At 72.9% G+C, this 53,214-nt stretch carries 48 protein-coding genes, 1 tRNA gene and 1 pseudogene; 26 read left to right on the top strand and 24 right to left on the bottom strand.

Annotated elements, in window-relative coordinates; translation table 11 throughout:
- Window positions 1–297 precede the first annotated feature (297 nt).
- From BJP40_RS19105 to BJP40_RS19095, 3 genes are all read right to left on the bottom strand, one after another.
- On the bottom strand, window positions 298–540 hold the full coding sequence (locus tag BJP40_RS19105; RefSeq protein WP_071281382.1) for a DUF2277 domain-containing protein: 243 nt from the start codon (window positions 538–540) through the stop codon (window positions 298–300).
- A gap of 16 nt (window positions 541–556) precedes the next feature.
- Entirely contained in the window at window positions 557–925 is a 369-nt protein-coding gene (locus BJP40_RS19100; protein WP_226962675.1) for a hypothetical protein, read from the bottom strand.
- Between the two features lie 111 nt (window positions 926–1,036).
- Window positions 1,037–1,663, bottom strand: a complete 627-nt coding sequence (locus BJP40_RS19095) for a hypothetical protein (RefSeq protein WP_071267400.1) — start codon at window positions 1,661–1,663, stop codon at window positions 1,037–1,039.
- 181 nt (window positions 1,664–1,844) lie between these two features.
- Between BJP40_RS19095 and BJP40_RS36110 the strand changes: the two genes are divergently transcribed.
- Both BJP40_RS36110 and BJP40_RS36355 read left to right on the top strand, forming a co-directional pair.
- On the top strand, window positions 1,845–3,335 hold the full coding sequence (locus BJP40_RS36110) for a helix-turn-helix transcriptional regulator (protein ID WP_071281381.1): 1,491 nt from the start codon (window positions 1,845–1,847) through the stop codon (window positions 3,333–3,335).
- Between the two features lie 67 nt (window positions 3,336–3,402).
- Window positions 3,403–3,477 (top strand): 50S ribosomal protein bL37, encoded by a 75-nt coding sequence (locus tag BJP40_RS36355; protein WP_099048249.1) that lies wholly within the window; start codon window positions 3,403–3,405, stop codon window positions 3,475–3,477.
- Window positions 3,478–4,227: 750 nt separating this feature from the next.
- On the opposite strand, the gene BJP40_RS19085 is transcribed toward BJP40_RS36355, so the two are convergent.
- Window positions 4,228–4,299 (bottom strand) — tRNA-Val (locus BJP40_RS19085).
- Window positions 4,300–4,463: 164 nt separating this feature from the next.
- Here BJP40_RS19085 and BJP40_RS19080 point away from each other — a divergent pair.
- Both BJP40_RS19080 and BJP40_RS19075 read left to right on the top strand, forming a co-directional pair.
- Entirely contained in the window at window positions 4,464–5,714 is a 1,251-nt protein-coding gene (locus tag BJP40_RS19080) for a hypothetical protein (protein WP_071281380.1), read from the top strand.
- Window positions 5,715–6,002: 288 nt separating this feature from the next.
- The gene (locus BJP40_RS19075; protein WP_071281379.1) at window positions 6,003–6,230 is read left to right on the top strand and encodes a zinc ribbon domain-containing protein; all 228 of its coding nucleotides are present in this window, start codon (window positions 6,003–6,005) and stop codon (window positions 6,228–6,230) included.
- Between the two features lie 351 nt (window positions 6,231–6,581).
- Here BJP40_RS19075 and BJP40_RS19070 read toward each other — a convergent pair whose 3' ends face one another.
- The 3 genes from BJP40_RS19070 to BJP40_RS19055 are packed head-to-tail and all read right to left on the bottom strand — an operon-like array spanning window position 6,582 to window position 11,503.
- The gene (locus BJP40_RS19070; RefSeq protein ID WP_071281378.1) at window positions 6,582–7,418 is read right to left on the bottom strand and encodes an HAD family hydrolase; all 837 of its coding nucleotides are present in this window, start codon (window positions 7,416–7,418) and stop codon (window positions 6,582–6,584) included.
- Window positions 7,415–10,261 (bottom strand): phosphoribosyltransferase, encoded by a 2,847-nt coding sequence (locus BJP40_RS35705; protein ID WP_226962674.1) that lies wholly within the window; start codon window positions 10,259–10,261, stop codon window positions 7,415–7,417. Before BJP40_RS35705 ends, BJP40_RS19070 begins: the two co-directional genes overlap by 4 nt.
- A 54-nt stretch (window positions 10,262–10,315) precedes the next feature.
- Window positions 10,316–11,503: an HpcH/HpaI aldolase/citrate lyase family protein gene (locus tag BJP40_RS19055; RefSeq protein ID WP_071281377.1), complete on the bottom strand. Its 1,188-nt coding sequence runs from the start codon at window positions 11,501–11,503 to the stop codon at window positions 10,316–10,318.
- 529 nt (window positions 11,504–12,032) lie between these two features.
- On the opposite strand from BJP40_RS19055, the gene BJP40_RS19050 reads away from it, so the two are divergent.
- Window positions 12,033–13,049, top strand: a complete 1,017-nt coding sequence (locus tag BJP40_RS19050) for a TerD family protein (RefSeq protein WP_071281376.1) — start codon at window positions 12,033–12,035, stop codon at window positions 13,047–13,049.
- Between the two features lie 217 nt (window positions 13,050–13,266).
- Here BJP40_RS19050 and BJP40_RS19045 read toward each other — a convergent pair whose 3' ends face one another.
- The 6 genes from BJP40_RS19045 to BJP40_RS19020 form a co-directional block, all read right to left on the bottom strand.
- The gene (locus BJP40_RS19045) at window positions 13,267–14,007 is read right to left on the bottom strand and encodes a Tellurium resistance (RefSeq protein WP_071281375.1); all 741 of its coding nucleotides are present in this window, start codon (window positions 14,005–14,007) and stop codon (window positions 13,267–13,269) included.
- A gap of 144 nt (window positions 14,008–14,151) precedes the next feature.
- Window positions 14,152–15,297: a DUF475 domain-containing protein gene (locus BJP40_RS19040; RefSeq protein WP_071271013.1), complete on the bottom strand. Its 1,146-nt coding sequence runs from the start codon at window positions 15,295–15,297 to the stop codon at window positions 14,152–14,154.
- 112 nt (window positions 15,298–15,409) lie between these two features.
- Complete coding sequence (locus tag BJP40_RS19035; protein ID WP_071281390.1) at window positions 15,410–15,985, bottom strand: TerD family protein; 576 nt, start codon at window positions 15,983–15,985, stop codon at window positions 15,410–15,412.
- Window positions 15,986–16,204: 219 nt separating this feature from the next.
- A complete protein-coding gene (locus tag BJP40_RS19030; RefSeq protein ID WP_071271031.1) occupies window positions 16,205–16,780 on the bottom strand; it encodes a TerD family protein in 576 nt (191 codons plus the stop codon).
- 161 nt (window positions 16,781–16,941) lie between these two features.
- Window positions 16,942–17,400: a peroxiredoxin gene (locus tag BJP40_RS19025; protein ID WP_071271010.1), complete on the bottom strand. Its 459-nt coding sequence runs from the start codon at window positions 17,398–17,400 to the stop codon at window positions 16,942–16,944.
- 106 nt (window positions 17,401–17,506) lie between these two features.
- Window positions 17,507–17,938 (bottom strand): DUF3052 domain-containing protein, encoded by a 432-nt coding sequence (locus BJP40_RS19020; protein ID WP_071271007.1) that lies wholly within the window; start codon window positions 17,936–17,938, stop codon window positions 17,507–17,509.
- Between the two features lie 481 nt (window positions 17,939–18,419).
- On the opposite strand from BJP40_RS19020, the gene aceE reads away from it, so the two are divergent.
- A complete protein-coding gene (aceE, locus tag BJP40_RS19015; RefSeq protein ID WP_071281374.1) occupies window positions 18,420–21,167 on the top strand; it encodes a pyruvate dehydrogenase (acetyl-transferring), homodimeric type in 2,748 nt (915 codons plus the stop codon).
- A 93-nt stretch (window positions 21,168–21,260) separates the two neighbouring features.
- Entirely contained in the window at window positions 21,261–22,100 is an 840-nt protein-coding gene (locus BJP40_RS19010; RefSeq protein WP_079169444.1) for a potassium channel family protein, read from the top strand.
- On the opposite strand, the gene BJP40_RS19005 is transcribed toward BJP40_RS19010, so the two are convergent.
- Both BJP40_RS19005 and BJP40_RS19000 read right to left on the bottom strand, forming a co-directional pair.
- Window positions 22,081–22,473, bottom strand: a complete 393-nt coding sequence (locus tag BJP40_RS19005; protein ID WP_071281373.1) for a peptidase inhibitor family I36 protein — start codon at window positions 22,471–22,473, stop codon at window positions 22,081–22,083. The two genes, BJP40_RS19010 and BJP40_RS19005, sit on opposite strands and share 20 nt — an antisense overlap.
- Window positions 22,474–22,674: 201 nt before the next feature.
- Window positions 22,675–24,282, bottom strand: coding sequence for an MFS transporter (locus tag BJP40_RS19000; RefSeq protein WP_071281372.1), 1,608 nt, complete (start codon window positions 24,280–24,282; stop codon window positions 22,675–22,677).
- 116 nt (window positions 24,283–24,398) lie between these two features.
- Here BJP40_RS19000 and BJP40_RS18995 point away from each other — a divergent pair, with 116 nt between their 5' ends.
- The 7 genes from BJP40_RS18995 to BJP40_RS18965 all read left to right on the top strand — a co-directional run bounded on the left by BJP40_RS18995 (window position 24,399) and on the right by BJP40_RS18965 (window position 32,056).
- Window positions 24,399–25,091 carry a TetR/AcrR family transcriptional regulator gene (locus BJP40_RS18995; RefSeq protein ID WP_071281371.1) on the top strand — a complete coding sequence of 231 codons (693 nt, stop codon included), beginning with the start codon at window positions 24,399–24,401 and terminating at the stop codon, window positions 25,089–25,091.
- Window positions 25,092–25,190: 99 nt separating this feature from the next.
- Window positions 25,191–26,414, top strand: coding sequence for an alpha/beta hydrolase (locus BJP40_RS18990; protein ID WP_071281370.1), 1,224 nt, complete (start codon window positions 25,191–25,193; stop codon window positions 26,412–26,414).
- An 85-nt stretch (window positions 26,415–26,499) separates the two neighbouring features.
- Window positions 26,500–27,366, top strand: a complete 867-nt coding sequence (locus BJP40_RS18985) for a DUF4429 domain-containing protein (protein ID WP_177204420.1) — start codon at window positions 26,500–26,502, stop codon at window positions 27,364–27,366.
- A 250-nt stretch (window positions 27,367–27,616) separates the two neighbouring features.
- A complete protein-coding gene (locus BJP40_RS18980) occupies window positions 27,617–28,978 on the top strand; it encodes a sensor histidine kinase (protein WP_079171284.1) in 1,362 nt (453 codons plus the stop codon).
- Between the two features lie 19 nt (window positions 28,979–28,997).
- Entirely contained in the window at window positions 28,998–29,678 is a 681-nt protein-coding gene (locus BJP40_RS18975) for a response regulator transcription factor (protein ID WP_071281367.1), read from the top strand.
- A 153-nt stretch (window positions 29,679–29,831) separates the two neighbouring features.
- Window positions 29,832–30,866: an alpha/beta hydrolase gene (locus tag BJP40_RS18970; protein WP_071281366.1), complete on the top strand. Its 1,035-nt coding sequence runs from the start codon at window positions 29,832–29,834 to the stop codon at window positions 30,864–30,866.
- Window positions 30,863–32,056: an acyltransferase gene (locus BJP40_RS18965; RefSeq protein ID WP_071281365.1), complete on the top strand. Its 1,194-nt coding sequence runs from the start codon at window positions 30,863–30,865 to the stop codon at window positions 32,054–32,056. The genes BJP40_RS18970 and BJP40_RS18965 overlap by 4 nt, the downstream gene beginning before the upstream one ends.
- Window positions 32,057–32,065: 9 nt before the next feature.
- Here BJP40_RS18965 and BJP40_RS18960 read toward each other — a convergent pair whose 3' ends face one another.
- A complete protein-coding gene (locus BJP40_RS18960) occupies window positions 32,066–33,100 on the bottom strand; it encodes an aldo/keto reductase (RefSeq protein ID WP_071281364.1) in 1,035 nt (344 codons plus the stop codon).
- Window positions 33,097–33,567 carry a MerR family transcriptional regulator gene (locus BJP40_RS18955; RefSeq protein ID WP_071272453.1) on the bottom strand — a complete coding sequence of 157 codons (471 nt, stop codon included), beginning with the start codon at window positions 33,565–33,567 and terminating at the stop codon, window positions 33,097–33,099. The genes BJP40_RS18960 and BJP40_RS18955 overlap by 4 nt, the downstream gene beginning before the upstream one ends.
- Before the next feature lie 70 nt (window positions 33,568–33,637).
- Between BJP40_RS18955 and BJP40_RS18950 the strand changes: the two genes are divergently transcribed.
- The gene (locus BJP40_RS18950) at window positions 33,638–34,462 is read left to right on the top strand and encodes a serine hydrolase (RefSeq protein WP_071281363.1); all 825 of its coding nucleotides are present in this window, start codon (window positions 33,638–33,640) and stop codon (window positions 34,460–34,462) included.
- 782 nt (window positions 34,463–35,244) lie between these two features.
- Here BJP40_RS18950 and BJP40_RS18945 read toward each other — a convergent pair.
- Complete coding sequence (locus BJP40_RS18945) at window positions 35,245–35,919, bottom strand: pirin family protein (RefSeq protein WP_371258659.1); 675 nt, start codon at window positions 35,917–35,919, stop codon at window positions 35,245–35,247.
- Window positions 35,920–36,040: 121 nt separating this feature from the next.
- Here BJP40_RS18945 and BJP40_RS18940 point away from each other — a divergent pair, with 121 nt between their 5' ends.
- The 5 genes from BJP40_RS18940 to fabF all read left to right on the top strand — a co-directional run bounded on the left by BJP40_RS18940 (window position 36,041) and on the right by fabF (window position 40,952).
- Window positions 36,041–37,225 carry a CdaR family transcriptional regulator gene (locus BJP40_RS18940; RefSeq protein WP_071281362.1) on the top strand — a complete coding sequence of 395 codons (1,185 nt, stop codon included), beginning with the start codon at window positions 36,041–36,043 and terminating at the stop codon, window positions 37,223–37,225.
- 89 nt (window positions 37,226–37,314) lie between these two features.
- Window positions 37,315–38,247, top strand: coding sequence for an ACP S-malonyltransferase (locus BJP40_RS18935; protein ID WP_071281361.1), 933 nt, complete (start codon window positions 37,315–37,317; stop codon window positions 38,245–38,247).
- Between the two features lie 35 nt (window positions 38,248–38,282).
- Complete coding sequence (locus BJP40_RS18930; protein ID WP_071272414.1) at window positions 38,283–39,284, top strand: ketoacyl-ACP synthase III; 1,002 nt, start codon at window positions 38,283–38,285, stop codon at window positions 39,282–39,284.
- Between the two features lie 92 nt (window positions 39,285–39,376).
- Window positions 39,377–39,625: an acyl carrier protein gene (locus BJP40_RS18925; protein ID WP_071272411.1), complete on the top strand. Its 249-nt coding sequence runs from the start codon at window positions 39,377–39,379 to the stop codon at window positions 39,623–39,625.
- A 64-nt stretch (window positions 39,626–39,689) separates the two neighbouring features.
- Entirely contained in the window at window positions 39,690–40,952 is a 1,263-nt protein-coding gene (fabF, locus tag BJP40_RS18920) for a beta-ketoacyl-ACP synthase II (protein WP_071272408.1), read from the top strand.
- A gap of 125 nt (window positions 40,953–41,077) precedes the next feature.
- On the opposite strand, the gene BJP40_RS18915 is transcribed toward fabF, so the two are convergent.
- A complete protein-coding gene (locus tag BJP40_RS18915) occupies window positions 41,078–41,572 on the bottom strand; it encodes a DUF3145 domain-containing protein (RefSeq protein ID WP_071272405.1) in 495 nt (164 codons plus the stop codon).
- 295 nt (window positions 41,573–41,867) lie between these two features.
- On the opposite strand from BJP40_RS18915, the gene BJP40_RS18910 reads away from it, so the two are divergent.
- The gene (locus BJP40_RS18910) at window positions 41,868–42,803 is read left to right on the top strand and encodes a GDSL-type esterase/lipase family protein (RefSeq protein WP_071281388.1); all 936 of its coding nucleotides are present in this window, start codon (window positions 41,868–41,870) and stop codon (window positions 42,801–42,803) included.
- Between the two features lie 174 nt (window positions 42,804–42,977).
- Window positions 42,978–43,190, top strand: a complete 213-nt coding sequence (locus BJP40_RS18905; protein WP_071281360.1) for a hypothetical protein — start codon at window positions 42,978–42,980, stop codon at window positions 43,188–43,190.
- A 215-nt stretch (window positions 43,191–43,405) separates the two neighbouring features.
- Here the strand turns inward: BJP40_RS18905 and BJP40_RS18900 are convergent, their stop codons facing one another.
- A complete protein-coding gene (locus tag BJP40_RS18900) occupies window positions 43,406–45,988 on the bottom strand; it encodes a glycoside hydrolase family 3 C-terminal domain-containing protein (protein ID WP_079171282.1) in 2,583 nt (860 codons plus the stop codon).
- A 192-nt stretch (window positions 45,989–46,180) separates the two neighbouring features.
- Between BJP40_RS18900 and BJP40_RS18895 the strand changes: the two genes are divergently transcribed.
- Both BJP40_RS18895 and BJP40_RS18890 read left to right on the top strand, forming a co-directional pair.
- Window positions 46,181–46,786 (top strand): TetR/AcrR family transcriptional regulator, encoded by a 606-nt coding sequence (locus BJP40_RS18895; protein ID WP_071281359.1) that lies wholly within the window; start codon window positions 46,181–46,183, stop codon window positions 46,784–46,786.
- A gap of 139 nt (window positions 46,787–46,925) precedes the next feature.
- Window positions 46,926–47,654 (top strand): carbon-nitrogen hydrolase family protein, encoded by a 729-nt coding sequence (locus BJP40_RS18890; RefSeq protein WP_071281358.1) that lies wholly within the window; start codon window positions 46,926–46,928, stop codon window positions 47,652–47,654.
- Here BJP40_RS18890 and BJP40_RS18885 read toward each other — a convergent pair.
- Window positions 47,651–48,517 carry an EI24 domain-containing protein gene (locus BJP40_RS18885; RefSeq protein ID WP_071281357.1) on the bottom strand — a complete coding sequence of 289 codons (867 nt, stop codon included), beginning with the start codon at window positions 48,515–48,517 and terminating at the stop codon, window positions 47,651–47,653. The genes BJP40_RS18890 and BJP40_RS18885 overlap by 4 nt on opposite strands.
- A gap of 52 nt (window positions 48,518–48,569) precedes the next feature.
- On the opposite strand from BJP40_RS18885, the gene BJP40_RS18880 reads away from it, so the two are divergent.
- Entirely contained in the window at window positions 48,570–49,736 is a 1,167-nt protein-coding gene (locus tag BJP40_RS18880) for a serine hydrolase domain-containing protein (protein WP_071281356.1), read from the top strand.
- Window positions 49,737–50,095: 359 nt separating this feature from the next.
- On the opposite strand, the gene BJP40_RS18875 is transcribed toward BJP40_RS18880, so the two are convergent.
- Window positions 50,096–50,518 (bottom strand): organic hydroperoxide resistance protein, encoded by a 423-nt coding sequence (locus BJP40_RS18875; RefSeq protein ID WP_071281355.1) that lies wholly within the window; start codon window positions 50,516–50,518, stop codon window positions 50,096–50,098.
- A gap of 65 nt (window positions 50,519–50,583) precedes the next feature.
- Window positions 50,584–51,603: an NADP-dependent oxidoreductase gene (locus BJP40_RS18870; RefSeq protein WP_071281354.1), complete on the bottom strand. Its 1,020-nt coding sequence runs from the start codon at window positions 51,601–51,603 to the stop codon at window positions 50,584–50,586.
- An 87-nt stretch (window positions 51,604–51,690) separates the two neighbouring features.
- Here BJP40_RS18870 and BJP40_RS18865 point away from each other — a divergent pair, with 87 nt between their 5' ends.
- Window positions 51,691–52,128 (top strand): MarR family winged helix-turn-helix transcriptional regulator, encoded by a 438-nt coding sequence (locus BJP40_RS18865; protein ID WP_071268664.1) that lies wholly within the window; start codon window positions 51,691–51,693, stop codon window positions 52,126–52,128.
- Between the two features lie 62 nt (window positions 52,129–52,190).
- On the opposite strand, the pseudogene BJP40_RS34955 reads toward BJP40_RS18865, so the two are convergent.
- Window positions 52,191–53,214: pseudogene (locus BJP40_RS34955) on the bottom strand (hypothetical protein); the annotation flags it as partial.

The following is a 53,214-nucleotide window of genomic DNA, read 5'->3' as shown; positions in this document are numbered from 1 at the left end:
GCGGCGGGCGGCGGGCGGCGGGCGGCGGGCGGCGGGCGGCGGGCGGCGGGCGGCGGGCCACCATCGCATGCGGCCTACTGTGCGCGGCGGTGGGGAATCGAGCCCGGCCGGGACCGCCGGGACGCCAGACGACGAAGCGGACGTGCTTCCCGACGAGGTCGCCGGAACTCCGGACGCCACCAACGGGCTTCCGGCACGCGGCCACCGAGGGGAGACCGCCGAAGCCCCGCGGGCCGTACGGGCCGTCCCCCTGTGGGCATGGGTGTCGGGCGGCCCCGGCAGAACCCGCCGCAGCGCTCACGCACTTCCGGCTCGGGTGTCCGGCCGCCGCGCGCCGCGCACTTCGAGGCCGTCGAGGAGCCGGCGCGTGGCGTCGGCGACGTCCGCGACGGCCTGCTCGAAGACCTCCCGGTTGTGGGCAGCGGGCGCGCGGAACCCGGAGACCTTGCGCACGTACTGGAGCGCTGCTGCGTGGATGTCCTCCTCGGTGGCCTTCTCGGGCAAGGCGGGCGGGCGGAGGGTCTTGATGCTGCGGCACATGCCTTCAGTGTGCCGCTCACACCCTCCAGAGCGCGTCGCGCCGGTGACGGGCGGGCGGCACGTCGACGTCGTCGGCGGCGTCCCGGTCCAGCTCCCCGGTCGGCCGGTTCACGAGCGCGCGCAGCAGCCGGACCCCTGCCCGCAGCTCCTGGCGCCCCCGCCGCTCCTGCCCGGCGCTCCAGCGTGCGACGGAGGAGTCCTGGACGGTGCGCGCCCAGGTGCGGACGGTGACGAGGCGGCGTACGCGCTGCGGGAACGGCCGACGGCCGCCGTGCCCGGCTGAGGCGAGCACGGCGGCGCTGTAGCGCAGGTCGTGGTGCAGGGTGGTGAGAGCGGTGTCGTACCGGCGGTGTGCGCGCGCACGGTGGTGTGCGGTGCGGGCCATGTCGGGCTCCTTCGGCGGAAACCCGCCAGGTCGTCTCCTGGCGGGCCACCGGAAGCCCCGCGGCCCTTCGCCCCGTTCCCCCCGCGCACCGCACATGCCGGCGACCCTACGTCAGTGGAGCTTCTGCACCGCCTTGACCGTGGCCTTCTTGAACGCCGGGACCGGCGTGTCCTCCAGGCCGCCCATCTGCCCCCACATCACGAACGTGACCGTGCGCCCGTCCCGGCCGATGCCGATGAGGTGGGAGTCGACCGTGCTCCCGGGCAGCTCGGTCTGGATGCCGTACACGTGGGCGCCCTCCTCGACGGCGAGCTTGCCGTGGTCCTTCCAGGAGGCGGTGGCGCCGGGGGTGGCGGTCAGCCAGTCGCCGGCGCACCGGGCGACGGCCTTCTCCGCGGCGGCGAAGAGCCGGGCGGCGGCGGACGTGCTCGGCGAGGTCACGGAGAGCTGCAGGGCGCCCGTGTCGAGGTCCGAGTGGTACTGGCGGTGCCAGGTGGCCCCCTTGGCGGGCAGCACCTTCTCCAGGCAGAAGGGCGGGGCCTCGGTGGTGCCCCGGGTGACCTTGCCGGCGGTCCACTCGGTGCCGGACCCGTCCGGGATGTCGGCGGCGGCGAGGAACCCGGGAGCCTTCGGCTGGGCCTTGGCGGGGGACGCGGTGGCGGAGGAGACCGGCGCCATGAGGAGGGCGGCGGAGGCTGCGACGGCGAGGGCGGCGGCGCGGTGCTTGCGGAGTGACATGAGAAGTGGCCCCGTTTCGGTGTGGTCGTCCGACTCGCTGCGAGCCGGTGGCACCACCTTCGGCGGCCCCGGGCCGGCCCGGCAAGCGACCCGGCCCTGAACGGGACGCCGGGACGGTCACGCGTACCCTGGCCTGGGCAAACGTCAACTGCCCGGGACGCGAAGCGGGATGGGGGAAGGCATGGGACAGGGCACGGGGGGCGGCACGGCGGGGCAGCCGGAGGAGGTCGAGCGCTTCGCGGAGCACCTGCGCGACCTGAAGGACCGCACGGGCCGCAGCTACGGGGCGCTGGCGGAGCGGCTGCACATCGGCCGGTCGACGCTGCACCGGTACTGCCTCGGCGAGACGGTCCCGGTCGACTACGCGGTGGTGGACCGGCTGGCCCGCCTCGCGGGCGCGTCCCGCGAGGAACTGGTGGAGCTGCACCGCCGCTGGGTCCTGGCGGACGAGGCCCGCACCAGGGCGGCGACCCGCCCACCGGAGCCGGAGCGGCAGCCGCACCCCGCCGGCCCGCCCGAGGCGCCCCACGGCACCCCGGGAACCGCCCCCGCCGACGCCGCCCGACACCGCGACCGGCCCGGCGACGGAGGTGACGCGGGACACCGGGCGGACAGCGCCCCCGGGCACGGCACCGGCGACGACACCGAGCACCCCGCAGACAGCGCCCACGGGAACGGCAGCGGCCCGCACCGCCCCACCGGAGACCACCCCGGTCACAGCAGCAGCGGGACGCCGGAAAGCCCCGCAGGGAACACCGGCGACACCGGCCGCCCCCACGACGGCGACACCCTCCTCCCGGCCCCCGGTGCCCCTCCGTCCCCCGAGCCGCACATCCGCATCCGGCAGCCACGGGCGGACGGGCCGCGGCAGGGGGCCGCGAAGCCCCACCGGCTGCGCTGGGCGGTCGCAGCGGGCACCGCGGCGGCACTGGTGGCCGCGGCCGTGATCGCCGCGGACATGACGGGCCTCCGCAGCGGGCCCGGGCAGGGACCGGCCACCGATGCGGCGGCGCCCACCGGCGCCCCGAGCTCCGCCCCTCCCCCGCAGGAGGCCGCGGACCCGCCCACCTGGATCGCCGACTCGCACGTCTGGGACGAGGGCTGCGACCACCGCTACCTCGTCGACCGCGCCCCCTCGGCCGTACCGGCCCCGCCCGTCGAGCAGGACGCCCGCACGTGGGCGCAGGGACTGGGCGCGGTGCACGCGGGCAGGACCGTCGTACGCGCCACGGTGAGCGCCCCGCAGTCGGGCTCCGCGGTGGTCGAGCGGCTCTCCGTCCGGGTGGCGGAACGCCGGACCCCCCTGGACTGGCCGGTGTACGCGATGAGCGACGGCTGCGGCGGATCACTGTCCCCGGCGTACTTCGCGGTGGACCTCGACGCGGCCCGCCCACTGGCCCGCCCGGTGGACGGCGCCGACACGGAACGCACCCTGCCCGCGCCCCGCCTGCCGTACCGGGTGACGAAGGACGACCCACTGGTGGTCCGGGTGGAGGCGGCGGCCGCCCACTGCGACTGCGACTGGTACCTGGAGGCCGAGTGGAGCAGCGGCGGGCAGCGGGGCACCCTCCGCATCGACGACGGGGGCCGCCCCTTCCGCACGAGCGGGGCCGCCGAGCCGGGGCGGGAGCACGCGTACGCGGTGGAGACGGGGACCTGGGCGGCACGCTGATGCGCCGGCAGGACACCGCCCCTAGACTGACACCACCCCGAACACCCCCAAAAGGGAGAAAATAGCCATGTCGAAGCGAGGCAACAAGCGCCGCGCCCGCAAGGGCAAGAAGGCCAACCACGGCAAGCGCCCCAACGCCTGACAGCCCCGCCCGCCGACGCGCCCCCGCCCGCGCGCCGGCGCGGGAAGGCCCCGAGCCGCAGAGACGGCCGGGGCCTTCGCACGTGCGGAACGGGCACCCGCCTCCTCGCGAACCGACCGCAAGGAGCGCTACCGAGCGGCGGCGGTCCCCGGGGTTGCGGTACGACGCTGCTGCGCCGGGACCCCCTGCTCAGCAGCGACTCGAAGGGAAGAGCCCGTACGTGGACGGCAACTGATCCGCGACGCCGGCGACCCGCACAGGAAGCGCCGACAGTGCACGGCTCCCCGGTGTTCTCCCGCTCGTCTCGGACTGATCGAACACGGAAGGGGCGGAGGTGGTCTCCGCCCATAGCCAGCCTCGAACCGACTGATCCCAAGAACGGGCAGGAGAAGAGGCGTGTTTCCCTTCGACCTCGCGATCGGGGTCGTCGTGGTCCGTGGTCCCGACGCAGCGCGTTCAACTGCGTGGTCACGGCATGCTCAGCCTGGGGCCAGGCACCTCGGCCGCACGGCGCGGCGCTGATCCATCAGCATCCGATCGACGGTCGTGACCGGGAGAGGGCCGATCCTCGTCGACCTTAAATCCGAGAGACCCACGATCAGGACGGCTGATGTGGACGCGCTGTGGACCCGATACGGCACGTGAGTGGCACGGCGCCTCCTCAATCCGTGAAGGCGGAGAAACGAACAAGGCCCAGGACTCCCGGGATACGGCGGGATGACCTGGGCCTTCGGCGTACGGCCGATCAAGTGGGCGCGGACGGTTTCGAACCGCCGACATCTGCTTTGTAAGAGCAGCGCTCTACCCCTGAGCTACGCACCCGTGGAAGGAGCCCACAGCGTACATCGCCCCCCGGTGGGGTTCGCAAACCGTTGTCGGGGGGTGGGGCGCGCGAACGGAACCGCTCGGTTGTTCGTCGTACCGGGTGGGAGAATGAACCGGGCTCGATGGGCCGGCTCGGACACGTACGGTGACGGGGAGCGGATGTGACGGTGGGCGGTGGCGGGCGGCGCTGGTTCGGGGGCGGGCGTGTCGAGAGCCAGCGGGCCGAGGCGCAGGCAGCGAAGGATGCCGCGGCGGCTGCGTTCTACGAGCTGGACACCGCCCAGCGGGGCCTGCGTATCTCGATCGAGACGATCACCGCTGTGGACGGGTCGCCTGACGCCCTGCGCGTCGTCGACCGGTTCGCCGCCCTCGGACGCCGTATCGACGACGTGAGCCACTCCTACATCGAGGCGGTCGACTCCTACGACCTGGACCGCGACGATCTGGAGGGGGCCGTCGCCGTCCGTGCGCGCACCGATCTGGACCGGGCGAAGGACGAGCTCGTGCGGGTCAAGGGCGAGCTGGAGCGGTTCGAGCGGGAACTCGGGCCGCTGCTCGACAAGGCGGAGACCCAGCTCGCCCGCCTGGCCCCGGCGGTCGAGCGGGCGCGCGCCGCGCTGCGGGCTGCCGGCGACGCCCTCGACGAGGCCCGGGCGGGCGGACTGCGCGCCGACGACCTGGCCGCCCGGCTCGCGGCGCTGGGTCCGGAGCTGACCAAGCTCAACCAGGGCGCCGGGCAGCACGGCGTGCAGGAGACGCTGCGCCGCGCCGACCAGGTGCTGCGGGAAGCCGAGGCGATACGTGCGGAGGCCGAGCGGCTTCCGGAGCGTGCTGCCGAGACCGACAAGCGGCTCGTGTCGCTCCGAACCCGCGCGCAGGCCCTGGCCCACCGGGCCGCCTCCGTCGACCCGGTACTGAGCGAGCTCCGCCGCAGGTTCAGTGCCGCCTGCTGGCAGGACCTCCAGCCCGTGCCCGCGCGGGCCGCGGAGAACGTACGGCGTGCGGAGCAGAAGCTGGCGGAGGCGGCAAGGGCCCGCGAGGAGCAGCGCTGGGCCGATGCGACCGCGCTCCTGTCGACCGTACGGGCGCTGCTGAACGCCACCGACGAGGACGTGTCGGCCGCCGGCGAGCGGCTGCGGCGGCTGGACGCGGTGGCGAAGGACCCGCAGCAGGAGGTGGAGCGGACCCGGTTCGCGATCCGGGACGCGCAGCGGTTCGCCATGGCCGGGCGGCACACGCCCGACCCGAGGCATGCGCAGCCGCTCGACGGTGCGGTGGCGCGGCTGGAGCGGGCGATCAGCGGCCTGGAGGGGCGGCATCCGGACTACTGGCACTTCCTGGCGGAGACCGAGGCGGTCAGGGCAGCGGCGACCCGCGTCGTGGAGCAGATCCGCGAAGAACGGGCCGGGTGAGGGGCCCCGCGGTGTCGGCGGGAGCGTGGCTCCGCGGGCGGGTGGTGTGTGCGGTCGGGTCGCCGGCACCTGCACCGTGCGGGAGTTTCCTTGCTCCCTTCGGGAGCCTCGCTGTCCCCTGGGGCGGGAGTCGCGCGGCGGGAACCGGGTGAGGGCTGCTGAGTGCGCGGGCCGCCGGACGCGCGGCCGGCCGCGGGTCTCGGGGCGGTGGGCGCGGGAAGTGCGTCGGTGGCCGTCGGTGGCCGTCGGTGGCGGTGAGGCCGCCGTGGGCGTCGTTAGTCTGTGCGTATGCCTCGATACGAATACCGCTGCCGCACCTGCGGCGACACGTTCGAACTGAGCCGTCCCATGGCGGAGTCCGCCGCGCCCGCCGCCTGCCCCGCCGGGCACGGTGACACGGTCAAGCTGCTGTCCGCGGTCGCGGTCGGCGGTACGGCCGCCGCCGCGCCGCGGCCGTCCGGTGGCGGAGGCGGTGGCGGAGGCGGCTGCTGTGGTGGCGGGTGCTGCGGAGGCTGACGCCCGGCGGCGAAGCCCGCTGACGGCAGGGCCTGAAGGTGCCTGCCCCCCGCGGGCGAAAGGCCGCTGGTGGCTGGAGGCGGGGGCCGCTGACGCCTGGGAGGCGGTGGCGGCTACGGCAGGCGGCTGAGGCCCGGCAGCGTGGGGCGGTACTGCGGTGCCGGGGCCGTCCGGTGGTGGAGGCGGCGGGGCCGAGCGCAGGAGTCAGGGAGCGGGAGGCCGACTCCTGCGGCTCGGCTCGTGAGCACGGCTCCCTGGACCGGACGCCGCCGGAGCCGGGAACGGACGGCGGCCTGCGCTCCACTGCGCCGCGCCGCCGGCGGACACCGCACACACCACACACCACACCGGTCAGACCGCCGCGGCCGCCGCGGCCGCCGCGATGAATCGGCGCAGGATCTCCTCCCCCGCCAGCACGCCACGTGCCGTCAGCGCCTCCACGTGGTCGGCGCTCCACCGCGCGTCGGCGAGCTCGCCGTGGCCCGGCCGCCAGCCCCGGTCGGCGGCGAGCAGCAGGTCCGCGTCGAGCAGCGAGTCGCCCGCCGCGAGGACGGTGCCCGCCCCCGTGCGGCGCGCGACTTCCCGCACGGCCGCGCTCTTCGTGAGGGGCTTGGGCACCGCGTACACCTTGCGGCCCTGCAGGGACACCGTCCAGCCGCGGGCCTCCGCCCAGGCGCCGAGTTCGGCCAGCCATCCTTCCGGCAGCAGCGCCCGCTCCACGACCAGGTAGGCGAACAGGTCCTCCGCCACGCGCTCCTTCAGCAGCCACGCGGGGTCGGCGACGGCCAGCAGATGTGCCCGTACCTCGTCGAGCGGGGCGCAGTCGGCGTCGATCCTGGCGTCGACGGCCGCCCGCCAGTCGGGGTCCGGCACTCCGTCGACGAGCAGGTGGCCGCCGTTGGCGCACACCGCGTACCGGGGTGGCGGGCCGGGGAGCCGCACCCGCACGTACTGCTCGCGGGTCCGCGTGGTCACGGGCAGGAACGCGGCGGTGCCCGCCAGCTCTCCGAGCAGTGCGGCGGCGGCCTCCGTGACGTACGACAGCGGCCTGCCCTCGTAGACCTCCACGCAGAGCAGGCGCGGCGCCAGCCGGTCGGGGGCGGCGAGGGCCAGGGCCGCCGCCGAGTAGATCAGGGTGCGGTCCAGGTCGCTGGCGACCAGGACGGAGGGGTGCGCGGTGGGCCTCACGGGGCGGTCACCGCCTTGCCGTCGGAGCCGGTCGCGCCACGGGTGTACTGCGGGTGGATCAGGCCGACGCACGTGTACGGCAGGCCGTCGACCTCCTCCACGGGTACGCCGCGCTGCTCGGCCAGGAGCCGTACGTGGTCGAGGTCCGGTCCCGCGCCGCGCCGCGCGAGCACCTTCCAGGGGACGCGGCGCAGCAGCACCCGGGTGGTCTCCCCCACGCCGGGCTTCACCAGGTTCACGTCGTGGATGCCGTACTCCTCGCTGATGCGCTCGACGGCCTTCCAGCCGGCCCAGGTGGGCGTGCGGTCGGCGGCGAGGAGCCGCGCCGCGTCCTGCGCGACGGCTTCCGCGACCTCGGCGAAACGGTCGGAGACCGCGTCCAGGAAGTCGCCGGAGACATCGGCTCCGGCGAGCTCGCGGTAGTACTTGGCGCCGTGGTAGTCGTCCGGGCCGACCAGGTCGGCGCGCAGCACGGTACGGGAGACCAGCCCGGACACCGTGGAGTTGAGGCAGGCGGACGGAATGAGGAAGTCCTCGCGGGTCCCGTACGTGCGGACGCAGGAGCCGGGGTCCGCGAGGACGGCGATCTCGGGGTCGAAGCCGGGGAAGCCTGCGAGGGCGGCGGCGAGCTCGCGGGTGATGGCGCCCTTGCCCGTCCAGCCGTCGACGAACACCACGTCGGCCGGGTCGTGGTGGGCGCGCAGCCAGCGCAGGGCGTTGGCGTCGACGCCCCGGCCGCGGACGATGGACACGGCGTAGTGCGGCAGGTCCAGGCCGTGGCGGGCTTGCGCCCAGCGGCGCATCAGGACGCCGACGGGGGTGCCCGCGCGCGCCAGGGACACCAGCACGGGGCGCGGGGACCGCTCGGCCAGCACCGTCTCGGTGACGGCTCCGACGGCTCGGGCGATGCGGACGGCCGAGGTGTCCAGCGCGGCGTGGAACAGCTTCTGGTAGCGGTCGCTGGGCTGGTACTCGATGGGGAGCGACTCGGCGTAGTGCGCGCCTCCGCGTTGGACGGCCTCCTCGCGTTCCTCCGTGGGGGCCTCCAGTTCGACGCCGGAGAGGTCCTGGAGGAGCCAGCCGACCTCGTCGGGGGCGTAGGAGGAGAACGCGGGACCGCGCAGGGGCTCGGGCAGCATGCTGGTGCTTCTCTCGTGGGCGGCCGCCGCCGCGGCGGCCGGGCCGTACGGCGGGATGGGCGCGGGCGCGGGCGGGGCCGCGGGCGGCTGTCCGGAGACCGGGGTGGGCGGGACGGCGGCTGCGCTCGCCGGACCGGAACCGGCGGACCTCAGGTGCGGATTGACGAGGACTGCCTCCGGACCATCGGACTTCAGGTGCCGATCAACGAGCGGCGCCTCCGGACCGGCGGGCGGCGCGGTGGGTGGCGTCACCGGGTCCGGGGCGAGCAGGGGGGCACCGGGCGCGGACCCGTTCGCGAGCCCGGAGGAGGACACGGACCCGTTCGCGAGCCCCGAGGAGGACACGGACCCGTTCGCGAGCCCCGAGGAGGACACGGACCCGTTCGCGGGCACGTACGACGGTACGGTCGCGAGGACCACGTGCGGGACGTGGGCCACGAGCTGTGCCAGGAGGCCGCTGCCGGGCTCGCGCAGGGCGGGGGTGTCGGCCGTCGAGTCCACGACGACGGCGACCGCGTCGAAGCCGCCGCCCGCCACGTTGTAGGCGTACCGGTCGCCCGGTCCGTCGGCGGGGTCGTCGTGTGCGGGGAACACGAGGCGCGTGCGGATGGCGTAGCCGGGGTCGTCGACGGCCAGGACGGGTGAGCGAGTCGTCGTGGAGAACCGCACGTCCACGTGCGGGGCCCGGTCCTCCAGCGCGCCGGCCAGCGCGAGAGGCACGTACATCAACTCCTCGCAGCCGAGGACGAGGACGCGGCGCGGCGCGGCGCCCCCGCGCGGCACGAGCGCCTCCGCCAGGCGGGCGGCCATCCCGGGCAGTGCCGCGCCGAGGGCGGCCCTGTGCTCCCGGGTGAAGCCGTGGCGGCCTCCGTCCGGCAGCCCGGCCGGCCACCCCAGGTCCACCGTTCGTACGGTGGCGGGGTCGCCGGCCAGTGCGGGCGGCGGGGTGCGGTGGGCGGCGACGAGGGCACGGCCCTTCTCCAGGACGCCGTCCGGCAGCCGCACCGTCCCGGCGGCGAGCGCCACCAGGTCCACTCGTGCCCCGATCGTGCCGGCGAACTCCTCCAGTCGGCGGCGGTCGGCCGGCGACCGCATGTCGACCAGCGCCACGATCACGTACCGCTCGCGAGGATGGCGCTCGTGCAGGACGCGGATGGTGTTCAGCACGGTGTTGCCGGTCGAGAACTCGTCGTCGACGAGTACCAGCGGGCCCGGCCGGGACAGCAGCCTCGGGTCGGACGGCAGGAGCAGGTGGGACGTGTGGTGCGAGTGGGATTCCTCGAACCCCGCCGCCCGCGCGACGCCGGGTACGGGCCGCCGGGTGGAGTGCAGGTACGGGGCGAGGGCCAGTCCGTCGGCGACGCAGTGGCCCAGGCCGGTCGCCGTCTCCGCGTACCCGAGGACGACGGCACGGCGCGCGTCGGCGTCGCCCAGCAGGTCGCGTACGCGACGCCCGAGGTCGTACCCGGAGCGGCGCACGACGGCCGGACTCTGCGGAACGTGCTTGCCGAGCACGCGGGAGACCAGCAGGTGTGCGCGCTTGGGGTTGTCTCGCAGGGCCAGTCCCAGGAGCTGCGTCAGCCGGCCGGTGTCCTCCCCGCGGAGTTCGACGCCGAGCCGTTCGGCCACCCATGTTCCGGTCCACGCCGTGCTCTGAATGACGTGCCTCCTCTTCTCGTGCTCGCTGTTCTCGTGCTCTCGCATCTCACACTTCTCGCGTCCCGTGCGGCCCTGGGGCCCGGTGCTTCACGTCCGTTCTCACGGCACTGCCAGGCCCGCCGCGAGCAGGTCGACGAACCCGACGTCCGACTTGGCGACGCCGAACACCTCCGCGCGGCGGAGGGTGCGCTCGGCCCAGGCGCGGTGCGGCTTCACCTCGTTCATCTTGTTCGTGTAGGCGGAACGCATGACCCCGCCGCCGTTGCGTCCGGGGTGCAGTATGTCCTGGGCGTCGCTGTACTCCTCGTGGCTGACGACCGAGAGCGCGTGCACGGGCTGGACGTGGGACGGGTGGATGCAGGTCTTGCCGAGGAGGCCGTTGGCGCGGTCGAGTTCTATCTCGCGCAGCAGGCCGTCCAGGTCGTGTTCGATGAGCGCGGTCCGCAGCTCGTCGGCCCGGCCCTCCATGAAGGGGCTGCGACGCAGCATGGGCTTGAACATGCGCTCCTGGAGGCGGAAGTACTCCCACACGGGCCCGGTGATGGTGAAGCCGTTGCCGTCGGCGCGCCCGAGGACGTTGACGACGTCCGCGATGACGTGGGCGACGATCTGCACGTCGTACGCGGTCATGTCGGGTGAGCGGCGCAGCCCGTACGCCGAGCAGAAGTCGGTGACGCCGAGGCGGAGCGCGAGGACGCGGTCGCGGTGCGCGGTGACGGAGCGGGCGATTCCGGCGAGGGTGTCGACGCGGGATTCCAGGTGGAGCAGTTCCGGGGACTCCAGCACGGGCATGGCGTAGAGGGGCCGCCCGGCGAGCGCGTCGGCCGTGGCGGGGTCCGCCTCCGCCTGGGCGAGGGCTTCCAGGAAGGGTGTGCCGTGCTTCTCGGTGAACTTGGGCAGCACGAACCCGGACAGCAGCCGCACGGCGGGGCCGAGGCGCCTGGTGAGGTCCGTGATCTGCGCGGCATCGCGGACACGGACGAAGAGCAGCGGCCGTTCGGCGTCCCGCGCTGCCAGGTCGGTGAGCTGGTGGACGAGGTTCGCCTCGGCGGCTTCGACGTCGCCGTCGCCGATCGAGTCCTCCAGGCAGAGAACCATGGACACGACACCCCGCGCGACCTGCTTCAGGATGTCGTCCGCCAGGTGGGGGCGGGTGGCGGGGCTGTAGAGGGTCGCTCCGAGGGCCACCGAGAGGAGCGACGCCGGGGAGGCGGCGTCGAAGACGCAGGGCTGCCGATGGAAGAGCCCGGCACGGGCAGCGGCAGAGATATGCCCGAAATGACGCATGCGGTGTCCCCGTACGGCGGTGGCGTTCTGGTCGTGGTGTCTGGATCGCTCTGATGATGTGTGGCCGGTAATAGTACGTAGGAGGAGGTGTCGCCGGTTCCCCGGTGACGTGAACACCGTATGTCGCCGGACCGCACGCGCGAGGCGGGGTCGGCGACCCCGGCCATGCGGCCGGGGCGGGGCGGGCAGGCAACCCGTGCGACCCTGGCCGGTCGGCGAGGCGGCCCGGTCCCGGGGCGGCGGGAGGCGCACAGCCAGGTACGGCGGAAGGCGGTCCGTCCACCGCGGCGCGCCCAGCGGACGGCCCGACCACCGCTGGGCGAGGAGACCGGCCTGACCGCGGTAAGAACGGACCCGGTCACGACCCGACTGCGGCACGGGGCGGCGAGGCGGACCGACGTCGGCGCGGGGCGGGTCGCGGCCCGCCCTCGGCAGGAGGCGCGGAAGCGGACCCACCGCGGCATGGGGCGGACAGAGAGCCGGCCGCCGTACGGCCCCGCGTTGTCCGCCGGGGTGGCGGCCAGGCAGGATGACGCCCATGACGCACACGATGCTGAAGGGCTCGAACGTCCCGCTCGACACCGCGGCCGTGCGGGCCGTGCTGCGGTGGACACCTGGCCCGGGGGTCCCGGACGTGGACGCCTCGGCCCTGCTGCTCGGCCCCGACGGGCGAGTGCGTTCCGACGAGGACTTCGTCTTCTACAACCAGCCGCGCCACCCCTCCGGACTGGTGCGGCACCTGCCGAAGAAGCGGGTGGAGGACGGGCTGACGGACACGGTCAGGGCGGACCTGTCGGGGCTCGACGCGTCGGTGGACCAGATCGTGCTGGCCGCCTCCTCCGACGGGGACACGTTCGCGCACGTACCGGACCTCAGGATCGAGGTGTACGACGCAGCCGCCGATCCCGGCGTCGAGGGCGCCGGGCCGCTCGCGGTGTTCGAGGTGCGGCCGGAGACGGGTGAGGAGACAGCCATCATCTGCGGCGAGCTGTACCGCCGGGGCGAGGGCTGGAAGTTCCGGGCCGTGGGTCAGGGCTACCCGACGGGGTTGATCGGACTGGCCACGGCGTTCGGCATCTCGGTGGAGGAGAGCGAGGAGGAGGGCGCGACCGCCTCCACGGACGCGTCCCTTGCCGCGGCGGGCGAGGAAAGCACCTCGGGCCTCCCGGACGCCGGCCGGTCGGACCCCGGTCCCGGCGCTGCCGCCGACACCGGGACCGGCGGGGCCGCCACAACGCCCGCGGCGACGCCGGACGACGCCACCGCCGCCCTCCCCGCCCGCCCACCGGCGCCGGCAGCCCCGCTGCCGGACGTTCCGCCCATGCCGACGGCGCCGCCCGCGTACGGCTACCCGCACGCCGCCGCGGCGGCGGCCCCACCGGCGTACGGCTACCCCCAGCCCACGTCGGCGCCTCCGCACGGCTCGCCGCAGCCCGGCTACGGATATCCGCAGCCGGCAGCGGGACCGGGCCCGGTCACGGGGGCGCCCGCCCCGGATCCGCAGTTCCTGTTGCCGCCCATGGGACCGCAGTTCCTTCGTCTCTGAGAGTGCTGGGCCGCCGGGACCACGGTGGGGAACGGCCACGTGCCGGCACGCACCGCCACCACGGGAGCCGCCGCACGCAGCAGTTCCGCACGCCGCCTTGCTGCCCGTACGGGGGCCGGGTCCGCCCGGTCCCGGTGCCCCGTGGCGGTGGTGCCGCGCGGTGGCGGTGCCGCGCCCGGTCTCCGTGGAACGGGCCGGCCACCCACCCCGCCGGTGTTCACGCCTTGGTCGGCTTGAAGCCGCGCCCCCACTGCATGCCCCACCCGTACATCCGGTCCAGCTCGCCCTGGAAGCCGTAGACGAACTGCACCTCGCGCCGGACCAGCAGGTCGCCCTTGACGTTCTCCAGCAGGAACACGGCGCAGGAACGCGCCTCGGGGGCGCGTTCGTCGAGTGCTATCTCGATACGGGGCCCGCTGCTCGGGAACAGAGTCATCGTGGCGTGGGTGCGGTCGAAGGCCGGGGTCTGGTCGTAGATGTAGACGAAGAACAGCAGGCGCTTGATGGAGTCGCGGTGGTCGAGGTTGACGAAGATCGTCTCGCCTGACCCCGAACCGAACCGGTCGTCCCCCGTGAGCTTGACGTACGGCGGTTCGTTCAGATCGCCGAAGTGGCCGCCCAGCGGCTGGACGACGCCCTTGCTGCCGTCGGCGAGCTCGTACAGGCAGCCGATGTCGAGGTCCACGGTCGCCATGCCCTGCGTGTGCGCCTGGATGGGCTCCGGCTGGAACAGCTTGAGGGGGTGCCGCAGCAGGCGTCCGCTCTGCCGTGACCTCCCCCCCAGGTCGGACGTCCGCATCTGCCAGGACAGGTTGACGCGGAGGTTGCCGGTCGCGGCGCCCTGCTTGGTCAGTGAGACGGTCGGCCGGCGGCTGGTGAGGCCGATCGTGTTGCTCGACGCGCCGCCCATGTCGAACTGCGCCGCGCGGTTCGGTCGGAGACCGTCCAGCAATCCCATGTTCCACCCCCATGTCCTACGGATACGCGACGGGGCGGCCGGGACCACCCGGCCGCCCCGCCCAGAAGCGTTCCGCATTGCCGGGGCGGTCACACCCCGGTGTGACGCAGCGGTCGTCACACCGGCGGCGCCGCGTCGGCGGCCTCAGACGCCGGAGGAGACCTTCGCCTTGTCGTCCGGGCCCTCGGCCTTCCCCTCGGCCAGGGCGAGGGACCTGTTGCGGCGGACCGACGACAGGAACGAAGCCCCGATGAGGAGGACGCCCAGGAGACCGGTGATGATCTCGTTGACCTCGTACTGGATGGTGACGAGCAGGATCGCGGCAAGCGCGCCGATCGCGTAGTGAGCGCCGTGCTCCAGGTACACGTACTCGTCGAGGGTGCCCTGGCGGACCAGGTAGACCGTGAGCGAGCGGACGTACATGGCACCGATACCGAGGCCGAGCGCCATCCAGAAGATGTGGTTGGTGATGGCGAAGGCGCCGATGACGCCGTCGAAGGAGAACGAGGCGTCCAGGACCTCCAGGTACAGGAACAGGAAGAAGGCCGCCTTGCCCGCCAGCCCCACAGCGGAGACCGGCTTGCCCTCGCGTTGCGCCTGCTCCTCCTCCTCGTGCTCGCGCTCCTCTTCCTCCTCCAGCTTGTTCTCGAAGAAGCCGGACAGGCCCCCGACGATCAGGTATGTGACGAGGCCCGCGACACCGGACAGCAGGACGGTCGCCGACTTGTCCACGGCTCCGGTGCTGGTGTGGGCGTGCGTGGCGAACGTGAGCGCGCTGCCGAGCAGGACGATCAGGGCAATGCAGACCGACAGCATGTCGACCTTGCCGAGCTTCGCCAGGGGGCGTTCCAGCCAGGTCAGCCAGGTGAACTCGCGCTCTTCGAAGATGAAGTCGAGGAAGATCATCAAGAGGAACATTCCGCCGAACGCCGCGATGGCCGCGTGCGCGTCGGTGACGAGATCCTCGTACTGGTCGGGCTTGTCCAGCGCCAGCTGGACGGCTTCGATCGGGCCGACGCTGGCGCTGACGGCGACGATCACGACGGGGAAGACCAGCCGCATTCCGAAGACCGCGATCAGGATGCCGATGGTCAGGAAGATGCGCTGCCAGAAGGCGTTCATCTTCTTGAGGATTCCGGCGTTGACGACCGCGTTGTCGAAGGAGAGGGAGATCTCAAGGATGGACAGGATCAGGACGATCCCGAACGCCTCCCACCCCCACGCCCAGGCGGCGAAGGCAAGGCCGCCCGCCGTGACGGCGAACGACCACCCGAAGGTTTTCAGAACCACTGGCTACCCAATCGTGTCGGGGGTCCTCCCGGACATGACTCCGCGGAGGGGCCCTGGACCAGGCTGCTCCGCGCAGAGTTCGCCGGGCCGTGAACGAACCCTGAAACTGGCTTTACGCGACATTGACCCCGAAGTCTAGAGCGATGCCGCGGAGCCCGGACGCGTACCCCTGGCCCACCGCCCGGAACTTCCATTCGCCGCCGTACCGGTAGAGCTCACCGAAGATCATCGCGGTTTCCGTGGAGGCGTCCTCGGTGAGGTCGTAGCGGGCCAGCTCCTGACCGTCGGCCTGGTTCACGACGCGGATGAACGCGTTGCTGACCTGCCCGAACGTCTGCCCCCTGTTGTCGGCCTCATGGATCGAGACCGGGAAGATGATCTTGTCGCAGTGGGCGGGAACCATGTCGAGGTCGACGATCAGCGACTCGTCGTCGCCGTCGCCCTCGCCCGTGAGGTTGTCCCCGGTGTGCCGCACGGAGCCGTCCGGGCTGACGAGGTTGTTGTAGAAGACGAACCACTCGTCGCCGAGGATCCTGCCGGCCTGGCAGAGAAGAGCGCTGGCGTCGAGGTCGAAAGGTGCTCCGGTGGTGGAGCGTGCGTCCCAGCCGAGTCCGACCATGACCTGGGTCAGATCAGGTGCGACCTTGGAGAGGGAGACGTTGCCTCCCTTGGCGAGCGTGACGCCCATGAGATGTTCCTCCCCGATGACGTGCTGCATGTCGTACATCCATGTGACGCCGGTGCGCAAGGCGTGCGTGCACCCTCTGCCCGTGCGGTGCCCCCCGTGCGGTGCGTCGCGTGGTGTTCGCCCTCATCGTGCCCCGCTGCCGGCGTCCTTGCACCGGCCGCGGGGAGAGGGGCTCGTCCGGCGCCGCGCGATGCGGCGCCGGACGGGGATCGCGGCGGCTCAGACGTTGACGCCGAAGTCCTGCGCGATGCCGCGCAGGCCGGAGGCGTACCCCTGGCCGATGGCGCGGAACTTCCACTCCGCGCCGTGGCGGTACAGCTCGCCGAAGACCATCGCGGTCTCCGTCGAGGCGTCCTCACTGAGGTCGTAGCGCGCCAGCTCCTCGTTGTTGGCCTGGTTCACCACGCGGATGAACGCGTTGCGGACCTGGCCGAAGGACTGCTGGCGGGTCTCGGCGTCGTAGATCGAGACCGGGAAGACGATCTTGTCGACGTCGGCCGGGACGGTGGCGAGGCTGACCTTGATCTGCTCGTCGTCGCCCTCGCCCTCACCGGTGAGGTTGTCCCCGGTGTGCTCGACCGAACCGTCGGCGCTCTTCAGGTTGTTGAAGAAGACGAAGTTGCCGTCGACGGCGACCTTGCCCTGGGCGTTGAGCAGCAGGGCACTGGCGTCCAGGTCGAAGTCCGTACCGGTGGTGGTGCGGACGTCCCAGCCGAGACCGACGGTGACGGCGGTCAGGTTGGGCGCGGCCTTGGTCAGCGAGACGTTGCCGCCCTTGCTGAGGCTGACTCCCACGAGTCCCTCCATTGGTTTCCAGGGGCAGCGCCCCCGTCGTGCGTTGGCATCGGATCAACGAATGGATCCTAGTAACGGGTTCCCGCCGCCGGCAGGCTCTTGACCGGCAGGGCCGGAGTGTCGGCTCCCGGCGGTCGCGCGGGCCTGGGGGCGCGGGCCGTTCAGAGGGCTTCGAGCGCCTTGACGTACTCGTTCAGGTCGCGGGCGTCGGGCAGCGCGTTGACGACGCTCCACTGGACGACGCCGTCCTTGTCGATGATGAAGGTGCCGCGGACGGCGCAGCCCTTGTCCTCGTCGAACACGCCGTAGGCCCGGGAGACCTCGCCGTGCGGCCAGAAGTCGGACAGCAGCGGGTACTCCAGGCCCTGCTCCTCGGCGAAGACGCGGAGGCTGTGCATGGAGTCCGCGGACACGGCGAGGAGCTGCGTGTCGTCGTTGACGAACCGCGGCAGCTGGTCGCGCAGGGCGCACAGCTCGCCGGTGCAGACGCCGGTGAACGCGAAGGGGTAGAAGAGCAGGACGACGTTCTTCTCACCGCGGTAGTCACCGAGCCGCACGGTGCGCCCGTGGTTGTCCTTCAGTTCGAAGTCCGGGGCCTTCGTACCGACCTCGATCGCCATGTGGCTCACGCATCCCTTTCAGTGGACTGACACGTGGGGTCCACCCTACGCACCAGGCCCCCGCAGATGTGCTCGGCGGGGGCCTCTCGACTCGGGGATGCGGCGGTCAGCGCTTCTTCGCCGCCGCCTTGGGGGTGCTCAGGCGGCTGCCGACCCAGTCCTTGCCCGCGCTGATGCTCTTGGTCTGGGACAGGCCCGCGGTGGTGGCGGCCTCACCGATGTCACTCGGCTCGACGTAGCCGTCGCGGCCGGTCTTCGGGGTGAGCAGCAGGATGTTGCCGCCCTCCTCCATGTACGCGATGGCATCCACCAGCGCGTCGGTCAGGTCCCCGTCGTCCTCACGGAACCAGAGCACCACGGCGTCGGCCACGTCGTCGTAATCCTCGTCGACGAGCTCTGTGCCGGTAGCCGCTTCAATGGCCTCGCGGAGCTCCTGGTCGACGTCCTCGTCGTAGCCGATCTCCTGGACCACCTGGTCGGGCTGGAAACCCAGCCTTACGGCCAGGTTCGTCTCCGCGTGGTCCGCGGTCGCGCTCACGGCTTGCCTCCTGATCATGAATGGGAAAGTACTCCAGCCGCGCGCGTACGCGTGGCATGGGGCGTAGTCCACACGTGCTGGGCGGATCGCGCAAGTACCCGGCGGCGTAGACCGCCGAAACGGTGACTTTTAGGGCCGTCCTGCCGCAAGACACAGCACCCGACCCATCGCGCTCGTGACATGCACCACACCTCTTGACCCACTTTAGGGCGTTGTATGGCTGTTGCTCTCCGGGAGGTGCGTCCGGGCTCCCGCGGACGGCCCCCGGCGCGCCTCCGCATCCCCTCCCGGCCTGTCGCAGCAGGTCGGGAGCTGCGAGTTACCCATGAGTAGAGATGACGTACGGGCGCCAGGGGTAGACGATGGTGGCGACCGATCGCAAAGCCGACACTCCACACCACCCCTGACCCGCGTACCCCGCCCGTCCCGGTCCATCCCGGGACCACGATCCCCGTAGGCACCCGAGCAGCGAAGGAACAGCGTGGCTTCCGGATCCGATCGCAACCCGATCATCATTGGCGGCCTTCCCAGCCAGGTCCCGGACTTCGATCCCGAAGAGACCGGTGAGTGGCTCGACTCCCTCGACGCCGCCGTCGACGAGCGGGGCCGCGAGCGCGCCCGCTACCTCATGCTCCGCCTGATCGAGCGGGCCCGCGAGAAGCGCGTGGCCGTGCCCGAGATGCGCAGCACGGACTACGTCAACACCATCGCCACCAAGGACGAGCCGTTCTTCCCCGGCAACGAGGAGATCGAACGCCGCATCCTCAACGCGACCCGTTGGAACGCCGCCGTCATGGTCTCCCGCGCCCAGCGGCCGGGCGTCGGCGTCGGCGGCCACATCGCCACGTTCGCGTCCTCGGCATCCCTGTACGACGTGGGCTTCAACCACTTCTTCCGCGGCAAGGACGGCGGGGACGGCGGGGACCAGATCTTCTTCCAGGGGCATGCGTCGCCGGGCATCTACGCGCGCGCGTTCCTGCTGGACCGGCTGTCCGAGGAGCACCTGGACGGCTTCCGCCAGGAGAAGTCGAAGGCCCCCTACGGACTGTCCTCGTATCCGCATCCGCGGCTGATGCCGGACTTCTGGGAGTTCCCGACGGTCTCCATGGGCCTCGGCCCGATCGGCGCGATCTACCAGGCGCGCATGAACCGGTACATGGAGGCCCGTGGCATCGCCGACACCTCGCAGTCCCATGTGTGGGCGTTCCTCGGTGACGGCGAGATGGACGAGCCGGAGTCGCTGGGCCAGCTGACGCTGGCCGCCCGTGAGGGCCTGGACAACCTGACCTTCGTCGTCAACTGCAACCTGCAGCGGCTCGACGGCCCGGTGCGCGGCAACGGCAAGGTCATCCAGGAACTCGAGTCGGTGTTCCGCGGCGCCGGCTGGAACGTGATCAAGCTGATCTGGGACCGTTCCTGGGACCCGCTGCTGGCGCAGGACCGGGACGGGATCCTGGTCAACAAGATGAACACCACGCCGGACGGCCAGTTCCAGACCTACGCGACGGAGACCGGCGCCTACATCCGCGACCACTTCTTCGGCGGCGACCACCGGTTGCGCGCCATGGTGGAAGGGATGACCGACGACCAGATCCTGCACCTGGGCCGCGGCGGTCACGACCACCGGAAGATCTACGCCGCGTATGCGGCCGCCCGGGCCCACAAGGGCCAGCCGACGGTGATCCTGGCCAAGACGATCAAGGGCTGGACGCTCGGCCCGAACTTCGAGGGCCGCAACGCGACCCACCAGATGAAGAAGCTCACGGTCGACGACCTCAAGCGGTTCCGCGACCGGCTGCACCTGCCGATCTCCGACAGCGCCCTGGAGTCCGGACTTCCGCCGTACTACCACCCGGGCCGGGAGTCGGAGGAGATCCAGTACATGCACGACCGCCGCACCTCGCTGGGCGGGTACGTGCCTACCCGGGTGCTGCGGTCGAAGCCGCTGGTGCTGCCGGGCGACAAGACGTACGAGGCGATGAAGAAGGGCTCCGGCCAGCAGTCGATCGCGACGACCATGGCGTTCGTCAGGCTGCTGAAGGACCTGATGCGGGACAAGGAGATCGGCAAGCGGTTCGTGCTGATCGCGCCGGACGAGTACCGCACCTTCGGAATGGACTCGTTCTTCCCGAGCGCCAAGATCTACAACCCGCTGGGGCAGCAGTACGAGGCCGTGGACCGCGAACTGCTGCTGGCGTACAAGGAGTCGCCGACCGGCCAGATGCTGCATGACGGCATCTCGGAAGCAGGGTGCACGGCGTCCCTGATCGCGGCCGGCTCCGCCTATGCCACGCACGGCGAGCCGCTGATCCCGGTCTACGTCTTCTACTCGATGTTCGGTTTCCAGCGCACCGGAGACCAGTTCTGGCAGATGGCGGACCAGCTGGCGCGCGGTTTCGTCCTGGGTGCGACCGCGGGCCGTACGACACTGACCGGTGAAGGACTTCAGCACGCCGACGGGCACTCGCAGCTCCTGGCGTCGACGAACCCGGCCTGCGTCGCCTACGACCCGGCGTTCGGGTTCGAGATCGCCCACATCGTCAAGGACGGGCTGCGCCGGATGTACGGGTCCTCCGAGGAGCACCCGCACGGCGAGGACGTCTTCTACTACCTGACCGTGTACAACGAGCCGATCCAGCACCCGGCCGAGCCCGCCGACGTCGACGTCGAGGGGATCGTCAAGGGCATCCACCGGTTCCGCAGGGGCGAGTCGGGGACGATTCCCGCGCAGATCATGGCCTCCGGGGTCGCCGTGCCGTGGGCCCTGGAAGCACAGCGGATCCTCGCACAGGAGTGGAACGTCCGGGCCGACGTGTGGTCGGCGACGTCGTGGAACGAACTGCGCCGGGACGCGGTGCAGGCCGAGGAGTACAACCTGCTGCACCCGGAGGAAGAGGCCCGCGTTCCGTACGTGACGCGGAAGCTGTCGGGGGCCGAGGGCCCGTTCGTGGCCGTCTCCGACTGGATGCGGTCGGTTCCCGACCAGATCTCCCGCTGGGTGCCTGGCCCGTACACCTCCCTCGGTGCGGACGGCTTCGGGTTCGCGGACACCCGGGGTGCGGCCCGGCGGTACTTCCACATCGATGCCGAGTCGATCGTGCTGGCCGTGCTCACGGAGCTGTCGCGGCAGGGCAAGGTGGACCGCTCGGTGCTGAAGCAGGCGGTGGACCGCTACCGGCTGCTCGACGTCACGGCGGCCGACCCCGGTCCGGCCGGCGGCGACGCCTGACGCCTTCGCCGGGACGGCGGTTGCGGGGCGCGGCAGGGAGTCCGGGCGGGCAGGTGTCCGGGCTCTTGGCCGCGCCCCTCTACTATGCGCGGCATGAAGGAAGCGACTGCGCAGGTCCAGTGGGAGGCGCGTACACAGAGGCCGCTGCTGGCGTTGGCGCTGGCGTTCGCCGTGGCGTACTCGGTGCCGATCGTGGCGACGGACGCGGCGTCCTGGGTTCACCGGCTCTGCGCCGTGGTGGAGTGGCTGGTCTGGGGGGCCTTCGCCGTCGACTACGTCGTCCGGCTGGGCCTGAGCCGCGCACGGTGGCATTTCGTTCGGACGCACTGGCTCGACCTCCTCGCTGTCATGCTTCCGCTGATCCAGCCACTGCGGCTGCTGCGGCTGGTGTCGACACTGCTGCTCGTGGGGCGCCGGGCGCGGATGGCGTCCCAGATCAGGCTGACGACGTACGTGGTGGGCTCCGTGGCCGGGCTGATGATGTTCGGCTCGCTGGCCGTGCTCCAGGTGGAGCGGGACGCCCCGGACGGGAATATCAAGACGCTGGGTGACGCGGTCTGGTGGTCCTTCACGACCATGACGACCGTGGGCTACGGCGACCACGCGCCGACGACCGGCCTCGGCAGGCTGCTGGCGGTGGGGCTCATGCTGTCGGGCATCGCTCTGCTCGGCGTGGTGACCGCGAACATCGCCGCATGGTTCATCGCCCGCTTCGAGCGCGACGACGTGGAGGAGCGCCACAGGACGGCACTGCTGGAGGCGCTCACCCACGAGGTGCGGGAACTGCGGGCAGAGGTGGCCCGGCTCTCGTCAGAACCGGGCACCGCAGCCTCACGGCCCCTGCCCCCGCCGGACGCTCCGCTGCCGGACCAAGCGGCCGGGCCCGCGCCGGAACGGGTCGGTGGGGCGGCGGTCAGTTCTCCCAGATCTTGAACGCTCGCACCTGATACGGCGAGTGCGGCACCCAGGTGCCGCCGCCCGGATAGGTCTCGAACTCTCCGGTCTCCGCGCAGGTAGCGGACTGGTAGGTCGTGACGGGCCGGCCGGTCCTGTTGGCGACGGCGGCGGCGCTGGTGCCGGCGGGGAGCGGGACGCAACTGTCGATGTCGGTGTCGGCAAGTTCGTACGTGAGCCGCTTGCCCTTGAATCCCTCTTTCTGCCAGAGGCACAGCTGCCCGCTGCCGCACGCACCGAGGGCCGGCGGGGCGGCCACCGCCGCGGGCAGTGTGAGGGCCAGGGCTCCCGCGGTGAGGACGGCAGCCGTGACAACCGTGCGTGTGGTGGTGCGCGTGGTAGTAGAGCGCATGATGGTGATACCCCCGAGTGTGTAACTCTCCGTACTGGAAGTCTTCCCATAGCTTGACGCTCTGTGATGGGCCGGGGGAAGGGGGCACCGGCGGATCCACTCGTACGGGTGATGATGCCGAGACGCCCCGGGCCCGGCACACCGTGGGTGTGCCGGGCCCGGGGCCGACAGTGCGCGGCGCGGCGCGTCTGGTGCAGCGGGTCAGATGTGGACTCCGCCGCCGGTACCCGCGTTGGCCCCGGCTTTGGTGAGGGTGGCGACGAGAGCGGCCACGACCGCGACGCCGCCGGCGACGGCGAAGGCCAGGCCCATGCCGGACATGAACGTGTCGTGGATGACCTTGGTGATGGCGGCCAGGACCTCCGGCGTCATCCCCGGGGCCTGCGCCAGTTCGTCGGGGACGATGCCGAACTCCGCCGCTTGCTCCAGCCTGGGGTCCGGCGGGACGGGGATGCCCGCCGCCTGCCAGTTGCCACCGAACTCGGCGTTGACCTTGGAGGACATCACTGCGCCCAGCACGGCGGTGCCCAGCGCGCCACCGACCTGCATGGCCGCCTGCTGCAGGCCGCCTGCCACGCCGGAGAGCTCCAGCGGCGCGTTGCCGACGATGACCTCAGTGGCACCCACCATCACCGGGGCGAGCCCGAGGCCCAGCAGTGCGAACCACAGCGACGTGGCCAGCGTGCCCGTCTCCGAGGTGAGGGTGAGCATGCCGAACATGGCTGAGGCGGTGCAGACCATGCCGCCGACCAGCGGAATGCGCGGCCCGAACCTGGTGATGAGGGCGCCGGCCAACGGAGAGGACACGATCATCATGGCGGTCAGCGGCAGCAGCCGCAGGCCGCTGTCCACCGGGCTGAGGTCCTTGACGCCCTGGAGGTAGAACGTCACGAAGAACAGGCCGCCCATGAACGCGAACGCCATGAGGACCATGAGGACCACACCCGCGGAGAGCGGGACGGAACGGAACAGGCCCAGCGGGACGAGCGGCTCCCGCACCCGCGTCTGCCAGAGTGCGAAGAGAACGAAGAGGACAAGGGCGCCGAGCAGGAACGCCCAGGTGTTGAGGCTGCCCCAGCCCCAGCTTTCGCCGGCCTTGATGATGCCCCAGATGAGGGACGCCATCGCGGCGGACAGCAGCAGGATGCCGAGCAGGTCGAAGGAGCGCGGCGCGTTCTGCGCCCGGTGGTCCTTGAGGATGAGCAGGCCCATCACCAGCGCCAGCGCGCCGACCGGCACGTTGATGAAGAACACCGACTGCCAGCTCACGTGCTCGACGAGCAGGCCGCCGACGATCGGCCCCCCGGCCGTCGAGGCACCGATGACCATGCCCCAGATGCCGATCGCCATGTTGAGCTTCTCCGCCGGGAAGGTGGCGCGCAGCAGGCCGAGCGCGGCGGGCATCAGCAGGGCACCGAACAGGCCCTGCAGCACGCGGAAGGCGATGACCAGGGCGATCGTGTCGGAGAGGCCGATCGCGGCGGACGCCGCCGCGAAGCCGGTTATGCCTATGAGGAACGTTTGGCGGTGGCCGAAGCGGTCGCCGAGCTTCCCCGCCGTGATGAGCGCGACGGCGAGGGCGAGCAGGTAGCCGTTGGTGATCCACTGGACGTCGGCCAGCGACGCGCCGAGGTCACGCTGGATCGCCGGATTGGCGATGGCGACGATGGTGCCGTCGAGCGCGACCATCATCACACCGACGGCCACGGCGAGGAGGGTGCCCCAGGGGTGGCCGCGCAGCCCCTTGCCCGGTACAGGCACCGGTTCCGGGCCGTTCGGTGCCTTCTCGATGGTGGTCTGACCAGTCATACCGTGAGACTAAAGTCAGCGACTGACAATTGACAAAGCAATTCACACGCCGGTAACTGTCACTTCGCTCACAGCTAGGCTGAGCAGGGAAAATCCGGTGAAACGAGGGTCATGAAGTGACGGCTGAGCCGCCGACCGCCGACACGCAGGCGTCCACCGCGGGGCTGCGCGAGCGAAAGAAACAGCGCACCCGCGCCGCCCTGCTGCGCACCGCGGTGGAGCTCTTCACGACGCAGGGGTACGAGGAGACAACGATCGACGAGATCGTCGACGCGGTAGAGGTCTCGCAGCGCACCTTCTTCCGCTACTTCGCCAGCAAGGAGGAGGTGGCTTTCGCCCTTCAGCACATGGTGGAGCAGCACTTCGCGGCGGCCCTGCACGAGCGGCCCGCCCATGAGGGGCCGTTCGACGCGCTCCGCAACTCCGTGCTCGCAGCCTGGGACACCATCGGCGAGGCCATCACAGAGCTCGTCCCCATCGAGGACTACCTGCGGTTGCTACAGGTCATCGAGTCCACACCGGCGCTCCTCGCGGTCCATCTGCGCCGCTCCTTCGAGATGGAGGAGAACGTGGCCCGACTGATCGCGGAGCGGGAGGGCGTCGACGTGGACCGCGACCCGCGACCCCGGGTCGCGGTCGCCGCCTTCAGCGGCGTCATGCGCGTCACCGGCCAGTTGTGGGGCCGCCGCGAAGACACCTCTCTTGAGGCGATCCGGACGCTGACCGAGGACTACCTCGACCACCTGGGCCCCGCCTTGGCTTCCGACTGGCACACGGACCTCAGGAGCACCGCCGGTTCCCGCGCCTGACGGGAGGCGGTCTCCCCTTTCCCCTGACGGTCACAGCCAACCGTGATCTCCATCACCCTGCCCGCGGGTCGTTGCCGCCGTCTCCTAGGGTGTGCCGGAGTGACTCCCCTCCCGCCTTCCCCCACGCTCACCGTCTGGCGCGCGCTCCTCGCCCTCGCGGTGGTCTTCGTCCTCCTCGCGACGACCGGCTGGACGTCGGCACACCGACCGCGTGGGGCCGTCGGAGGTGCGGGCGGGTCCTGGGCGGAGGCCGTCGCCGGCTGGCGTGCGGAACGCGTCGGCGGCCGCGCGCTCCCCGGGACTGACGCCTCGGTGCGTGCCGTGGCCGCGTTCTTCGCCTCCCTGGGGCCCGCCGATCGGCAGCGGCTCGCCCGACGGCACCCCCTGGTCGTCGGCAACCTCAACGGCGCACCGCTTGACCTGCGATACCGGGCGAACAGGCGGTCGCTGGGCATGGCCCTGGCCAGGGAGCGGCTGCGCGTCGAGGACCAGCGACTCTCCCCCGAAGGCCGTCGGGAGGCCGCGCACCGCGTCCACCGGTTCTCCGGACTCATGAGCGAGGACCGCAGGATCCTCGCCTTCGACCCCTCGGGTACCGGCCGCGTCGCCGAAGTCATCGGTGATCTCGATCGGGCGGAGCGGGTCTCGGTGATCGTCCCGGGCGTGGACACGACGCTGATCACCTTCCAGAGGACCGCGCGGCGCTACGAGGCACCGGTCGGCATGGCCGAGTCGCTGTACGCCGCCGAGCGGGCGGCAGCACCGGGCGTGCGTACCGCCGTCATCGCGTGGGCCGACTACACCGCTCCGACCGGTGTGGGCATGGACGCGGTCACGGGGCGGCTCGCCCGGTCGGGCGCCGAACGGCTCGTAGCCATGACGGAGGGCCTGCCGGGGAACGCGCGGGTCGCCTGGCTCTGCCACAGTTACGGTTCCGTCGTGTGCGGGCTGGCGGCCCGCCGGCTGCCGTCCAGGGTGAGCGACATCGCCGTGGCGGGAAGCCCCGGGATGCGGGCCGAGCGCGCGGCCGACATCCGCGGCCACGCGCGCGTATGGACCATGCTCGACCCCGAGGACTGGATCGCGGACATGCCCCACATGGACGTCGGGGGGCTGGGCCACGGGCCTGATCCGAACGCCCCGGAGTTCGGCGCCAGACGGCTGTCCGCCTCCGGGGCGGGCGGGCACGGCGGCTACTTCCTGCCGGGCACCGACAGCGTGCGCAACCTCGCAGGGATAGGGGTCGGCGCATACGGCATCCTCCGCTGCGCGGATGCCGACGACGCCTGCAGACGAGGAATTTTCGGTACCGAGTCGGCCTGACCCGCGTAGAGCGCGGCGCGCGGCGCGCATTCCGGCACCTCTTGCAGGGGCGACGCGCGGGCGCACGCCGCATACGATGAGCCGCATGGGTGATGTGCTGGCCGGAATTCATGCCACCTGGGAGTTCGAACCCGACGCCGTGCTCATCCGCTTCGAACGGGGGATCCGCGCGCCGAAGCTGTACCAGGCGCTGCGCGAGAGACGCATCCCCCACGAAGCCCTGGCGTCGGTGGCCGTCTCCCCTGGCAAGCGGGACACCGTGGTGCTGCATGCGGTACCGCGCGCGGGTGCCGACCCGCTGATGGATGCTGCCGCGGGCCAGCTGAAGGAAGGCTGCGACCCGTACCGCCTGGTGCTGCCCGCGAACCAGGCGACCCTCGCCGAGCACTGCGCCGACCGTCTGCGGGCCCGGCTGGGCCCCGACCGCGACGAGCGGGCCGAGCGGTTCCTGGTCAGCGCGCCGGAGGCGCCGGTGCAGTTCAAGGCATACGACGGCAAGGCGTCGTTCGACGGCAGGACCGTCGTGTTCCGCTGGTTCTGGACGGGCGCGTCGTCCACGAAGTGGAAGGCAGGCGACCAGACCTTCGCGGTGAGTGAGCTGAGCGGAGTGGAATGGCGGTCGCCGGACCTCGCGGACGGCCACCTGCGGCTGCTGCTGCGGGGCCGGGAGGAGTACGAGCCTCAGCCCGACCAGGACCCGGCAGCAGTCGTGTTCGGACGCGGTTACGGTCCGGTGCACGAGTCGCTGCCGTTCGCCGCGGCGGTGCTGGAGGCGTCACGGAGACCGGGCGCAGCGGTGCCCGTGCCGGTGCCGGCTCGGGTGGCCACCGCGCGCTGCGACCCTGCGGACATCGCGGACCGTATCCGGCACCTCGGGGACCTGTACCAAGCAGGTCTCGTGACCGACGAGGAGTTCGCTTCGAAGAAGGCGCAGCTGCTCGCGGAGCTGTAGGGGGTACCGTGCGGTCCTGCGACCTCCCAGTCAGGGAGCGGGCAGGACCGGACGTACGACGGCGTCCGACGTGGACGGGCAGGCCGTAGGGTGCCTGCTGGAGATGAGCGCTACTCGGGCCGGCAGTGCAGACTCGGCGGCGCGCGCCGCCCGGTACGGCCGTCGCGCGGGTCATACCGGGGTAGGGGTGGCGAACTGGCTCCCCGGTATGACGCGGTGCCGAAGGTGGCGCGCCTACGCTGGCGGCACCATGAGCAGCCTCCACACGCCCCCGAGCAGTCCGGCGCCAGGTCGCCCCGGTGAGCCGGGCACGCCCGGCGCCATCGGCGGGACGGCACGCAGTGTGCGTCGATCCGCCCGTCACGTGCTGCACGCGCTGGGGACGGCGGTGTCGACGCCGACGGGCCCGGCGACGGCGCTGCTCGGACAGGCGACCTCGCGCTGGATGCGCCTGCTGCCGTACGCGGTGGCGCTGGCCCTGGTCGCCTCGCTGCTGCCCGTCACCGTCGTCGTCCTCATCGGCACCTACGGGGTGAACGGCGGTGTCGCCGGCGTGCTGGCCACCGCGCAGACGGCCCCGTTGCTGATGGCCGTGTCGCGGCCGTTGCAGGCGTGGTGGATCGTTTTCGCCGCCGACGTGCTCGGCGCGCTGGCGACGATGGACGCCTCCGATCTCCACGGCCTGCCGTGGCCGTGGACGCCCATGGTCGTGATCGGCTACTCCGGACTGATGTTGGCCGTGGGGCTGCGCGAGCAGCGCCGGACTCTGCTCGGCGTCTGGCTGGTCACCGGTGCGGCAGGGTTCGCGTTCAGGTTGGCGCCCTCGTCGACGGGTCAGGACACCCACTTGCTGATGTTCGTGCTGAGCGGTGTCATCCTCCTCGTCACGGGCATGCTGCGGGAACACGGCGATGCCCAGCGGCGGCTGGTGGAGCAGGAGACGATCAGTGAGGCCGAGCGGGCCCGCAGGACGCTGCTCGAGGAGCGGGCCCGGATCGCGCGGGAACTGCACGACGTGGTGGCCCACCACATGTCGGTGATCACGGTCCAGGCCGATTCGGCGCCGTACAGGATCGAGGGCCTTCCACCGGTGGCGTCCGAGGAGTTCTCGGCGATCGCGGCCTCGGCGCGCGAATCGCTCACCGAGATGCGTCGGCTGCTGGCGGTGCTGCGCAGCGAGAACGCGGAGGGCGAGCGGGCCCCGCAACCGGGCGTCGACCGGGTGCAGCAGCTGGTGGAGGCGACCATACGGGCCGGTGTGCCGGTCGAGCTGCGGCTCGCGGCCGAACTGGGCCAGGTGCCGCAGGCGGTCGACCTGTCCGCGTACCGGATCGTGCAGGAGGCGTTGGCCAACGTGGTGCGGCACGCGCCGGGTGCCCGGACACGGGTGTCGGTGTCCCGCTCGCCGAACCTGGAGTGGCTGATCGTCCTGGTCGTCAACGGGCCTGCCACAGAACGGAGTTCGCCGCTGGAGTCCTCCGGGACCGGTCACGGCCTGGTGGGCATGCGGGAGCGCGTACGGTTGATCGGCGGCAATCTCGACACCGGGCCGCTGCCGGACGGAGGGTTCCGGGTGGCAGCGCGACTTCCGCTGTTCCCGAAGCTGCCCTGAACCGTACGGAGGAAGCCCCGTGACCATCCGCGTGATCATCGTCGACGACCAGGCCATGGTGCGGGCGGGGTTCGCCGCACTGCTCTCGGCCCAGCCCGACATCGACGTGGTCGGGGAAGCCCCGGACGGCCGGGCAGGGGTCGAGGTCGGTCGGTCCTCGCATCCGGATGTGGTGCTGATGGACGTCCGCATGCCGGAAATGGACGGGCTGGCCGCGGCAAGGGAGTTGCTGAACCCCCCGCCGGGGGTGACGCACCGCCCGAAGGTCCTGATGCTGACCACCTTCGACGTCGACGACTACGTGTACGAGGCCCTGCGTGCCGGTGCGTCCGGGTTCCTTCTGAAAGACGCGCCGCCCGCCGATCTGATCTCCGCGGTGCGGGTCGTGGCGGGGGGCGAGGCCCTCCTGGCCCCCTCGGTGACCCGGCGTCTGATCGAGGACTTCGCCGCGCAGCGCCCCGCCTCCCGCCGTGCGCGGTCGGTGCGGCTGAACGGGTTGACGCCGCGTGAGACCGAGGTGCTGGAGCTGGTCGCGCGTGGCCTGTCCAACCAGGAGATCGCCGAGCGACTGGTCCTGGCGGAGCAGACCGTGAAGACCCACATCGGTCGGGTACTGGCCAAGCTGGGGCTGCGGGACCGGGCGCAGGCAGTGGTCTTCGCGTACGAGTCCGGGCTGGTCACACCCGGCGAGCCGACCTGACCCGACGGCTGGGCTCCCGCGAGCCGGTCGGCCTCACCCACCCCCTACCCCGGTATCACACCGCAGTTGGCCCCGTGGGGTGACGATCATTCAGGTCTCCGCTCCCTACCTTCCTCCACGTCACACCGGAGGACGGCAGGAACGGGGGGCGTCATGCGCCGCTACAGGAGGACACTGAAGGCAGCCGCGCTGGCGACGGCGTTGGTGGTCGGGACCGCGGGATGGGCCTCCGGGACGGCGCAGCAGCCGATGACGGGGCCGCCGCCCGGCAGCGCCGCCTGGCGGGCGGACCGGTCCCTGGGCCTGGAACTGCCCGACCCGGAGTCGGCCTCGCCCTCGGAGGTCTCGGCGTTCTTCAGGAGCCTCTCCGGTCCCCAGGAAAGGGTGCTGCTGCGGCGGCACCCGGGGGTCGTCGGCAACCTGGACGGAGTACCGCTCGCACTGCGGTACGAGGCCAACGCCCTGTCGGTGCGCCGCGACAGCCGCTTCGCGCATCTGGCGGGGCGCAGGCTCCTCGCGTTCGACCCGCGGGGGCGCGGCCTGGTGGCGGAGGTGTTCGGGGACCCGGAGCGCAGTCGGCGGGTGGCGGTCGTGGTGCCGGGCGCCGACATCGACGCCGGTTCCTACGACAACCCCCGCAATCCGTACGGCACACCGGCCGGCATGGCGAGACAGTTGCGGACCGCGACCCAAGAGCGCACGGCGGTCATCGCCTGGGTCGGCTACACGACGCCCGAAGGGGTGGGTCTGGGTGCGGCAACGGGCGAGCTGGCCGAGGCGGGGGCGGAGCGGCTCGTGCGGTTCGGAGACGGGCTCGCCGCGGAGGGCGTCGCGACGCCGTCGGTCTTCTGCCACAGCTACGGCTCCGTGGTGTGCGGGCTGGCGGCGGCGCGCCTGAAGGCGAAGGACCTCGTGGTGTTCGGGTCACCCGGGATGCGCGCCGACAACGTCACGGCGCTGGGGACGTCCGCGCGGGTGTGGGCGGCGAAGGACCCGAGCGACTGGATCGGGAAGGTGCCGAACGTACGGTTCCTCGGCCTCGGGCACGGCACCGACCCGGCGTCGGAGGAGTTCGGCGCGCGGTACGTCCCGGCGAGGGACGCCCGGGGCCACTCCGGCTACTTCGCCCCGGACACGACGTCGCTGCGCGCCTTCGCCGCGATCGCTGAGACAGGCGGCGCGGCATGAGCCTCGTGGAGCGGATCGAGCGGACGACCCCGGCGCACCGGGACCGGGCCGTCGACGGGCTGAGAGCCCTCGCCCTGCTGGCGGTGCCCGTCGGGCACTGGCTGGTCGGTGGCTTCACCGTGGACGAGCAGGGCGCCCTGCACAACGCGAGCCCCTTGTCGACCCTGACGTTCCTGGCCCCGGTCAGCTGGGTGCTGCAGATGCTCGGGATCTTCTTCCTCGTCGGCGGATACGCGTCGGCCCTCTCCTACCGGCGCCGTACCGGCAGCACGGGGCGGTGGTTGCGGGGCAGGGTGATCAGGCTCGGCCGTCCGGTCCTGGGCGTCACGGTGGTGTGGGCCGGGCTCATAGTCGTGGGCTTCGCGCTCGGTGTGCCGGAGGACACGCTGCGCACCGCGGCGACGCTGGTCGTCCAGCCCCTGTGGTTCGTGGGCGTCTACACGGTGGTGACGGCGCTCACCCCGTACTGCGTGCGGGCGGCGGACGCCGCAGGTGGCTGGGCAGCGGTACCGCTGCTGGGGTTCGTCGCGGTGGTCGACTTCCTGCGGTACGGACCGCTCGCGACGGTCGTGCCGGACGGGGCAGGTGTGCTGAACCTGCTGCCTGGCTGGTTGTTCGCCTACCAGTTGGGCGCGGCGTGGGCCGTAAGGCGGCTCGGCAGGCGGGATGCGTGGGTGCTCCTGGCGGGGGGCGCGCTGCTGTTCGCGGTGCTGCTGACGGTGTTCCACTATCCGGCGTCGATGGTCGGTGTTCCCGGTGAGGCGCGCACGAACGCGCATCCGCCGTCGCTGCTGGTCCTGGCGCTGGCAGCGGCGCAGAGCGGGGCGGCGATCCTGCTGCGCGACCGTATCGCGGCCCTGCTGCGCAGGCCCGCCCTGTGGGCGCCGGTGGCGGTGGTGAACCTGTCGGCGATGACGGTGCTGTGCTGGCATCAGACAGCGATGCTGGCCGCTGCCGTGCCGGTGTCGCTCACCGTCGGCGAGATACCCGGCTTGACCACGGCCCCCGACTCCCTGGGCTGGCTGCTGGCGCGGGCGGGGTGGCTGCCGGTGTTCGCCGGCCTGCTCGTCCTCATAGCCCGGCCGGCGTGGCGGCTGGAGGGGCCCTGGCGGGGGGCCACCAGGAGCCGCCGGGCGGTGGCGGGCATCCTGGCGGCCGCGTTCGCAGTCTTCGCCCTGGGCCTGGCGTGACCGCGGAAGTCACAGCTCCCGGGCGGCGGAGGTGGAGGACATGTCCGGGTAGCGGTCCCCGGCCACCTGGGCCGCGACGGGTTCGAGCAGGGCGAGGTCCGCCTCGGTGAGGGTGATGCGGGTCGCGGCGGTGTTCTCCAGCAGCCGGCCGCGCTTGCGGGTGCCTGGGATGGGCACGACGGTCAGGCCGTGGACGGCGGCCTGCTGATGGACCCAGGCGAGGGCGATCTGGGCGGGGGTGGCGCTGTGGGCGGTCGCCACGGTGCGCACGGGGTCGAGGAGGGAGGCGTTGCGGCGGGCGTTGGCGCCGGAGAAGCGGGGCTGGTTGCGGCGGAAGTCCCCGTCAGGTAGCTCCGTGGCCGCGTCGGTGAAGGATCCGGTGAGGAAGCCGCGGCCGAGCGGGGAGTACGGGACGAAGGCGACGCCGAGCTCGGCGGCGGCGGGCACCGCGCTGCGTTCCACGTCGCGGGAGAAGAGCGACCATTCGGACTGCAGGGCGGCGATGGGGTGTACGGCGTGGGCCTCGCGCAGTTCGGCTCCGGTGACCTCGCTCAAGCCGAGGTACCTGACCTTGCCCTCCTTGACCAGCTCGGCCATGGCACCGACGGACTCGGCGAGGGGGACGGCCGGGTCGCGGCGGTGCATGTAGTAGAGGTCGATGACGTCGACGCGGAGGCGGCGCAGACTGCCTTCGACGGCGGACCGGATGTAGGTCGGGTCGTTGCTGATGCCCCGGGCCCCCGGGTCGTCGCCGCGGACGACGCCGAACTTCGTCGCCAGAGTGATCTCGTCGCGGTGGGCGGCGACGAACGGGGCGAGGAACTCCTCGTTGGCGCCCCGGCCGTACATGTCGGCGGTGTCGAGGAGCGTGACACCGGCCTCCAAGGCGGCGTCGAGGGTGTCGCGGGCGGCGGCCTCGTCGGTGTCGCCGTAGAACTCGCTCATCCCCATGACACCAAGACCCTGGACGCCGACCAGGGGGCCGTCGGTGCCGAGGCGGACCTGGGCGATCCGCTGAGCGGGGCGGGTGGTGTGCGTGGTCATGCGTCGGGCCTTTCCTGGGCGCGGCCGGCGCCCGAGTAGATGTCGATCTTGTAGTCCAGGACGGCGAGGGTGTCCTGCAGTTCCGCAATGCGGGAGAGCACGTCTCTGCGAGTGGCTTCCAGGAGTTCGCGGCGTTCGTCGAAGGTGTGCTCGCCCCGGCGTACGAGATCGGCGTAGCGCACCATCGCGGCGACGGACATGCCGGTCAGCCGCAGCTTGCCGACGAGGACGAGCCAGTCCAGGTCACGGTTGGTGAACCGGCGCTGCCCCGTGGCGGAGCGGTCGACGTGCGGCATGAGGCCGATGCGCTCGTACCAGCGCAGGGTGTGGGCGGTGAGTCCCGTCCAGGCCGCGACCTCGCTGATGGTGTAACGGTCTTGGCCGTCGGGGCGGGGGTGAGCAGGTGGTGGGTCGGCGCACACGTCGGTGCGCGGGGTGGTCGTCGGAGTGCTCTCGATCACCGTCATGTCGTCCACGCTAGGAGGTTGGAGTGCACTCCAGGCAAGGGCCGCCCTGCGAGCAAGTACGCTCGACGGCATGCAGAGCCTGGCGTTGATCGATAACTGGCCCGTACCCGCCGCCGCGGCGGCCGTCGTACACGCGGACGGCACGGTGGCCGGATCCCACGGCCCGACGGACCGGCGGTTCCCGCTGGCTTCGGTGACCAAGCCGCTGGCGGCGTACGCGGTACTGGTCGCCTACGAGGAAGGCGCCGTCGAACTCGACGAGCCGGCCGGGCCGGAGGGCTCCACCGTGCGCCATCTGCTGGCGCACACCTCGGGGGTCGCGTTCGACGAACAGCGGGTCATGGCGCCCCCCGGCACCCGGAGGATCTACTCCAACACCGGGTTCGAGGTGCTGGCGGACCACGTGGCGAAGGCCGCGGACATCCCGTTCGGGGAGTACCTGCGCGAGGCGGTGCTGGAGCCGCTGGGCATGACGCGGACGACGTTGGACGGTTCGCCCGCGAAGGACGGGGTGTCGACGGTCGACGACCTCGTGCGGTTCGCAGCGGAGCTCCAGGCACCGAGCCTGCTGGACCCGCGTACCGTTCTGGAAGCCATGACCGTCGTCCACCCGGGACTGACCGGTGTCCTCCCCGGGTACGGCCACCAGAAGCCGAACGACTGGGGGCTCGGCTTCGAGATCAGGGACGGCAAGTCGCCGCACTGGACGGGTGTCGCTTCGTCGCCGCGCACCTTCGGCCACTTCGGCCAGTCCGGGACGTTCCTCTGGGTCGACCCGGACGCCCGGGCGGCGTGCGTGGCGCTGACGGACCGGGCGTTCGGCCCCTGGGCCGTCGAAGCCTGGCCGCCGTTCACGGACGCGGTCCTCTCAGAGCTGCGCGGCGCCCGCGGCTGAACCAGGCAGGCCGAGGGGGCGGCGCCCCGCACCAACCGGCTCGTGGTTCGGGGCCCAGGCCCGTGGCTCACAGCTCGTGACCCGTAGAGGGGCTGTGTCCCACGCCGTCCCAGCAGCCCGGCGCCCGCCGCTGAAGCAGGCCGGCCAAGGGCTCGGCGCCCGCACCGACGGTTCCGCGCCCGTGGCTCGGAGCCCGTGGCTCGGGGCGGCCCGTAGAGGGGCCGCGCCGTCCGCCGTCCCGGTAGCGCGGCGGCGACGCCGAACCGCTGCCTGCGCCCCTCCGGCGACCCAGCCGCACGACCGCACGACGCACCTGGCCGGTACCGATCCGAGCGCGACCGCCTCGACCGCACGAGACACCCGCGGCGCCACCCGGCCCCACGGCGCCCGGCCCGCCAGCCGGGCTCACCGCGCAGCCCGTGGCTCCGTTCCGCCCGTGGCACGCCCAGCCCGGCCGACCACGGCCTGCCCCATGCTGGCGCCGCCCGCCCACCGGCTGCCTCGACCGCGCAGCCTGCAGCCGGGGCACCTTCCGTGGCCTAGTGGGCCTGGTGGTGCGATACATGGGCCGGCCTCCCGGCTTCGCCGCGCCCGGCCCGGGTGCGACGAAGCCGGACGATGGTTCGAGCTGGGCGAGGCCGGCCGGAGGGCAGCGCCCCGAGGTGGGCGGCGCAGGCTGAGCGGACCACCCGACAGAGCCCGGTCCACGCACCGCCCCACCGCACACAGGCGGCTGCCGCCCCACCGGGCCCGGTCCGACGGCGGGGAGCCGCCGCACCTGTTCAGGCGGGTGCGTTCATCTCCCACACGAGGATCTCGGCCGGTTCCGTCGCGGTCAGCTCCAGGCCGCGGGCGCCGGTGATGCGGGCCGCGTCACCCGGGGCGAGCCCGTGCCCGTCCAGCTCCGCACGGCCGCGCACGACGTGGACGTACAGGAAGTCGCCGTCCGGGAGGAGCGTGCGCTCGCCTGCGGCCGGGCGCCGCAGGTGCAGGACGGCGCCCGCGGCAGGCACGGCGTACGGCGCGGTGCCGACCGGGCCGGGCACGTGTGCGTACGACGGTTCGCCGCCCGGCTCGCGCGGCGCCAGCCACATCTGAACGAACGTCAGCGGTGCCGGTCCGTCGTTGCGTTCCACGTGCCGCACGCCCGCTGCTGCGCTCAGGTGCTGGAGGCCGCCGGCGCGGACGACCGTCGCATGCCCCGTGGAGTCCCGGTGCGTCAGCTCGCCCTCCACGACCCACGTGACGATCTCGGTGTGGCTGTGAGGGTGCTCGTCGAAGCCTGCGCCCGGGGCGAGCCGCTCCTCGTTGCAGGCGATGAGAGCGCCGAAGCGGATGTTGCCGGGGTCGTAGTGGGGCCCGAAGGAGAAGGCGTGCCGGGTGTCGATCCCGGCTGCCGGGTCGCCGCCGGGGTAGCGGTCGCCCGCCCGGTGCAGGGCCAGCTGCGTGTACGTCACGGATCCACCGTAGACGCCGCCCGCTGTGCGACCCTGCCCGCCCGCCGGGGCAGAGCGGGGCAGAAGGGACAACGGTGGACCGGCGGGGCGGGGCGCCGTCCCGATAAGGCAGTCTTGTTCCGTGCCTGATCCCGCAGCAAACGACGCCCACCCGCACGCGGCGACCCTGAAGCGCCTGGAGCAGTCCTCCGGGCGGCTGGCCGCGAACGCCATCGCCCGCATGGACGAGACACTGCCGTGGTACAGGGCGATGCCTCCGGAGAACCGGTCCTGGATCGGCCTGGTGGCCCAGGCCGGTATCGCGGCCTTCACCGAGTGGTTCCGGCATCCCGAGACGCCGCAGGCCATCTCCACCGACGTGTTCGGGACCGCGCCGCGCGAGCTGACCAGGGCGATCACGCTGCGGCAGACCGTGGAGATGGTGCGCACCACCATCGAGGTGATGGAGTCGGCGATCGAGGAGGTCGCCGCGCCGGGTGACGAGGCCGTGCTGCGCGAGGCGCTGCTGGTGTACGCCCGTGAGATCGCCTTCGCGACCGCGCAGGTGTACGCCCAGGCCGCGGAGGCACGGGGCGCGTGGGACGCCCGCCTGGAGTCCCTCGTGGTGAACGCGGTGCTGTCGGGCGAGGCCGACGAGGGTGCGGTGAGCCGGGCCGCGGCCCTCGGCTGGAACTCGCCGGAGCACGTGTGCGTGATCCTCGGCACCGCCCCGGACGGTGACAGCGAGCTGACGGTGGAGGCGATCCGCCGCGCCGCCCGCCACGCCAAGCTGCAGGTGCTCACCGGGGTGCTGGGCGACCGCCTCGTGGTGATCGCAGGCGGCAGTGACAACCCGCTGGCGGTCGCCAAGGCGCTGATCGGCCCGTACGCCGCCGGCCCGGTGGTGGCCGGCCCGGTGGTGTCGGACCTGCAGACGGCGACGCGGTCCGCGCAGGCGGCGGCTGCCGGCCTGAAGGCGTGTTCCGCCTGGCAGGACGCGCCGCGCCCGGTGCTGGCGGACGATCTCCTGCCGGAGCGGGCGATCGCCTCCGATCCCGCTGCCCGGGAGCAGTTGGTGGAGGAGATCTACAGCCCGCTCAAGGAGGCGGGCTCGGCTCTGCTGGAGACACTGAGTGTCTACCTGGAGCAGGCGAGCAGCTTGGAGGGTGCGGCGCGGATGTTGTTCGTCCACCCCAACACCGTGCGCTACCGCCTGCGCCGTGTGACCGATGTCACCGGATGGTCACCCTCCGATGTCCGATCGGCTTTCACGCTGCGGATCGCGCTCATTCTGGGGCGCTTGGCCGACGCGGACGGCCAGCTCTAGTCTTTTGTGGGGGATCAACAATTCGTCCGACGGTTCTTCGTCCCAGTCCCCACGGGCGCCAGGGACCGTCCACAAGAGAGAGTGTGAGGGTGCTCGTACTCGTCGCTCCCGGCCAGGGTGCTCAGACCCCTGGCTTCCTGACTCCTTGGCTCGACCTCCCCGGTGCCGCCGATCGTCTCGGCGTGTGGTCCGAGGAGCTGGGCCTGGACCTCCTCCACTACGGCACGAAGGCCGACGCGGAGGAGATCCGCGACACGGCGGTCGCGCAGCCGCTGCTGGTCGCGGCCGGTCTGCTGTCCGCCGCGGCACTGGATGACGTGAGCACCCTGGCGCCGGACGCGGTGGCGGGCCACAGCGTCGGCGAGATCACCGCGGCCGCGTTCGCCGGGGTCCTGGACGACACGGCCGCGCTCCGCCTGGTGCGCACGCGGGGCCTGGCGATGGCCGAGGCCGCCGCCGTCACCCGCACCGGGATGTCGGCGCTCCTCGGCGGCTCGCCCGAGACCACGGTCCCGCACCTGGAGAAGTTGGGCCTGACCCCGGCGAACGTCAACGGCGCGGGGCAGATCGTCGCCGCCGGCACGCTGGAGCGGTTGGCCGCGCTGGAGGCGGACAAGCCCGAGGGGGTGCGCCGCGTGGTGGCCCTCACCGTGGCGGGCGCGTTCCACACGCACCACATGGCTCCTGCCGTGGCGAAGCTGGAGGAGGCCGCGAAGGCCCTCACCCCGGCCGACCCGAAGGTCCCGTACGTCTCGAACAAGGACGGCGAGACCGTCGCCTCGGGTGCCGACGTCGTCACCCGTCTCGTCGGGCAGGTCGCCAACCCGGTCCGCTGGGACCTGTGCATGGAAACGTTCCAGCGGCTCGGCGCGACCGCGCTCGTCGAGGTGTGCCCGGGAGGCACGCTGACCGGTATCGCCAAGCGGGCCCTCCCCGGGGTGCGGACGCTCGCCCTGAAGACCCCCGACGACCTGGACGCGGCCCGCGAGCTCATCGCCGAGCACGCCGGCGCAGCCGCCTGACGACCGGGACGACCGAGCAAGGAGCCGTAGAGAGCATGGCGAAGATCAGGCCCAGCAAAGGCGCCCCGTACGCACGCATCATGGGCGTCGGCGGCTACCGCCCCACCCGTGTCGTGCCCAACGAGGTGATCCTGGAGAAGATCGACTCGTCCGACGAGTGGATCCGCTCGCGCTCCGGCATCGCCACGCGCCACTGGGCGTCGCCCGAGGAGACGGTGACGGCGATGTCGGTCGAGGCGGCCGGCAAGGCCCTCGCCGACGCGGGGCTGACTCCGGAGCAGATCGGTGCGGTCGTCGTCTCCACCGTGTCCCACTTCAAGCAGACCCCGGCCGTGGCCACCGAGATCGCCGACCGCATCGGCGCGCACCGGCCCGCGGCGTTCGACATCTCGGCGGGCTGTGCGGGCTTCGGCTACGGACTGACGCTCGCCAAGGGCATGGTCGTCGAGGGTTCGGCGGAGTACGTGCTGGTCATCGGCGTTGAGCGGCTCAGCGACCTCACCGACCTGGAAGACCGCGCGACGGCCTTCCTGTTCGGTGACGGTGCCGGTGCCGTCATCGTCGGCCCCTCCGAGGAGCCGGCCATCGGCCCGACGGTCTGGGGCTCCGAGGGCGACAAGTCCGAGACGATCAAGCAGACCGTGCCGTGGACGGACTACCGCGACGGCACCGTCGACAAGTTCCCCGCGATCACGCAGGAGGGACAGGCGGTCTTCCGCTGGGCCGTCTTCGAGATGGCGAAGGTCGCCCAGCAGGCCCTCGACGAGGCCGGCGTCAGCCCGGCCGACCTGGACGTCTTCATCCCGCACCAGGCCAACATGCGGATCATCGACTCGATGGTGAAGACCCTCAAGCTGCCGGAGCACGTCACGGTCGCCCGCGACGTGGAGACCACCGGCAACACCTCGGCCGCCTCGATCCCGCTCGCGATGGAGCGGCTCCTGGCGACCGGGCAGGCGAAGAGCGGTGACACCGCGCTCGTCATCGGCTTCGGGGCGGGTCTCGTCTACGCCGCGACGGTCGTTACCCTCCCCTAGGGCACCGTCCGGATCTTCCGGACGATCCGCCCGCAGCACAGCCTCTGTGAAACCCAGAGCTACACACCGCTACACACTGAAGGAGCGCCACCATGGCCGCCACGCAGGAAGAGATCCTCGAGGGTCTCGCTGAGATCGTCAACGAGATCGCCGGTATCCCGACCGAGGACGTCGAGCTGGACAAGTCCTTCACCGACGACCTGGACGTCGACTCGCTGTCCATGGTCGAGGTCGTCGTCGCCGCCGAGGAGCGCTTCGAGGTGAAGATCCCGGACGAGGACGTCAAGGGCCTCAAGACCGTGGGCGACGCTGTCGACTACATCCTCAAGCACCAGGCTTGATCCGGTTCGCCACCCGGCGGTGGCGCCGCTCGCCTTACCTCTGACACGTGGAGAGAGAATTCCTGTGAGCTCGACCAATCGCACCGTGGTCGTCACCGGTATCGGCGCAACCACACCGCTGGGTGGCGACTCCGCCTCGACCTGGGAGGGTCTGCTGGCGGGACGCTCCGGCGTGCGCCCCCTGGAGGGGGAGCGCTTCGCCGACCTGCCCGTCAGCATCGCCGCCCGGGTGGCGGTCGAACCCACCGAGGTCCTGCCGCGGCCGCTGGCCCGCAAGCTGGACCGGTCGGCGCAGTTCGCGCTGATCGCCGCACGCGAGGCGTGGGCCGATGCCGGCTTCACCGCTCCCGCGGGAGAGGACGCCGCCGTGCGCCCCGAGCGGCTCGGTTCCGTCATCGCTTCCGGCATCGGCGGCGTGACGACGCTCCTCGACCAGTACGACGTGCTGAAGGAGAAGGGCTCGCGCCGGGTCTCCCCGCACACCGTGCCCATGCTCATGCCGAACAGCCCCTCCGCCAACGTCGGCCTGGAGGTGAACGCCCAGGCGGGTGTGCACACCCCGGTGTCGGCGTGCGCGTCGGGCGCCGAGGCCATCGGCTACGCCGTCGAGATGATCCGTACCGGCCGGGCCGACGTGGTCGTGGCGGGCGGCACCGAGGCGGCCATCCACCCGCTGCCCATCGCGGCGTTCGCCAACATGATGGCGATGTCCAAGAGCAACGACGAGCCCGAGAAGGCCTCCCGCCCGTACGACAAGGGCCGTGACGGCTTCGTGCTGGGTGAGGGCGCCGGCGTGGTCGTCCTGGAGTCGGCCGAGCACGCCGCCGCGCGCGGCGCCCGCGTGTACTGCGAGGCGCTGGGGCAGGGCCTGTCCGCCGACAGCCACCACATCGCCCAGCCGGAGCCGACAGGCCGCGGTATCGCCGCCGCGCTGCAGAACCTGCTGGACGGCACGGACCTGAAGCCGTCGGAGGTCGTGCACCTCAACGCGCACGCCACCTCCACTCCGCAGGGTGACGTCGCGGAGATCAAGGCGCTGCGCAAGGTGCTCGGCGACGACCTGGAGCACGTGGCGATCTCCGCCACCAAGTCGATGACGGGTCACCTGCTGGGTGGCGCGGGCGGCATCGAGACCGTCGCCACGGTCCTGGCGCTGCACCACCGCACGGCTCCGCCGACCATCAACGTCGACGAGCTGGACGAGGAGGTCGACGCCGACGTCGTCACCGGTGGGCCGCGCGCGCTGCCGGAGGGCACGATCGCGGCGCTGAACAACTCGTTCGGCTTCGGCGGCCACAACGTGGTGCTGGCGTTCCGTTCCGTCTGACGGCCCGCCAGGCACGTGCCGAGCATGAGTGAGGCCCCCGCCGGAAGGCGGGGGCCTCACTCATGCCCTCAGCCGCAGCTGCTTCCCGAGTGGGGCTCAGGGCCGCACACGACGCGTCCGTACGCTCAGACGACCTGGTGCAGCCACCGCACCGGTGCGCCCTCCCCGGCGTAGCGGAAGGGCTCCAGTTCGTCGTCCCAGGGCTTGCCGAGCAGTTTGGCGATCTCCGCCTCCAGCCGGGTCTCCCCTTGCGCGGAGCGGGCGAGGGCGGCGCGCAGCCGGTCCTCGGGGATCATGATGTCGCCGTGGATCCCGATGACCGCGTGGAAGATGCCGAGCTCGGGCGTGGCGCTGTAGCGCTCGCCCTCGGCCGCGGAGCAGGGTTCGGCGGTCACCTCGAAGCGCAGCATCTGCCAGCCGCGGAGCGCCGAGGCGAGTTTCGACGCGGTGCCCGCCTCGCCCTGCCAGGAGAACTCCGCTCTCCAGGTCCCCGGTGAGGCCGGCTGGCGGATCCAGTCGAGCTGGACTCTCGTGCCGAGCACTCCCGCCACCGCCCATTCGACGTGTGGGCACAGCGCACGCGGCGCGGAGTGGACGTACAGGACTCCACGTGTCGTCACCGGGACCTCCAGTGTGGGACGAGGTTCGCCTTTTCCCAGCGGCCTCAGTAAACAGCATCGGGAGCGAAACTCCACAAAAGGGACAGCTTGTGACGTGATGTAATTTACCGGAGCCGGTCGGTCGGGCGCCTCTGGTTCGACGGGGAAAAGCTATCGTGCGCCGGGGCGATGAGGATGACGTACGGTCGGTCCCGTGGGCCGTCGACACGAAGCTTTCACTCGCCAGGACGCCGACCGCTCAAGGGAATCCGGCGGTACGGTGCCCTCCGCGGCGTCCGCGCTCCGCGAACCGCCCCTGCGGCAGGGGGCCGGACGGGCGGTCGCCGCCGCGCTGGTCTGCGCGTCCGCGCTCTCCGGGTGTGTCGTGTCGCCCGGAAGCAGCAGCGGCGCCCCGGCGCCGACCGCCCGCACGGAGGCTCCCCGGCGGGCCACTCCGTCGCCGGCCCCGCCGTCGCCCTCCGCCCCACCGGGCCGCTCGGGGTGGAACACCCGCCCCGATTCGGTCGCGGCGGTGGGCGACTCCATCACCCGGGCCTTCGACGCCTGCGGTGTCCTGGCGGACTGCCCCGAGGCGTCCTGGGCCACGGGGTCCGACGCCCGGGTGAACAGCCTGGCACTGCGCCTGCTCGGGGAGTCCGGGGCCGCCGAGCGGAGTTGGAACCTCGCCCGGTCCGGGGCCCGCGCCGCGGACCTGCCCGGGCAGATGGCGCAGGCGGCGGAGCGCCGGCCCGGTCTGGTGACGGTCACCGCCGGCGCCAACGACGCGTGCCGCCCCACCCCCGCGCTGATGACCCCGGTCGCCGACTTCCGCGCGTCGTTCGCGGCGGCCCTGGCCCGGCTGTGGAAGGCGTCGCCGTCGACGCGGGTCTACGTGACGAGCGTGCCCGACCTGAAACGGCTCTGGTCGACGGGGCGGGACAGCGCCGAGGGCCGGCAGGTGTGGTCCCTGGGCGTCTGCGCGTCCATGCTGGCCGACCCGCTGGACACGGGGGCGGCGGCCGAGCGGCGCAGGTCAGCGGTGCGGGAGCGGGTCGTCGCGTACAACGAGGTGCTGCGGGAGGTGTGCGTACGGGACGAGCGGTGCCGGTACGACGGCGGCGCCGTTTTCGAGCACCCCTTCGGTGCGGCCCAGTTGAGCCCCTGGGACTGGTTCCATCCGAGCGTGGAGGGGCAGGCCCGGCTGGCGGACATCGCCTACCGGAACGTCACGGCGGCGCGCCCGCCCGCGTAGGCTCGGGCACGGTCGCGAAGGTCGGGGAGCGGGGCGGCCTGGCCTACGGCACGGACGTGCACCGCCGGACGCTGGAGCGGCAGACGCGCACTCTCCGGTACGGGTGCGGGTCCTCACGTACGGCGGCGTCGTGCAGTCGGTGGAGGTTCGGACCGCCACGGGACGGCGGCGCGCGTGGTGCTCGGCTTCGACGGTCCCGTCGGGTACGAGGCGCATCCCGGGCCCTGCTTCGGGGCGCTCGTCGGCCGGTACGCGAACCGGATCGCGCACGGCTCCTCCACCCGGGACGGGCGGACGCACCGGCTCGCCCGCGACGGCGGGCCGCGCGGCTTCGACCAGCGCGTGTGGACCGCGCCCCCGACCGATGCGGGGACGGCGTGCGGCTGACAGCGGAGAGCCCCGACGGGAGGAGGGCTCCCCGGGCAGGTACGTCGCCGACACCTCCAGGGTGTTCCGGTCGACGACGCGGTACGGCTTCGGCGTCGCCCTCGGCGGCCGGGGCTCACGACGCGGCCGGCGGTCGCGCCCCGCTCCGTCGGCGCCCTCCACAGGCCCCTCCGACGAGCGCCGCCGACCCTCGGCCGCGCCCCGGCGGCGGGCGTTCAGTCGAGTTCCAGGGCGACCCTCAGGCGGCTGTCCGTGAGGGAGCGGCCGGCGTGCACCTCGTACACGCCCGGTACCGCCGTCCACTCCCCCGCGTCCTCGTCCCACACGTCGAAGAGCCGGGGCGCGAGCCGCACGACGGCCTCCACCGCCTCGCCGGGCTCCGCCCGGACCGCCGCGAAGCCGGCGAGCCACCGCCGCGGCCGTTCGACGAGGTCGGCGCGGGGGGCGACGTACAGCTGGACGACCTCGCGGCCCGTCCGCGTGCCGGTGTTGCGGACGACGACGCGGGCCGTGGTGGGGGTGGCTTCCAGCGACTCGTACTCCCAGGTCGTGTAGCCCAGCCCGTGGCCGAAGGGGTACGCGGGCGTCGCACCGGACCGGTCCCAGGCGCGGTAGCCGACGAACAGCCCCTCCTCGTACGGGAGTGCCCCCTCGGGTGACGGGGTGACGCGGCTGACGGGGGCGTCCGCGAGGGCGACGGGCCAGGTGGTGGGCAGGCGGCCGCCGGGCTCCTGGGCGCCCAGGAGGACATCGGCGAGGGCGGCGCCGCCCTCCTGGCCGGGGAACCAGCTCAGCAGCACCGCGGCGACGTCCTCGCGCCACGGCATCTCGACGGGCGCCCCGGCGTTGACGACCACGACCGTGCGCGGGTTCGCCGCGGCCACGGCCCGGACCAGGTCGTCCTGCCGGCCGGGGAGCCGCAGGTCGGTGCGGTCGTGGCCCTCGGATTCGACGCGTTCGGTGGTGGCGACCACGACGACGGCGGTGTCGGCGGCCCGCGCGGCGGCGGCTGCCTCCCGGATGAGTTCGTCGGGGTCGCGGCGGGGCGGCCGGTGGAGGAGGCTGAAGGCGACCGCGGGTACGGGCGTCGGGATGCCGCGGTCCGTGGTGTGGCGCAGGGACACCTCGACGGGCTCGCCCGCGGCGAGGGATGCGGTGCCGCGTTCGGTCGGGGCGCCGGTGAATGCCTCGAACGGGTCGGTCTCCCCGCCCGCCTCCTGGACCCCGTCGTAGAGGACGCGGCCGGCCACGGCGAGGGTGAACGGACCGAGTCCGCGGGTGCCGAAGACGTGGTCGCCGCTCTCCCGCGGCAGGAAGGTCCCGGTGACCTCGACGCTGTGCAGGGTGCCGTGGTCGACCCCGGCCGGCAGGTCGGCGCCGACCCACTGGACCTGGCCGGTGGGCAGCGGCACGTCGGCGAGCACGGCACCCGACGCGTCCCGGCAGACCGCGCGCAGGGTGAAACCGGCGCCCGCGGGGGCGGGTTCGCGGTCGGGGTCGGCACCCACGGCGTAGGTGGGGGCGGTGCCGTCGGACAGGGCGGCGGCGAGGCCGTCGAGCGGGGAGACCGTCCGTGAGGGGAAGACGTGCGCGGACCCGCCTCCCAGGATGCGGGCGTCGCGTGCGGCCGCCCCGATGAGGGCGGTCCGGCAGCCGGGGGACAGCGGCAGGGCCCCGCCGGTGTTGCGCAGGAGCACGAAGGACCGGTGGGCGATCTCGCGGGCCAGGGCCTGCCCGTCCTCCGGCTCGGGCGGCTCCGGCACCGCCGGGTCCGCGCCCCGCAGCGCGCCGACCCGGCCGGCGAGCCGCAGCAGCCGCCGTACGGCTCCGTCGACGGCCTCCTCGTCGGCCTCGCCCGCCCGCACGGCGGCGGCCAGCGCCTGCCCATACACGGTGTGCGGGCCCGGCATGGCGATGTCGAGGCCGCCGCGCAGCGCGCCGGAGGTCGACCGGGCGGCGAACCAGTCGGAGACGGTGACGCCGTCGAAGCCCCACTCACCGCGCAGCACGTCGTGCTGGAGGTGCCGGTGCTCGGTCATGGTGATGCCGTTGACCCGGTTGTACGCGGCCATGACGGCCCAGGGGCGGGCCTCGCGGACGATCGTCTCGAACGGGCCGAGGTAGAGCTCGCGCAGCGGGCGGGGCGCGATGACGTTGTCGACGGTGAAGCGGTCGGTCTCGGCGTCGTTGGCGACGAAGTGCTTGACGCAGGCCGCGACGCCACCGTCCTGGACCCCGAGGACGTAACCGGTGCCGATCGCGCCGGTGAGGTGCGGATCCTCGCTGTACGCCTCGAAGTGGCGACCGCCGAGGGGCGAGCGGTGCAGGTTCACGGTGGGGGCGAGCAGCACGTGGACGCCCTTGCGGCGAGCCTCGGCGGCGAGGGCGCGTCCGGCGCGGCGGGCGAGGGCGGGGTCCCAGGTGGCGGCGAGCGCGGTGGGGGACGGGAGGGTGAGGGACGGGTCGTCGGGGGTCCAGCGCACCCCCCGCACGCCGACGGGGCCGTCGGACAGCACCAGGGAGGCGAGACCGACGGCGGGGACGGCGGGGAGGCTCCACATGTCCTGACCGGCCAGGAGCCGGGCCTTGGTGTCGAGGTCGAGTCTGCGGAGCGCGGCGTCGACCGCCGTGCCGAGCCGCTCCTCGCGCGCCCGCGCCCCACCGGGTCGGATCGCGCCGTTCCTCCCCCCGGACCTGGCTCGGTCACCCGCCGCCCCGCCGCCCGCTTCTCCGTCCGGCCGTCCGCGCCTGGTCGCTCCGAGGCTGCGCTCGCCGGTTCCCGCCCTGTCGGCCGCCATGGCCACCTCCCGCTTCCGGGCCGTCGGTTGGCGCCCATCGTGGACCGGGAACCTATCGATTGGTAGGTCTCGTTTCGTTTTCGTGATCTGAAGCACGGAGGGATGGCGTACGGTCCTTTCGGGCGAGCGGGCGCCCCGCTCGGGCGCCGGAGGCGGCGCAGCCCGGCAGGGCGCGTGAGAAGGGAGCGGCGGATGGCGGGGGCCAGGCCCAGGAGCGAGGAGCGGCGCGCGGACATCCTGCGCGCCGCCTTCGAGGTGATCGCGGAACGCGGCTACCGGGGGGCCTCGCTGGCGGCGGTGGCCGAGCGGGCGGGGCTCACCCAGCAGGGGCTGCTGCACCACTACCCCAGCAAGGAGGCGCTGCTCGTCGCGGTGCTGGAGGAGCGCGACCAGTGGGACACCGGCGGCGCGGGCCCCCGGGGCCGCGAGGGCTGGCGGCTGGACCTGCTGGCTTCCCTGGTCGAGTACAACGCGATGCGTCCGGGCATCGTGCAGACCTTCTCGGCGCTGCTCGGGGAGAGCGTCACCGAGGACCACCCGGCGCGCGACTTCTTCACGCGGCGCTATACGCAGGTGCGGCAGGACATGGCGGCCGTGCTGCGCGCCGAGTTCGGTGACCGGCTGCCGGGCGGTCTCGCTCCCGAGCGCGCCGCACCCCTGCTGACGGCGGTGCTGGACGGGCTCCAGTACCAGTGGCTGCTGGACCCGGAGTCGGTGGACATGGCGGCGGCGTTCCGCGACTTCCTGGTCCTCCTCACGGGAGGGAGCGCCGATCCGTCCGCCGACGAGGGGGAGTAACGTGCCGGGGTGGGCGGCGACATGCCCGCCCCGGCCGGCGCCGGTACGGCGTCCGCCTGCATACGGCGCCTCGGCCCGCGGCCGGCGGGGCGTGTACGGGCGGACCGGCCACGCATCGCTCGGGGAGGGCAGAACCACCATGATCGTCGCTGCAGCCCAGTTCAGCAGTGTCCCAGGGGACGTCGACGGCAACGCCCGGACGATGGCCGGACTGGTCCGGGAGGCCGCCGGAGCCCGAGTGGTCGTCTTCCCGGAGCTGGCGCTCACCGGGTACGAGCCGGAGCTGATCGCCCGCGACCCGGGGCTGCGGCTGGCGGACGGCGACCCGCGGCTCGACCCGGTGCGGGAGGCGTGCCGCGAGAGCGGCGCCGCCGCGGTCGTGAACACGGCGGCCCCGGGCCGGCAGGGCGGCCCCCGCCCGGCCCTCACCTCGTACGTCATCGGTCCCGACGGGGCGACGCTTGCACGCTACGACAAGCAGCACCTCCACGACGCGGAGCGCGGGGTCTTCGAGGCCGGTACGGGCGACGGGCGGTTCACCCTGGACGGCCACAGGTTCGCCCTCGCCACCTGCTTCGACAACCACTTCCCCGAGCTGGGCGGCCGGGCCGCGGCCGACGGCTGCCGGGTGTACCTGGCGAGCTCGCTGTACGGCACGGGGAACGGGGTGCTGGAGCGGGCCGCGGTGTATCCGGCGCTCGCCCGGGACCACGGGCTGTTCGTCGTCCTCGCCAACCACGTGGGCCCCGCGGGCCCCTGGACGGGTTGCGGGCGCAGCGCGGTGTGGGGGACGGACGGCACGCTGCTCGCGGAGGCCGACGGGGTGCGGCCGGGAGTCGTCAGCACCCGGCTCCCGCTCGCCGCCTAGTCCTTCGGCAGGCCGGACGCCCCGGGGGCCTGCGGGTGGGTGTACGGCTGGGGGTGCGGCTGCGGCGGGAGGGGCTGGGCCTGCGGCGGCGCCTGCCCGGACGCCTCCGCGGGCAGCGGCCCGCCGTCCTCACCGGTCAGCTCGCGTGCCAGCAGCGTGGCGCCGGCCACCGCGCCCGGCATCAGGAAGACGGCGGCGAACGGCACCAGGTAGGCGAGTGCCAGCGGCACTCCGAAGCCGAGGGTCAGCAGCCTGCGGCCCCGCAGGAGGACGAGGCGGTCCTTCAGCCGCATGCGGCGGCGCTGGAGCGCGACGGCGGTGAGCTCCTCGGCGAGGAAGAATCCGGACACGCAGAAGCCGACGACGGGCACGACGGTCTGGCCGGCGACCGGGATGAACCCGAGGGCGAAGAGCAGGACGCCCCACAGGAGGACCCGCAGCAGCACGCGCAGGCTGTCCCAGGCCGAGATCCACAGCTCCCGCCACAGCGGCAGCCCGGAGACGGGCACCTTCCCGCCCTCGGTGCGGTCGACCTCCTCGGAGAGGGACTCGTAGAACGGCTGGCCGACGATCAGCGTCACCGCGGTGAACGTGATCACGGCGAGAAAAAGGCCGAGGGCGAAGACCAGAGCGGTGAGGAAGCCTCGGAAGAGGCCCTGCCACGGCGACGCCCAGTCGTCGGCGAAGGGCGTCACCCAGGCCGTCAGGTCGTCCGCGCCGTACCCGAGGCCGACGAGGGCGCCGGCGTAGAGGACGAGGGTGATGAGCCCGGGCAGCAGCCCGATGCCGAACCAGCGGCCGTTCCGGACGACCCACCGCTGACCGGCGAGCAGGTGGCGGAAACCCTTGGCAAGATCACGCATGGGGGTCACCCTATCGAGGTCGCGAGAAATCGGATGAGTAGGGGAAACGCGGATGTCTGGGGTGCCGAACGAAGTCCGGGGTGTCGTGGCGGAGGGGTACGAGGAGGTACGTGAGGCGTTCGCCACCGTGGTGGCGCAGGAGCGTCCCGACCATGCGGGGCAGCTCGCGGCGTACGTCCGGGGGCGGAAGGTCGTCGACCTGTGGGCGGGTCCGGAGACCGACGGGGTCGACGGCGACACGCTGTTCGGCGTGTTCTCCTCCACGAAGGGCGCCGCGCACCTGGTGGTGGCCCTGCTGGTGCAGGACGGGGTCCTGGAACTGGACCGCCCGGTGGCCGCGTACTGGCCGGAGTTCGGCGCGGGCGGCAAGGAGGGTGTCACCCTGCGGCAGGTGCTGGCCCACCAGGCGGGCCTCATCGGCGTCGACACCGGCTTCACGCCCGAGGAACTGGCCGACGACCGGGCGCTCGCCGCGCGGCTCGCGGCGCACCGCCCGTACTGGCGGCCCGGTGCCGCCTTCGGCTACCACGCGCTGACGATCGGGGCGCTCACCGGCGAGGTGGTGTTCCGGACGACCGGGCGGACGCTGCAGCAGGTGTACGAGGAGCGGATCCGCGCCCCGTACGGGCTGGGCTTCTTCCTCGGGCTGCCGGAGGAGCAGGAGCACCGCTTCCGCTCGCTGCTGCCGATGGACCCCACGCCGGAGCAGCAGGCGGAGCTCGGGGCCGTGCCGCAGGGACCGGCCACCCTGGAGGCGATCTCGTTCAACACCCACGGCGAGCACCCGACCGACCTGGAGGCGCTGCCCAACAGCCGCCTGGTACGGGCCAAGGGGCCCGCGTCGGTGGGCGGCGTGGCGTCCGCCCGTGGGCTGGCCGGGATGTACGCGGCGGCCGTCGGCCTCCTGGGCGGGGGGCACGCGCCGCTGTTGAAGGCGGACACGGTCGCGGAGTTCGGGCAGGTCCACGCGCACGGCATCGACGTGGTGGCCCGCACCCCCGCGGCCTTCGTCCTGGGCTTCCAGGATCCGACGGTGCGCTACCCGTGGCTGGGGGCGGGCTCCTTCGGCCACAGCGGCGCGGGGGGTTCCCAGGCGTTCGCCGACCCGCGGGCGGGCTTGGCGTACGGCTACACCCGTCGGCGGTTCGCCTACCCGGGCGGGGCGGCGCCCGAGAACGTGGATCTGGTGGCGGCGGTGCACCGGGCAGCGACCCGCTGAGGCGCACGGTGCAGGACGCGCGGCACCTGCGCCACACCGGGGAGAGTGCGGTGCCCGGGGCCCGGCCCACGAGGCAGGGCTCTGCACGGGGCGGAGCCGTGCGGCGGACAAGGCAGGGCACGGCGTGCTTCGCTCGACCCGGGCGGACCGGTACCGCGTCCGTCGCAGCGCGGCCGGGGGGCCTGCCGCATGGAGCGAAACGGCCGGGCAGGCGGCGCGGTGCCGACCGGGGACGTCATGCGCGGGGGCGACCGTGCAGGGCAGGGCGGGAGCGCGTCCGGCACAGGTCGGTGCGCCCCGGGCCGGACGGTACGGCGAGGGCCGCATCCCGGGATGCGGCCCTCGCCCTCCCGCGAGCGTCAGACGGCCAGCTCGACGGTGATGTTGCCGCGGGTCGCCTTGGAGTACGGGCAGACCTGGTGGGCCTTCTCCACGAGCTCCACGGCGGTGGCGGCGCTCACGTTCGGGATGCTCGCGGAGATCCTGACGATGAGGCCGAAGCCCTCGGCGTTCTTGCCGATGCCGACCTCCGCGGTGACGGTCGAACCGGTGAGGTCGGCGCCCTCCTGACGGGCAACCACACCGAGCGCGCCCTGGAAGCAGGCGCTGTAGCCGGCGGCGAAGAGCTGCTCCGGGTTGGTGCCCTCCCCGGACCCGCCCATCTCCTTGGGCGGGTTCACGACCACGTCGAGCCTGCCGTCGTCGGTGGCGACGCGCCCGTCACGGCCGTTCTCCGCAGTGGCCACCGCGGTGTACAGGACGTCGGACTGCTGTATGGACATGTAAGAGTTTCCTCCTGTGTCGTCGCCGCGACTCGCGCCCACGATCGCGACGGCTGGGAGGGAGCCTAGCGGGTCAGCGAAACGATCATCTTGCCGGTGTTGGCACCGCGCAGCAGGCCGAGGAAGGCATCGACGCCGTTCTCGATGCCCTCGACGACGGTCTCGTCGTAGGTCATCTCGCCGGACCGCAGCCAGCCGGAGACCTCCTCGACGAAGCGCTGCTGCATGCCGTAGTGGTCGCCGACCAGCACGCCCTGGAGGCGCAGCCGCTTGGAGATGGCCTGTATGAGGTTGCGCGGGCCGGGTGCGGGCTCGGTCTCGTTGTACTGGGCGATCATGCCGCAGAGCGCGGCACGTCCGTGCACGTTGAGCGCGGAGATCGCGGCTTCGAGGTGCTCACCGCCGACGTTGTCGAAGTAGACGTCGATCCCGTCCGGTGCGGCCTTCTTCAGCTGGTCCTTCACGGGGCCGCTCTTGTAGTTGAAGGCGGCGTCGAAGCCGTAGCCTTCGACCAGCTTCCGCACCTTCTCGTCGGACCCGGCCGAGCCGACGACGCGGGACGCTCCCTTGAGCTTGGCGATCTGGCCGACGAGGCTGCCCACGGCGCCGGCGGCGCCGGAGACGAAGACCGCGTCGCCCTCCTTGAACGAGGCGACCTCCAGCAGGCCCGCGTAGGCCGTGAGCCCCGGCATGCCGAGCACGCCCAGGTAGTAGCTGAGCGGCGCGAGCGCAGCGTCGACCTTGGCCACGTGACGGGCCTCCACCTCGGCGTACTCGCGCCAGCCGAGACCGTGCAGCACGTGGTCCCCCACCGCGAAGCCCGCGGCCGCCGAGGCGACCACCTCGCCCACGGCGCCGCCCTCCATCGGCCGGTCGAGCGCGTACGGGTCGACGTACGTCTTCACGTCGTTCATCCGGCCGCGCATGTACGGGTCCACCGAGAAGTGCAGGTTGCGCACCAGGATGCGGCCCTCGCCCGGCTCGGCGACCGGCGCCTCGCGCAGGGCGAAGTCCTCCGGGGCGGGCCAGCCCTGCGGACGGGAGACGAGGTGCCATTCACGGCTGACGGCGGGGAGTCCTGACATGCTGATGCCTCCAAGAATGCTTCACTACCTGAAACAACCATGCTCCTTGATATTTCAGGTTGTCAAGTAAACCGGTAGGATGTGTGCATGGCCCCCAGCACACCTACGGATCCGCTCACTCGCGAGGTCGTGGAACTCATCGGCACGGTCGTGTCTCGCTACCACGAGGAGTACGAGCAGGCCGCCGCCCAGCACTCGCTGACCGGCGCGCAGGCGCGGGTGCTGAGCCTGCTCGCTCTGGAGCCCATGCCGATGCGGCGCATCGCCGTTTCCCTGCGCTGCGAGCCTTCGAACATCACCGGGATCGTCGACCGGCTGGAAGGCCGCGGCCTGGTGGAGCGGAGGCCGGACCCGGCGGACCGCCGCGTCAAGCTGGCGGCGCCCACGGAGGAGGGACGCGCCACGGCCCGGCGGCTGCGGGACGCACTGGACTTCGCCCGCGAACCCCTCGCCGGGCTGTCGGTCGCCGAGCGCACCCTGCTACGGGACCTGCTGCGCCGCATGCTCGGCGACGCGCTGGACTGACGCCCCTCGGCCCGGGGCCCTGCCGTCGCGGCGGGCAGCACCGCCGAGGCGGCACCGCCCGGTCAGAAGCACCACCACAGCCAGGGCGTGCACGTCTCGCTGGGCGAGGGCGAGGACTCCGGCGTCTGCGTGGGCGTGGGCGCGGGGTCGCCCGGCGGCGGGGACGCCCCGCCGGACGCGGACGCGGACGCGGACGGCCGAGGCGTCCCGCTCGGCGGGGCCTCTCCGCCACCCGTGCCCGGCTGCTGGGCCCCGTCCCCGTCCTCTTCCGAGCCTCCGCCGGCCGTGCCGCCCGCCCCGGAACCGCCCCCGGCGCCGGACCCGGCGCCCTGGTCGCCGGTGTCACCTGTGTCGCCGCCGGAGGCCGACGGGCCCGCCGGCCCGGCGGGTCCGTCCGAGGCGGGGCCGCCCCCGCCGGGCCCGCCACCGCTGCCGTGGCCCCGCGCCGCGGGGGCGTCGTCCGACGGTTCCGCGGTGGGCGAGGCGGACTCCGACACCTCGGCCGGTTCGGACGGCGCCTGCACGCCTTCCGAGGACACGGGCAGCGGCGCCGGGTCGGCCGGCCGGTCCTCCTGCCGCACGGCGGACGCGGCGCCCCCGTCCGGCGGCAGGCGGTCCATCGCCAGCCCGGCCAGACCCACGGAGCCCAGGGCCAGGGCCAGCCCTCCGGCACCGAGCAGGACGCTCCGGCCGCGCCGCCGCCGCGCCTTCCGGTCGGCCGAGCGCGCGGCGGCCCGACCGCTCCGGGCGCCCGCCGCACCGGCCGAGCGGGGGGCTCCCGCCTTCTGGGAGGCGCCGGCCCGCCCCTCACCGTGCCGAGCCAGCCGAACGACCTGGTCCGCTTCAGGGGCGGACGGCTCGGATCCGGTCCCTCCAGGGACCGCAGGGGCCGCCGGGGCAGACGGTGCGTGCGGGTCCGCGCCCGCGGGGTGGCGGGCGGCTGTCCCGGCCGCGCCGCCGTGGGCACCGGAGCCTCCGTCGGGGGCGGGCCCGGTCGCAGGGGCGCCGTACGGGGCGTGGGCGTCGGTGGTACCGGGGGCGGAAGGGGGGCGGGGGCCGGGCGGGGTGTCGAGGAGGTCGGCGTGG

It is taken from the genome of Streptomyces sp. CC53, assembly GCF_001865245.1.
Lineage (GTDB): Bacteria > Actinomycetota > Actinomycetes > Streptomycetales > Streptomycetaceae > Streptomyces.
Note: the sequence above shows the minus strand (reverse complement) of the source record. Positions and strands in the feature narration are given on the sequence as shown.

Coding starts and splice junctions, on each gene's coding strand:
- BJP40_RS18965 (WP_071281365.1), top strand. CDS start 30,863: ATGAGCCTCGTGGAGCGGATCGAGCGGACGACCCCGGCGCACCGGGAC.
- BJP40_RS18900 (WP_079171282.1), bottom strand. CDS start 45,988: ATGGCGGCCGACAGGGCGGGAACCGGCGAGCGCAGCCTCGGAGCGACC.
- BJP40_RS35705 (WP_226962674.1), bottom strand. CDS start 10,261: ATGCGAGAGCACGAGAACAGCGAGCACGAGAAGAGGAGGCACGTCATT.
- BJP40_RS19000 (WP_071281372.1), bottom strand. CDS start 24,282: ATGACTGGTCAGACCACCATCGAGAAGGCACCGAACGGCCCGGAACCG.
- BJP40_RS18880 (WP_071281356.1), top strand. CDS start 48,570: ATGTCTGGGGTGCCGAACGAAGTCCGGGGTGTCGTGGCGGAGGGGTAC.
- BJP40_RS18865 (WP_071268664.1), top strand. CDS start 51,691: ATGGCCCCCAGCACACCTACGGATCCGCTCACTCGCGAGGTCGTGGAA.
- BJP40_RS18885 (WP_071281357.1), bottom strand. CDS start 48,517: ATGCGTGATCTTGCCAAGGGTTTCCGCCACCTGCTCGCCGGTCAGCGG.
- BJP40_RS18985 (WP_177204420.1), top strand. CDS start 26,500: ATGGGTGATGTGCTGGCCGGAATTCATGCCACCTGGGAGTTCGAACCC.
- BJP40_RS19055 (WP_071281377.1), bottom strand. CDS start 11,503: ATGCGTCATTTCGGGCATATCTCTGCCGCTGCCCGTGCCGGGCTCTTC.
- BJP40_RS19095 (WP_071267400.1), bottom strand. CDS start 1,663: ATGTCACTCCGCAAGCACCGCGCCGCCGCCCTCGCCGTCGCAGCCTCC.
- BJP40_RS19035 (WP_071281390.1), bottom strand. CDS start 15,985: ATGGGCGTCACGCTCGCCAAGGGAGGCAACGTCTCCCTCTCCAAGGTC.
- BJP40_RS18955 (WP_071272453.1), bottom strand. CDS start 33,567: ATGACGGTGATCGAGAGCACTCCGACGACCACCCCGCGCACCGACGTG.
- BJP40_RS18930 (WP_071272414.1), top strand. CDS start 38,283: ATGGCGAAGATCAGGCCCAGCAAAGGCGCCCCGTACGCACGCATCATG.
- BJP40_RS19010 (WP_079169444.1), top strand. CDS start 21,261: ATGAAGGAAGCGACTGCGCAGGTCCAGTGGGAGGCGCGTACACAGAGG.
- BJP40_RS19045 (WP_071281375.1), bottom strand. CDS start 14,007: ATGGGATTGCTGGACGGTCTCCGACCGAACCGCGCGGCGCAGTTCGAC.
- BJP40_RS18980 (WP_079171284.1), top strand. CDS start 27,617: ATGAGCAGCCTCCACACGCCCCCGAGCAGTCCGGCGCCAGGTCGCCCC.
- BJP40_RS19075 (WP_071281379.1), top strand. CDS start 6,003: ATGCCTCGATACGAATACCGCTGCCGCACCTGCGGCGACACGTTCGAA.
- BJP40_RS19005 (WP_071281373.1), bottom strand. CDS start 22,473: ATGCGCTCTACTACCACGCGCACCACCACACGCACGGTTGTCACGGCT.
- BJP40_RS18870 (WP_071281354.1), bottom strand. CDS start 51,603: ATGTCAGGACTCCCCGCCGTCAGCCGTGAATGGCACCTCGTCTCCCGT.
- BJP40_RS19105 (WP_071281382.1), bottom strand. CDS start 540: ATGTGCCGCAGCATCAAGACCCTCCGCCCGCCCGCCTTGCCCGAGAAG.
- BJP40_RS18970 (WP_071281366.1), top strand. CDS start 29,832: ATGCGCCGCTACAGGAGGACACTGAAGGCAGCCGCGCTGGCGACGGCG.
- BJP40_RS19025 (WP_071271010.1), bottom strand. CDS start 17,400: ATGGCGATCGAGGTCGGTACGAAGGCCCCGGACTTCGAACTGAAGGAC.
- BJP40_RS18950 (WP_071281363.1), top strand. CDS start 33,638: ATGCAGAGCCTGGCGTTGATCGATAACTGGCCCGTACCCGCCGCCGCG.
- BJP40_RS19050 (WP_071281376.1), top strand. CDS start 12,033: ATGACGCCCATGACGCACACGATGCTGAAGGGCTCGAACGTCCCGCTC.
- BJP40_RS18890 (WP_071281358.1), top strand. CDS start 46,926: ATGATCGTCGCTGCAGCCCAGTTCAGCAGTGTCCCAGGGGACGTCGAC.
- BJP40_RS18925 (WP_071272411.1), top strand. CDS start 39,377: ATGGCCGCCACGCAGGAAGAGATCCTCGAGGGTCTCGCTGAGATCGTC.
- BJP40_RS18895 (WP_071281359.1), top strand. CDS start 46,181: ATGGCGGGGGCCAGGCCCAGGAGCGAGGAGCGGCGCGCGGACATCCTG.
- BJP40_RS19100 (WP_226962675.1), bottom strand. CDS start 925: ATGGCCCGCACCGCACACCACCGTGCGCGCGCACACCGCCGGTACGAC.
- BJP40_RS36110 (WP_071281381.1), top strand. CDS start 1,845: ATGGGACAGGGCACGGGGGGCGGCACGGCGGGGCAGCCGGAGGAGGTC.
- BJP40_RS18960 (WP_071281364.1), bottom strand. CDS start 33,100: ATGACCACGCACACCACCCGCCCCGCTCAGCGGATCGCCCAGGTCCGC.
- BJP40_RS18875 (WP_071281355.1), bottom strand. CDS start 50,518: ATGTCCATACAGCAGTCCGACGTCCTGTACACCGCGGTGGCCACTGCG.